The organism is Acidovorax sp. SRI_002 (assembly GCF_057586455.1).
In genome coordinates, this window is the sequence record NZ_JBYCZW010000003.1 from 1 (window position 1) to 56187 (window position 56187).

Annotated in this window: 53 protein-coding genes (1 of these 53 only partly in view); 23 read left to right on the forward strand and 30 right to left on the reverse strand. The window is 65.3% G+C overall.

Features of this window, described 5'->3' with window-relative positions; genetic code table 11:
- Positions 1 to 246: 246 nt before the first annotated feature.
- The 8 genes from fusA to AC2YJX_RS08195 all read right to left on the reverse strand — a co-directional run bounded on the left by fusA (position 247) and on the right by AC2YJX_RS08195 (position 7785).
- Positions 247 to 2349, reverse strand: coding sequence for an elongation factor G (gene fusA / locus AC2YJX_RS08160; protein ID WP_121422000.1), 2103 nt, complete (start codon positions 2347 to 2349; stop codon positions 247 to 249).
- A gap of 151 nt (positions 2350 to 2500) precedes the next feature.
- Entirely contained in the window at positions 2501 to 2974 is a 474-nt protein-coding gene (gene rpsG / locus AC2YJX_RS08165) for a 30S ribosomal protein S7 (protein WP_005798541.1), read from the reverse strand.
- 172 nt (positions 2975 to 3146) lie between these two features.
- Entirely contained in the window at positions 3147 to 3524 is a 378-nt protein-coding gene (gene rpsL / locus AC2YJX_RS08170) for a 30S ribosomal protein S12 (protein ID WP_007851137.1), read from the reverse strand.
- Positions 3525 to 3785: 261 nt separating this feature from the next.
- Positions 3786 to 4955: a D-alanyl-D-alanine carboxypeptidase family protein gene (locus AC2YJX_RS08175; RefSeq protein WP_121507826.1), complete on the reverse strand. Its 1170-nt coding sequence runs from the start codon at positions 4953 to 4955 to the stop codon at positions 3786 to 3788.
- Positions 4956 to 5074: 119 nt separating this feature from the next.
- Positions 5075 to 5728, reverse strand: coding sequence for an alpha/beta hydrolase (locus AC2YJX_RS08180; RefSeq protein ID WP_487255761.1), 654 nt, complete (start codon positions 5726 to 5728; stop codon positions 5075 to 5077).
- A gap of 96 nt (positions 5729 to 5824) precedes the next feature.
- Positions 5825 to 6184, reverse strand: coding sequence for a (2Fe-2S) ferredoxin domain-containing protein (locus tag AC2YJX_RS08185; protein WP_055401693.1), 360 nt, complete (start codon positions 6182 to 6184; stop codon positions 5825 to 5827).
- A 55-nt stretch (positions 6185 to 6239) separates the two neighbouring features.
- Positions 6240 to 7337 (reverse strand): VanZ family protein, encoded by a 1098-nt coding sequence (locus AC2YJX_RS08190; protein ID WP_426306086.1) that lies wholly within the window; start codon positions 7335 to 7337, stop codon positions 6240 to 6242.
- Between the two features lie 19 nt (positions 7338 to 7356).
- Positions 7357 to 7785, reverse strand: coding sequence for a CopD family protein (locus AC2YJX_RS08195; RefSeq protein WP_487255762.1), 429 nt, complete (start codon positions 7783 to 7785; stop codon positions 7357 to 7359).
- Positions 7786 to 8111: 326 nt separating this feature from the next.
- Between AC2YJX_RS08195 and hemB the strand changes: the two genes are divergently transcribed.
- On the forward strand, positions 8112 to 9119 hold the full coding sequence (hemB, locus tag AC2YJX_RS08200; RefSeq protein WP_121421995.1) for a porphobilinogen synthase: 1008 nt from the start codon (positions 8112 to 8114) through the stop codon (positions 9117 to 9119).
- A 58-nt stretch (positions 9120 to 9177) separates the two neighbouring features.
- On the forward strand, positions 9178 to 10308 hold the full coding sequence (locus AC2YJX_RS08205) for a magnesium transporter CorA family protein (protein WP_121421994.1): 1131 nt from the start codon (positions 9178 to 9180) through the stop codon (positions 10306 to 10308).
- 74 nt (positions 10309 to 10382) lie between these two features.
- On the opposite strand, the gene AC2YJX_RS08210 is transcribed toward AC2YJX_RS08205, so the two are convergent.
- Both AC2YJX_RS08210 and AC2YJX_RS08215 read right to left on the reverse strand, forming a co-directional pair.
- Positions 10383 to 11933, reverse strand: a complete 1551-nt coding sequence (locus AC2YJX_RS08210) for a tetratricopeptide repeat protein (protein WP_487255763.1) — start codon at positions 11931 to 11933, stop codon at positions 10383 to 10385.
- 273 nt (positions 11934 to 12206) lie between these two features.
- Positions 12207 to 13220 (reverse strand): porin, encoded by a 1014-nt coding sequence (locus AC2YJX_RS08215; RefSeq protein ID WP_057228604.1) that lies wholly within the window; start codon positions 13218 to 13220, stop codon positions 12207 to 12209.
- Between the two features lie 787 nt (positions 13221 to 14007).
- Between AC2YJX_RS08215 and AC2YJX_RS08220 the strand changes: the two genes are divergently transcribed.
- Positions 14008 to 14691 (forward strand): heavy metal response regulator transcription factor, encoded by a 684-nt coding sequence (locus tag AC2YJX_RS08220; protein ID WP_121507832.1) that lies wholly within the window; start codon positions 14008 to 14010, stop codon positions 14689 to 14691.
- Positions 14663 to 15862, forward strand: coding sequence for a heavy metal sensor histidine kinase (locus tag AC2YJX_RS08225; protein WP_487255764.1), 1200 nt, complete (start codon positions 14663 to 14665; stop codon positions 15860 to 15862). The genes AC2YJX_RS08220 and AC2YJX_RS08225 overlap by 29 nt, the downstream gene beginning before the upstream one ends.
- Before the next feature lie 38 nt (positions 15863 to 15900).
- On the opposite strand, the gene AC2YJX_RS08230 is transcribed toward AC2YJX_RS08225, so the two are convergent.
- Together AC2YJX_RS08230 and AC2YJX_RS08235 are read right to left on the reverse strand one after the other, a co-directional pair.
- On the reverse strand, positions 15901 to 16839 hold the full coding sequence (locus AC2YJX_RS08230) for an amidohydrolase (protein WP_487255765.1): 939 nt from the start codon (positions 16837 to 16839) through the stop codon (positions 15901 to 15903).
- A 151-nt stretch (positions 16840 to 16990) separates the two neighbouring features.
- Positions 16991 to 17680, reverse strand: a complete 690-nt coding sequence (locus AC2YJX_RS08235) for a dienelactone hydrolase family protein (protein ID WP_055402028.1) — start codon at positions 17678 to 17680, stop codon at positions 16991 to 16993.
- A 115-nt stretch (positions 17681 to 17795) separates the two neighbouring features.
- Here AC2YJX_RS08235 and AC2YJX_RS08240 point away from each other — a divergent pair, with 115 nt between their 5' ends.
- From AC2YJX_RS08240 to AC2YJX_RS08250, 3 genes are all read left to right on the forward strand, one after another.
- Positions 17796 to 18542, forward strand: coding sequence for an SDR family oxidoreductase (locus tag AC2YJX_RS08240; RefSeq protein ID WP_487255766.1), 747 nt, complete (start codon positions 17796 to 17798; stop codon positions 18540 to 18542).
- A gap of 168 nt (positions 18543 to 18710) precedes the next feature.
- Complete coding sequence (locus tag AC2YJX_RS08245; RefSeq protein ID WP_055402029.1) at positions 18711 to 19346, forward strand: MarC family protein; 636 nt, start codon at positions 18711 to 18713, stop codon at positions 19344 to 19346.
- 149 nt (positions 19347 to 19495) lie between these two features.
- Positions 19496 to 20224: a response regulator gene (locus AC2YJX_RS08250; protein ID WP_487255767.1), complete on the forward strand. Its 729-nt coding sequence runs from the start codon at positions 19496 to 19498 to the stop codon at positions 20222 to 20224.
- Positions 20225 to 20429: 205 nt separating this feature from the next.
- Here AC2YJX_RS08250 and AC2YJX_RS08255 read toward each other — a convergent pair whose 3' ends face one another.
- On the reverse strand, positions 20430 to 21692 hold the full coding sequence (locus AC2YJX_RS08255) for a porin (RefSeq protein ID WP_431151577.1): 1263 nt from the start codon (positions 21690 to 21692) through the stop codon (positions 20430 to 20432).
- Positions 21693 to 22131: 439 nt separating this feature from the next.
- Here AC2YJX_RS08255 and creC point away from each other — a divergent pair, with 439 nt between their 5' ends.
- On the forward strand, positions 22132 to 23598 hold the full coding sequence (gene creC / locus AC2YJX_RS08260) for a two-component system sensor histidine kinase CreC (RefSeq protein WP_487255768.1): 1467 nt from the start codon (positions 22132 to 22134) through the stop codon (positions 23596 to 23598).
- Here the strand turns inward: creC and AC2YJX_RS08265 are convergent.
- Positions 23595 to 23957 (reverse strand): phosphopantetheine adenylyltransferase, encoded by a 363-nt coding sequence (locus AC2YJX_RS08265; RefSeq protein ID WP_487255769.1) that lies wholly within the window; start codon positions 23955 to 23957, stop codon positions 23595 to 23597. The two genes, creC and AC2YJX_RS08265, sit on opposite strands and share 4 nt — an antisense overlap.
- A gap of 201 nt (positions 23958 to 24158) precedes the next feature.
- Here AC2YJX_RS08265 and creD point away from each other — a divergent pair, with 201 nt between their 5' ends.
- Together creD and AC2YJX_RS08275 are read left to right on the forward strand one after the other, a co-directional pair.
- The gene (gene creD / locus AC2YJX_RS08270; protein WP_487255770.1) at positions 24159 to 25640 is read left to right on the forward strand and encodes a cell envelope integrity protein CreD; all 1482 of its coding nucleotides are present in this window, start codon (positions 24159 to 24161) and stop codon (positions 25638 to 25640) included.
- Complete coding sequence (locus AC2YJX_RS08275) at positions 25637 to 25957, forward strand: hypothetical protein (protein WP_487255771.1); 321 nt, start codon at positions 25637 to 25639, stop codon at positions 25955 to 25957. Before creD ends, AC2YJX_RS08275 begins: the two co-directional genes overlap by 4 nt.
- Positions 25958 to 26045: 88 nt before the next feature.
- On the opposite strand, the gene AC2YJX_RS08280 is transcribed toward AC2YJX_RS08275, so the two are convergent.
- The 4 genes from AC2YJX_RS08280 to AC2YJX_RS08295 all read right to left on the reverse strand — a co-directional run bounded on the left by AC2YJX_RS08280 (position 26046) and on the right by AC2YJX_RS08295 (position 28821).
- Positions 26046 to 27092 carry a sensor domain-containing diguanylate cyclase gene (locus AC2YJX_RS08280; RefSeq protein WP_487255772.1) on the reverse strand — a complete coding sequence of 349 codons (1047 nt, stop codon included), beginning with the start codon at positions 27090 to 27092 and terminating at the stop codon, positions 26046 to 26048.
- A gap of 95 nt (positions 27093 to 27187) precedes the next feature.
- On the reverse strand, positions 27188 to 27703 hold the full coding sequence (locus tag AC2YJX_RS08285) for a hemerythrin domain-containing protein (protein ID WP_306555993.1): 516 nt from the start codon (positions 27701 to 27703) through the stop codon (positions 27188 to 27190).
- A 198-nt stretch (positions 27704 to 27901) separates the two neighbouring features.
- Positions 27902 to 28483: a hypothetical protein gene (locus tag AC2YJX_RS08290; RefSeq protein WP_487255773.1), complete on the reverse strand. Its 582-nt coding sequence runs from the start codon at positions 28481 to 28483 to the stop codon at positions 27902 to 27904.
- 119 nt (positions 28484 to 28602) lie between these two features.
- Entirely contained in the window at positions 28603 to 28821 is a 219-nt protein-coding gene (locus AC2YJX_RS08295) for a CsbD family protein (RefSeq protein WP_121507842.1), read from the reverse strand.
- A 427-nt stretch (positions 28822 to 29248) separates the two neighbouring features.
- Here AC2YJX_RS08295 and AC2YJX_RS08300 point away from each other — a divergent pair, with 427 nt between their 5' ends.
- From AC2YJX_RS08300 to AC2YJX_RS08310, 3 genes are all read left to right on the forward strand, one after another.
- On the forward strand, positions 29249 to 31261 hold the full coding sequence (locus AC2YJX_RS08300) for a DUF1800 domain-containing protein (protein WP_431151572.1): 2013 nt from the start codon (positions 29249 to 29251) through the stop codon (positions 31259 to 31261).
- Between the two features lie 11 nt (positions 31262 to 31272).
- Positions 31273 to 32718: a DUF1501 domain-containing protein gene (locus AC2YJX_RS08305; RefSeq protein WP_487255774.1), complete on the forward strand. Its 1446-nt coding sequence runs from the start codon at positions 31273 to 31275 to the stop codon at positions 32716 to 32718.
- Positions 32719 to 32891: 173 nt separating this feature from the next.
- Positions 32892 to 34295 carry an NAD(P)/FAD-dependent oxidoreductase gene (locus tag AC2YJX_RS08310; RefSeq protein ID WP_487255775.1) on the forward strand — a complete coding sequence of 468 codons (1404 nt, stop codon included), beginning with the start codon at positions 32892 to 32894 and terminating at the stop codon, positions 34293 to 34295.
- Positions 34296 to 34378: 83 nt separating this feature from the next.
- Here the strand turns inward: AC2YJX_RS08310 and AC2YJX_RS08315 are convergent, their stop codons facing one another.
- From AC2YJX_RS08315 to AC2YJX_RS08335, 5 genes are read right to left on the reverse strand one after another with little or no spacing between them, the layout of a single operon-like run.
- Positions 34379 to 35077 carry an ABC-type transport auxiliary lipoprotein family protein gene (locus AC2YJX_RS08315; protein WP_487255776.1) on the reverse strand — a complete coding sequence of 233 codons (699 nt, stop codon included), beginning with the start codon at positions 35075 to 35077 and terminating at the stop codon, positions 34379 to 34381.
- A gap of 12 nt (positions 35078 to 35089) precedes the next feature.
- Positions 35090 to 35245 (reverse strand): hypothetical protein, encoded by a 156-nt coding sequence (locus tag AC2YJX_RS08320; RefSeq protein WP_487255777.1) that lies wholly within the window; start codon positions 35243 to 35245, stop codon positions 35090 to 35092.
- A 6-nt stretch (positions 35246 to 35251) separates the two neighbouring features.
- Complete coding sequence (locus tag AC2YJX_RS08325; protein ID WP_121421979.1) at positions 35252 to 36214, reverse strand: MlaD family protein; 963 nt, start codon at positions 36212 to 36214, stop codon at positions 35252 to 35254.
- Positions 36214 to 37101 carry an ABC transporter ATP-binding protein gene (locus tag AC2YJX_RS08330; protein WP_121421978.1) on the reverse strand — a complete coding sequence of 296 codons (888 nt, stop codon included), beginning with the start codon at positions 37099 to 37101 and terminating at the stop codon, positions 36214 to 36216. The genes AC2YJX_RS08325 and AC2YJX_RS08330 overlap by 1 nt, the downstream gene beginning before the upstream one ends.
- On the reverse strand, positions 37098 to 38222 hold the full coding sequence (locus AC2YJX_RS08335; RefSeq protein WP_055394405.1) for an MlaE family ABC transporter permease: 1125 nt from the start codon (positions 38220 to 38222) through the stop codon (positions 37098 to 37100). The genes AC2YJX_RS08330 and AC2YJX_RS08335 overlap by 4 nt, the downstream gene beginning before the upstream one ends.
- Before the next feature lie 444 nt (positions 38223 to 38666).
- Here AC2YJX_RS08335 and AC2YJX_RS08340 point away from each other — a divergent pair, with 444 nt between their 5' ends.
- Both AC2YJX_RS08340 and AC2YJX_RS08345 read left to right on the forward strand, forming a co-directional pair.
- On the forward strand, positions 38667 to 40346 hold the full coding sequence (locus tag AC2YJX_RS08340; RefSeq protein WP_487255778.1) for a GMC family oxidoreductase: 1680 nt from the start codon (positions 38667 to 38669) through the stop codon (positions 40344 to 40346).
- A gap of 20 nt (positions 40347 to 40366) precedes the next feature.
- Positions 40367 to 40717, forward strand: a complete 351-nt coding sequence (locus tag AC2YJX_RS08345; RefSeq protein WP_121508865.1) for an antibiotic biosynthesis monooxygenase family protein — start codon at positions 40367 to 40369, stop codon at positions 40715 to 40717.
- Between the two features lie 36 nt (positions 40718 to 40753).
- On the opposite strand, the gene AC2YJX_RS08350 is transcribed toward AC2YJX_RS08345, so the two are convergent.
- Together AC2YJX_RS08350 and AC2YJX_RS08355 are read right to left on the reverse strand one after the other, a co-directional pair.
- Entirely contained in the window at positions 40754 to 41086 is a 333-nt protein-coding gene (locus tag AC2YJX_RS08350; protein ID WP_121421975.1) for a hypothetical protein, read from the reverse strand.
- Between the two features lie 156 nt (positions 41087 to 41242).
- The gene (locus AC2YJX_RS08355) at positions 41243 to 42604 is read right to left on the reverse strand and encodes an ammonium transporter (protein ID WP_487255779.1); all 1362 of its coding nucleotides are present in this window, start codon (positions 42602 to 42604) and stop codon (positions 41243 to 41245) included.
- A 365-nt stretch (positions 42605 to 42969) separates the two neighbouring features.
- On the opposite strand from AC2YJX_RS08355, the gene AC2YJX_RS08360 reads away from it, so the two are divergent.
- The 5 genes from AC2YJX_RS08360 (at position 42970) to AC2YJX_RS08380 (ending at position 47392) form a co-directional block, all read left to right on the forward strand.
- Positions 42970 to 43728, forward strand: coding sequence for a sulfite exporter TauE/SafE family protein (locus AC2YJX_RS08360; RefSeq protein ID WP_055394375.1), 759 nt, complete (start codon positions 42970 to 42972; stop codon positions 43726 to 43728).
- 253 nt (positions 43729 to 43981) lie between these two features.
- Entirely contained in the window at positions 43982 to 44746 is a 765-nt protein-coding gene (locus AC2YJX_RS08365) for a transporter substrate-binding domain-containing protein (protein WP_121421973.1), read from the forward strand.
- 125 nt (positions 44747 to 44871) lie between these two features.
- Positions 44872 to 45654 (forward strand): amino acid ABC transporter permease, encoded by a 783-nt coding sequence (locus AC2YJX_RS08370; protein ID WP_055394380.1) that lies wholly within the window; start codon positions 44872 to 44874, stop codon positions 45652 to 45654.
- A complete protein-coding gene (locus tag AC2YJX_RS08375; protein WP_228897652.1) occupies positions 45651 to 46406 on the forward strand; it encodes an amino acid ABC transporter ATP-binding protein in 756 nt (251 codons plus the stop codon). The genes AC2YJX_RS08370 and AC2YJX_RS08375 overlap by 4 nt, the downstream gene beginning before the upstream one ends.
- 89 nt (positions 46407 to 46495) lie before the next feature.
- A complete protein-coding gene (locus tag AC2YJX_RS08380) occupies positions 46496 to 47392 on the forward strand; it encodes a DMT family transporter (RefSeq protein WP_487255780.1) in 897 nt (298 codons plus the stop codon).
- 176 nt (positions 47393 to 47568) lie between these two features.
- Here the strand turns inward: AC2YJX_RS08380 and mrdA are convergent, their stop codons facing one another.
- The 4 genes from mrdA to AC2YJX_RS08400 all read right to left on the reverse strand — a co-directional run bounded on the left by mrdA (position 47569) and on the right by AC2YJX_RS08400 (position 52255).
- The gene (gene mrdA, locus AC2YJX_RS08385) at positions 47569 to 49509 is read right to left on the reverse strand and encodes a penicillin-binding protein 2 (RefSeq protein ID WP_228897653.1); all 1941 of its coding nucleotides are present in this window, start codon (positions 49507 to 49509) and stop codon (positions 47569 to 47571) included.
- Between the two features lie 98 nt (positions 49510 to 49607).
- Positions 49608 to 50126: a rod shape-determining protein MreD gene (mreD, locus tag AC2YJX_RS08390; RefSeq protein WP_055394387.1), complete on the reverse strand. Its 519-nt coding sequence runs from the start codon at positions 50124 to 50126 to the stop codon at positions 49608 to 49610.
- A 31-nt stretch (positions 50127 to 50157) separates the two neighbouring features.
- Positions 50158 to 51081, reverse strand: coding sequence for a rod shape-determining protein MreC (gene mreC / locus AC2YJX_RS08395; RefSeq protein ID WP_055394389.1), 924 nt, complete (start codon positions 51079 to 51081; stop codon positions 50158 to 50160).
- A 130-nt stretch (positions 51082 to 51211) separates the two neighbouring features.
- Positions 51212 to 52255: a rod shape-determining protein gene (locus AC2YJX_RS08400; protein WP_005798130.1), complete on the reverse strand. Its 1044-nt coding sequence runs from the start codon at positions 52253 to 52255 to the stop codon at positions 51212 to 51214.
- A 206-nt stretch (positions 52256 to 52461) separates the two neighbouring features.
- Between AC2YJX_RS08400 and gatC the strand changes: the two genes are divergently transcribed.
- The 3 genes from gatC to gatB are packed head-to-tail and all read left to right on the forward strand — an operon-like array spanning position 52462 to position 55717.
- The gene (gene gatC, locus AC2YJX_RS08405) at positions 52462 to 52761 is read left to right on the forward strand and encodes an Asp-tRNA(Asn)/Glu-tRNA(Gln) amidotransferase subunit GatC (RefSeq protein WP_055394393.1); all 300 of its coding nucleotides are present in this window, start codon (positions 52462 to 52464) and stop codon (positions 52759 to 52761) included.
- 12 nt (positions 52762 to 52773) lie between these two features.
- On the forward strand, positions 52774 to 54267 hold the full coding sequence (gatA, locus tag AC2YJX_RS08410; protein ID WP_121421968.1) for an Asp-tRNA(Asn)/Glu-tRNA(Gln) amidotransferase subunit GatA: 1494 nt from the start codon (positions 52774 to 52776) through the stop codon (positions 54265 to 54267).
- Position 54268: 1 nt separating this feature from the next.
- Positions 54269 to 55717 carry an Asp-tRNA(Asn)/Glu-tRNA(Gln) amidotransferase subunit GatB gene (gatB, locus tag AC2YJX_RS08415; protein WP_487255781.1) on the forward strand — a complete coding sequence of 483 codons (1449 nt, stop codon included), beginning with the start codon at positions 54269 to 54271 and terminating at the stop codon, positions 55715 to 55717.
- Positions 55718 to 55840: 123 nt separating this feature from the next.
- On the opposite strand, the gene AC2YJX_RS08420 is transcribed toward gatB, so the two are convergent.
- Positions 55841 to 56187: the 3' portion of a DUF4124 domain-containing protein gene (locus tag AC2YJX_RS08420; RefSeq protein ID WP_121507849.1), read on the reverse strand. Its footprint extends 364 nt past the window's final position; 347 of the gene's 711 nt are visible here — the last part of the coding sequence; the start codon falls outside the window, past its right edge; it ends in the stop codon at positions 55841 to 55843.

Consider the following 56187-nt stretch of genomic DNA (forward strand, 5'->3'; position numbering starts at 1 on the left):
CCGTTCGAATTTACCTTTTGCCATTTTGAATCTCCAAAGAGCAATGCCTGTGTTGGGGTTTAACGTCTGCACCCGATTGCTGGTTCGTCCCGCACAGGGCAACAGGACGGCACCGGGTCGCAGATTGCAAGAATTTTGCTACTGTTTTAATAGCTGCTAGCGCTTTATAGACAAGCGCTAGCAACCAATCTGACTCAAAAATAAAGAGGAAAGACCTGCCCAGGGCAGACCTTTCACTCGACGCGCTTACTTGGCGCGTGCAGCCATGATGGCTTCAGACACATTGCGCGGTGCTTCGCTGTAGTGCTTGAATTCCATCGAGTACGTAGCGCGGCCTTGCGTCGCGGAGCGCAGCGAGGTCGAGTAGCCGAACATTTCGGACAGCGGCACTTCAGCGCGGATGGCCTTGCCACCGCCCGGGATGTCGTCCATGCCCTGGACCATGCCACGGCGGGAGGACAGGTCACCCATCACGGTACCAGCGTAGTCTTCCGGCGTTTCCACTTCCACGGCCATCATGGGTTCCAGAATGACCGGGCCGGCCTTGCGGCAGCCTTCCTTGAAGCCGAAGATGGCAGCCATCTTGAACGCCAGTTCGTTCGAGTCCACATCGTGGTAAGAACCGAAGTGCAGCGTGACCTTGACGTCCACCACGGGGTAGCCAGCCAGCACGCCTTGCGTCACGGCTTCGTTGATACCCTTTTCCACGGCCGGGATGAATTCGCGAGGAACCACACCACCCTTGATCGCGTCGACGAACTCGATGCCCTTGCCGGCTTCGTTAGGTTCGATCTTGAGCACGACGTGGCCGTACTGGCCCTTACCGCCGGACTGGCGCACGAACTTGCCTTCGGCTTCTTCCACCGTCTTGCGGATGGTTTCGCGGTAGGCAACCTGAGGCTTGCCCACGTTGGCTTCCACGCCGAACTCACGCTTCATGCGGTCCACGATGATTTCCAGATGCAACTCGCCCATACCGGCGATCAGCGTCTGGCCCGATTCTTCGTCGGTCTTCACGCGGAAGGATGGATCTTCTGCAGCCAGGCGCTGCAGTGCGATGCCCATCTTTTCCTGGTCGGCCTTGGTCTTGGGTTCCACGGCCTGCGTGATCACAGGCTCAGGGAACACCATGCGCTCCAGAATGATCTGCGAGTCGATGTCGCTCAGCGTTTCACCGGTCGTCACGTCCTTCAGGCCCACGCAGGCAGCGATGTCGCCGGCACGGATTTCTTCGACTTCCTGGCGCTCATTGGCGTGCATCTGCACGATACGGCCGATACGTTCCTTCTTGCCCTTGATGGGGTTGTAGACGGTATCGCCCTTGCTCAGAACGCCGGAGTACACACGCACGAAGGTCAGCTGGCCCACGAACGGGTCGGTCATCAGCTTGAATGCCAGGGCCGAGAACTTCTCGTTGTCATCCGCCTTGCGGGTGACGGGGTTTTCGTCTTCATCGGTACCCGTCACGTCAGGGATGTCCGTCGGTGCTGGCAGGTAGTCGATCACGGCGTCCAGCATGCGCTGCACACCCTTGTTCTTGAACGCGGTGCCGCACAGCATCGGGTGGATTTCCGTGGCGATGGTGCGCGTACGCAGGCCGAACTTGATTTCAGCTTCGGAGAGGTCGCCCTCTTCCAGGTACTTGTTCATCAGCTCTTCGGAGGCTTCGGCAGCGGCTTCCACCATCTTCTCGCGCCATTCCTTGGCCGATGCGACCAGATCGGCTGGAATTTCTTCGTAGGTGAACTTCATGCCCTGCGAGGCTTCATCCCACAGAATGGCCTTCATCTTCAGCAGATCGACCACGCCGGTGAACTTGTCTTCGGCGCCGATTGGGATCACCACGGGCACAGGGTTGGCCTTCAGGCGCAGCTTCATCTGCTCGTAGACCTTGAAGAAGTTGGCACCGGTACGGTCCATCTTGTTCACGAAGGCCAGGCGAGGCACCTTGTACTTGTTGGCTTGGCGCCAGACGGTTTCCGACTGGGGCTGCACGCCACCCACGGCGCAGTACACCATGCAGGCGCCGTCGAGCACGCGCATCGAACGTTCCACTTCGATCGTGAAGTCCACGTGACCGGGGGTGTCGATGATGTTGAAGCGGTGCTCCTCGTAGGAGTTGTCCATGCCCTTCCAGAAGCAGGTCGTGGCAGCCGAGGTGATCGTGATGCCGCGCTCTTGTTCCTGCTCCATCCAGTCCATGGTGGCAGCGCCGTCGTGCACTTCGCCAATCTTGTGGCTCACGCCCGTGTAGAACAGGATACGTTCGGTGGTCGTGGTCTTGCCAGCGTCAATGTGGGCCGAGATACCGATATTGCGGTAGCGCTCGATGGGAGTCTTGCGAGCCATGGTGGATCCTTGGATGGGTCGTGTTATTCAGGGGAAGGGCCCAGCATTGTGGCGCTGCGACCCGTCAATTTTGTGACCACCTCAATCGCCACAAGGCTGCAGGCAAAATTGCCGGCAGCCTTGCGCTTGGCGACGAGGGCAGTTCGTCGATTTAGAAGCGGAAGTGGCTGAATGCCTTGTTGGCTTCGGCCATGCGGTGCACTTCGTCACGCTTCTTCATGGCGCCGCCACGGCCTTCGGTGGCTTCCAGCAGTTCGTTGGCCAGGCGTTGGGCCATCGACTTCTCACCGCGCTTGCGGGCGGCTTCCTTGATCCAGCGCATGGACAGAGCCAGACGACGGACAGGGCGCACTTCCACAGGCACCTGGTAGTTGGCACCACCCACGCGGCGGGACTTCACTTCGACCATGGGCTTCACGTTGTTGATGGCAACAGTGAAGGCTTCCAGCGGGTCCTTGTCAGGGTGCTTCTTCTCGATCAGTTCCAGGGCGCCATAAATGATGCGCTCTGCAACCGCCTTTTTGCCGCCTTCCATGATCACGTTCATGAATTTGGACAGCTCAACATTGCCGAACTTGGGATCCGGCAGGATTTCACGTTTGGGGACTTCGCGACGACGTGGCATTTTTTACCTCTATCTTTGCTTCAGTTGGCATCTTTTCAGACACCGCGAGAGCCAATCAAGGACTCCCACTTACTCGACCCGCGCAGAACACCTGCGTTTGGGGCCACTACGCTGCTTCACCGCGCCACGCGGGAGACAGCACCGAAAATTCTTTTGTGCAAAAGCGCAGGGCTTACTTGGCCTTGGGCTTCTTGGCACCGTACTTGGAGCGCGACTGCTTGCGGTCTTTCACGCCTTGCAAGTCGAGCGAACCACGCACGATGTGGTAACGCACACCGGGCAAGTCCTTGACACGACCGCCACGAACCAGCACCACGCTGTGTTCTTGCAGGTTGTGGCCTTCACCGCCGATGTAGGAAATGACCTCAAAACCGTTGGTCAGGCGCACCTTGGCAACCTTACGCAGAGCGGAGTTAGGCTTCTTAGGCGTCGTGGTGTACACACGGGTGCACACGCCGCGGCGCTGGGGAGAGTTTTCCATCGCAGGGCTCTTGGACTTGATCTTTTCGACCTCGCGCCCCTGACGGACTAGTTGATTGATGGTTGGCATGAATACGTCCCTAAACGTAAAAAACGAAAACGTGAAACCCTTCGGAATTTCCGAAAAGCCTTCTAATGTAGCAGCAAGGCCTTGAACGGGCAAGCGCTACGCGGTTTTCCTCGGAAACCCAGGCTCAAGATGGAGACCAAAAGCCGCCGAAAGCGCGCGGCAAGACAGAACCGCCGCGCTGGCGGTACCCCTTCCCGAATGGCTGCGCTGTTCGGGAAGGGGGGGGTGGAGACGCGGCAGCGCCTGAGGGGGATGTTCCTGCTACTTTATCCAGAGCCGGATGGCATCCCATGCACGGCCCAGGATGCCTGCCTGTTCCACGCCTTCCAGCGCGACCAGCGGCACTTCCGCCACAGCCTGTTCGCCCAGGAGTACCTTCAGGGCGCCCACAGACTGCCCCTTGGTGAACGGAGCAACCAGCGGGTCGGGGCGCGCAATCTGGGTGGTGATCTTGCCTGCACTGCCTGCGGGCACGGTCACCACGATGGCCTCATCGCGGCCGATCTTGAGGGTGTTTTCCGTGCCCTTCCAGACAGCGGGCGTAGCGACGGGCTTGCCGGCGTCAAACAGCTTGACGGCTTCAAACGCGGTATAGCCCCAGTTCAGCAGCTTCTGGCTTTCGTTGGCGCGCGCATTTTCGCTGGCAGCACCGAGCACGATAGACAGCAGGCGGCGCTGGCCCACGCCTGGGAATTCACGCTTGGACGTGGCCACCAGGCAGTAGCCTGCGGCTGCGGTGTGGCCGGTCTTGAGGCCGTCCACGGTCGGATCGCGGAACAGCAGGGAATTGCGATTGCTGCCGTTCGATGCAGGCGTGCCGGGGTAGCTGTACTGCTTGGTGGAGTAGTAGTGCATGTACTCCGGGAAATCCTTCATCAGGCGCGTGGCGAGAACGGACAGGTCGCGCGCCGTGGTGAGGTGGCCGGGCTCGGTCAGGCCTTCGGGGTTCTTGTAGCTGGTGCCGCTCATGCCCAGGGCCTTGGCCTGGTCGTTCATGAGCTTGACGAAGTTTTCGTACGTGCCACCAACGCCCTCGGCCAGCGCTACCGTGGCATCGTTGCCGGACTGGACGATCATGCCCTTGATGAGGTCTTCCACCGGCACCTGCATCTTGGGGTCGATGAACATGCGCGAGCCGGGCATCTTCCAGGCACGCACGCTCACGGGCAACTTCTGGTCCAGCGTTATCTTCTTGGCGCGCAGCGCGTCAAACACCAGATAGCCCGTCATGAGTTTGGTGAGCGAAGCCTGCTCCACCGGCGCGTCAATGTCCTTGGCGGCCAGCACCTGGTTGGCCGTGACGTCCACCAGCATATAAGTGCGCGCGGCAATTTCAGGAGGCTGGGGCGCCTGGGCATAGGCGCCGAAAGCGGCAGGGGCCACGGCAGCAAAGACGGCCAGGGATCGCAGCGCGGACAGGATTCGTTTCATGGGCAATAAGGGGCTGGAAAGGCTCGGAAAAGAGGAAAAAGAAACAGCAGAAACTGCTGGGAGGCGACCAGGAGGGGCGGGTTGAAGCCAACCCAAAGTCAGACGCAGGCTTGAGTGGCTCAGCCTTGCGATTGCAGGTGGCGCACCACCAGATTTTTCAGAAGCGGCAATTGTCCGTGAAAGAAATGCCCCCCTGCGGGAATGACTGTGACAGGCAGTATCTGGGGCCGCGCCCAGTCCATCACAGCGGCCAGCGGCACAGTGTCGTCGTGCTCGCCGTGCACGACCAGGGTGCGCAGATGGGCATCGGGCGGCACCGGGGCAACGGCAAAACGGCTGGCTGCCGTGCCCACCAGCACCGCCTGGTCCACGCGACCCTGCGGCCAGAGGGCGGCCAGCGCATGGCTGGTGACAAATGCGCCAAACGAAAATCCCGCCAGCGCAATCCGCTGGCCAGCGGCAGCGGGCGCCACCTGCTCCACCACGGCCAGCAGGTCCTGCAGCTCGCCCTGGCCTTCGTCGTGCACGCCTTCGGTGCCGCCCACGCCGCGAAAATTGAAACGCACGGCCGTCCAGCCACACTGCACAAAGGCGCGCGCCAGCGTCTGCACCACCTTGTTGTCCATGGTGCCGCCAAACAGCGGATGGGGATGGGCAATGATGGCCACGCCACGGGGCGCCGCAGCACCGTCGGCCAACGCGGCAGCGTCACGCACGGCCTCGATGGCGCCTGCGGGGCCGGACAGGGTCAGGCGTTCGGTCTGGGCATTCACGGGTTTACTACCAATTTAATAGCTGCTAGCGCATGATGGAAAAGCGCTAGCAGCCAAAATCATTCAAAAAAAACAACGAGACGGATGGAGCCGTATTCAGCGACCAAGTTCCGCCGGTGTGACCAGGCGCTCCACCACCTGGCCGTTCTTGAGGTGGGATTCGACGATCTCGTCAATGTCGGCCGCGTCCACATAGGTGTACCAGGTGCCCTCGGGGTAGACCACCGCGACAGGGCCGCCCGCGCAGCGGTCCAGGCAGCCGGCCTTGTTCACGCGCACCTTGCCAGCCCCCGCCAGGCCTGCCGCCTTCACCTGGGCCTTGCAGCGGTCAAAACCCGCCTGTGCGTTGTGGTGGGCGCAGCTGTCCTCACCGTTGGTGCGTTCGTTCAGGCAGAAGAAGATGTGGCGCTGGTAGTAGCCGGGCACTGCGGCCGGTGCGGGGGTGGTGTCGCTCATGACTGCATTTTACGAATCCACGCGTCCATGACGCCGTCGCGGCGCTGAATGCGACTCAGGAGGAGCCTTCCTTGCGCGACACCCGAAACACCACGTAGATCAACGTAGCGTAGGGCCACAGCCACCCCAGCCACTGGCCCAGGCCGTAAAAGCGGATGAACCGGCCCTGCTCCCAGATCTGCAGCGTCTGCGCAAAGTAGGCGCTGGTGGGCGCCTGGTTGAGCAGCGCCAGGTGCCAGACCAGGGCCACCAGCAGCACGGCAGCGCAGGCACGCCGGGGCAAGGCCAGCAGCAGTACCGCCAGCGCCAGCGCGCCCCACACTCCCACCCGCGTGGGCAGGCCCATCCATTCCCAGGCATGCACGGGGCCCCAGCTCAGGGCGGCCGACAGCGCGGTGAGCGTGACGCCCACGGCCACCACACCCAGGGCAAACAGCGCCCGCCGCCCCACATGGCGGATCACGCAGTAGCCCAGCAGGCACGGGGCCAGCAGGCCCAGCGTCACACACAGCAGCTCCCCACTGGGCGAGAGCGGGTCGAGCGCAGCCTCGCGCAGCGGCAGCCAGTCCAGAAACGGGGTGTCGGCCAGCACCTCGATGAGCGCCGCTTCCAGCCGCTCCAGCACCTGCCCCAGCCCGAACGGCACCGCCGCCGGGAACAGCAGCGCCAGCGGCCACAACGCCAGTAGGACGATGGCGCCGCTGGCGTCCTGCACAAACCAGCGGCCCTTGAAATCGCTCCAGCGGTCGATGGCGCCCAGGCGCTCCAGCAGCGCGGCGCTCAGCGCCCCCGCCAGGGTGCCCGCCGCGTTGAGCAGCAAGTCCAGATTGGAGGGCACACGCCGGGGCAGGTAGATCTGCAGGAACTCCATGGCCAGTGACAGCAGCATGCCCACCAGCGTGGCCAGCAGCACCGCGCCCCGCCCCCAGCCCGAGCGCAGCATGGCCAGCACCAGCAGAAAACCCAGCGGGGCATACCCCACCACATTGGTGGCGATGTCAAAACCCGTCCAGTACGGCGGGGGCAGCGGCGCCAGCAGGAAGACCAGGGGGTCAATGCCCTGGGCGCGCCAGCCGTCAAACGGGAACAGGCTGGCAAAGACGATGAGCGCTGTATAGATCAGCGCGAGAGGCCAGGCGGAGGTCTTGGACACCAGCGTCAGCTCTGCGCGTTCAGAATGGCTTGACCACCACCAGCACCACCGCCAGCAGCAGCAGCAGCACCGGCACCTCATTGAACCAGCGAAACCACACATGGCTCCTGCGGCTGGTGCCGTCGGCCAGCTTGCGCAGCACCACGCTGCAGGCGTGGTGGTAGCCGATCACCAGCAGCACCACCGCAAGCTTGGCGTGCATCCAGCCATTGCCGGGGCCCCAGCCGATGCCGTAACCCATCCACAGCCACAGGCCCAGCGCCAGCGCAGGCACGGCCAGCAGCGTGGTAAAGCGAAAAAGCTTGCGTGCCATGAGCAGCAGGCGGTCGCGCTCGGCGGCTGAGCCCGGCGCCACCATCGCCAGATTGACGAAGATGCGCGGCAGATAGAAAAGGCCAGCAAACCAGCTGGCCACGAAGACGATGTGAAAGGCTTTGACCCAGAGCATGGGGGCAGTTTAAGGGCCTGTGCGGGCCACCCGAGGCCGCACCAAAAAAAAGCCCGGCAAATCCGCCGGGCCGGGAAAGCCTGTTTTGCATCGCTGCAACCCGAGGCCCCGCTCAGGGAGGGAAAGCGGGGGGCGGCAAGCCGCCCGGCGCCAATTTAGCACCGGGCATCGGGTGTTACAAGCGGCTTTTCCAAGGTGAGAAGGCGTCGCCATGATGTTTGAAACCGGCGCGCCCCATGCCAGTGCACCCGTGGATCCAGCTTCGCCGGTCCAGGGGGTGCGTCCCCCGAGGGAGCCGCGCAGCGGCTCAGGGAGATAATCTCGCGATGCACCTCCAAAGCCCCGCCCCCTTCCCCCAGAACCGCCCGCGCCGCCTGCGCCGCGATGCTTTTACCCGCAACCTGGTGCGCGAAAACGCTGTGACGCCGCACGACCTCATCTACCCCGTGTTTGTGCATGAAGGCAGCCAGCGCCGCGAGGCAGTGACCTCCATGCCCGGCGTGGACCGCCTGAGCCTGGACCTGCTGCTGCCCGTGGCCGAAGACTGCGTGAAGCTGGGCATTCCGGTGCTGGCGCTGTTCCCGGCGATCGACCCGTCGCTCAAGACGCCCGATGGCAAAGAGGCCCTGAACCCCGACGGCCTGATCCCGCGCGTGGTGCGGGCGCTGAAGAAAGAATTCCCCGGCCTGGGCGTGATGACCGACGTGGCACTGGACCCGTACACCAGCCACGGCCAGGACGGCGTGCTGGACGAGACCGGCTACATCATCAATGACGAGACGGTGGAGATCCTCACCGGCCAGGCGCTCACGCACGCCGAGGCGGGTGTGGACATCGTCGCGCCCAGCGACATGATGGACGGGCGCATCGGCGCCATCCGCGAGGCGCTGGAGGTGCAGGGCCATATCCACACCCGCATCATGGCCTACAGCGCCAAGTACGCCAGCGCCTTCTACGGCCCCTTTCGCGACGCCGTGGGCACGCGTGGCGCCCTGGGCAAGGCCGACAAGAATGTGTACCAGATGGACCCCGGCAACAGCGACGAAGCCCTGCGCGAGGTGGCCATCGACATCGCCGAAGGCGCGGACATGGTGATGGTCAAGCCCGGCATGCCGTACCTGGACATCGTGCGCCGCGTGAAGGACGAGTTCAAGGTGCCCACCTTCGCCTACCAGGTCAGCGGCGAGTACGCCATGATCAAGGCCGCTGCCGCCAATGGCTGGCTGGACCACGACGCCGTGATGATGGAAAGCCTGCTGGCCTTCAAGCGCGCCGGTGCCGATGGCGTGCTGACCTACTTTGCGCGCGACGCGGCTCGCTTGCTAACAAAATAATAGCTACTAGCGCTTTATGGACAAGCGCTAGAGGCACTTTTCATTCAAAACCGGGTTCATGCGCATCTTCCACATCCACAACGGCGGCGTGCAGGAGCTGACCGCGTTGCCCGCTCAGATGCCCGCCCAGGGTTTTGTCTGGATCGCCTGCGGGCGCCCCGCCTTCCAGGCGCGGCTGGCCGAGATCCAGGCACGCCTGCAAACCCTGGTGGGGCTGCAGCTGGTGGACCTGCACGTGTCCGACCTGCTCAACGCGCAGCTGCCCTCGCACTACGACTACACCTCGCAATATGACCTGTTGGTGTTTCGCCGCCTGGCCACCGCGCAGGGCGACACCGTCGACTCGCCCGTGGAAGGTGATAGCCCCGCCAGCCCACTCAAACGCAGCGGCCCACCGGTGCTGCGCCGCATCGACACCAGCCCGGTGGGGTTTGCGGTGTTCGACCAGCTGCTGCTGACCGTACACCCCGCAGACTGCGCAGTGCGCGACGCCTATGCGGCCCGTCTGCTGGCATCGCTACCCACCAGCAACGGCACCGAAGGCCGCAGCAGCCCCGTGCCCGGCGCGCGCGTGCCCGCCAGCCCGGCCGACCTGATGCTGCGCGTGGTGAACATGATGGTGGACCGCTATCTGGACCTGCGCCGCGAACTCACGCGCCAGCTCGACCACTGGCAAAACGAGCTGCTCAAGCCCCGGGCGCGGTATGTGAACTGGAGTTCGCTGCTGGAAGCACGGCTGGCCCTGCACAAGCTCGACGAGATCTGCGAAGACCAGCGCACCGCCGTGCAGGACTGGATCGATGCGCTGGAAACCTGGGCCTTGCCCGACACCCCGGCTGGCCTGCGCGAGCTGGACCTGCTCAAGGTGCGCAGCCGCGACGTGCTGGAGCACATCGAGCGCGTGGTGCACCACGTGCGGCGGCTGGAGCAGAGCACCGAAACTGCCGTGCAGATGCATTTCAGCGTGCAGAGCAACCGCACCAACGACATCATGCGCACGCTCACGGCGCTCACCGCCGTGTTCCTGCCGCTCAATCTGATAGCGGGCATCTTCGGCATGAACTTCGAGTTCTTGCCGCTCATCCACAAGGCCGACGGGTTCTGGTGGGCGTTGGGCTCGATGGTCTTCATCGCACTGTCGCTGGTGATGCTGTTCTGGCGCAAGCGGTATCTGGCGAGGACGAGGTGACCGTGCTCGCGAAGGCACTCAGCTGACGAAGCTCTCCCAGTCAGACATTCTTCGCACCAGAGTCCACGCAGCCGTCAACCCGCCAACGCCAAGGCCAGTGGTTGTCGTGCGCGAAAAGCCCATTTCGGCCCCAGACGGAAGGCCTCCAGCCTGCGCGAGGAAGCGGTGGCAAAAAAGAGGTCTTCGGACAAATGGAGGCGTTCAAATACCCGCCGCTGGCGCACCGAGCGGCGGCGCAGATCCCCCTCAAAGGCATTGCCGTCACCGCGCGATTGTTCGAACAATGCTGCCGCGCGCGCCAGGTTCTGCAGCGCCAGGGGCGTCAATGCCGGCACGGCACGCGGTGCGGACAAACGGGCCTGCACGATAAACGGGTTTTGCCCCACCAGCAAACCCCATGGCCGACGGCCCTCGACGGGGTCGACACTCAAGGCTTCCAGCTTGGTCAAACCGAAGTCGCGCGCCAGCGTCAGCCGCACGGCCAGCCAGGGATCGGCTTGACGCACTTGCTCAATCGCCTCGCGCGCCACGGATTCACTCCCCTGCAGCGGCAGCACCAGTGAGCCCAACAGGCGCTGCGCGTGCGCATCGCCCTGGTTGGCAGCGGCATGCAGCCACGCAATGGCCTGCTCCGACTCCACCACCGAGTTCGACGCGCGCAGTATCAAAGCCCCCAGCTTGCGCTGCGCCTCGGACTGTCCGGCCATGGCCGCTTTCTCCAGGAAGAAGCGGGCCATCTGCGGGTTGGATACCGACGAGCGGTGGTCTGCATGCGTCGCGTACAGGGCAAGCCATGCGTCGTCCCGGCCCGCGTCCGCAGCGCGCAACAACAAGGCCACGCCTTTGCGCAGGTTCAGCGACGTGGCCAGCCGCGCTGGCGCCAGCGTGCCGCTGTCAATTCCGCAACGCGCACGGCCCAGCAGGCACGCAGCGTCCCGATCCCCGCGTACGACAGCCAGCTCCAGACTGGCCTCAATCTGGTCAGGTGCCAGCCCGCGCAAGGTGTGTTTCTCGCGCTCGGCCCACAAGACCGCCGCCACGACCAGGTCCGACAGGGCGTGTGTCAAGCGCGGCGCCACCATCAGCGCCACCCGCAGGCAATCGACCAGCTGGTCCAGTCCCCCTTCTTCACGCGCCTGGCGCGCAGCGATCACCGCGACCTGCACCACGTCCACTGCGGCGCTGGATTGGATCGATTCCACCATCGCCTCCAGGGCGCGGTCCGAGCGTGCACCCTCCACGGCCGCCATGACCTGGCAGGCCTCGACGTGCCCGGCTGCGGCGGCAGTCTCCAGCCACGATTGCCCCGCCGTGACGGAGCTGCGCGTCAACGCCATCCACACGCCCAGCTTGAACTGCGCCAGCGGGCTGCCTGCAGCGGCGGCCTTGTGCAACGCATCTTCCTGCTTCAGTTCGAGCAGATCCTGCAGCGGCAAACTTTCTGCAATGGCACACGCGGTTTCGGGCAGCTCACGGACGCTGGGGTGTGAGAGGTACTCAATCCCCGTGGCCACATGGCGCGGAAACCCGTCGCCCCCCACCAGGTAGCGCCGGCCCGCTTTGCTGCGGGCGGCGGGATCACCCTGGCGGGCCAGGGTCAGCAATTGAATGTCTTGTCTGCGCATGCTCGGCTCTCTTCAATATGTGTTGCGGGGGCAGCACACCAAAGCGGCTTTTGGCACGCAAACTGGCAAACACCCCCTGCCTTGGACAGGTTTGAAGAATAGAAATGCACGCCTGACAGCGGGATTGCGCGCACATGACATCTCTGTAATGAACCGCCTGGCCTGCCCGCGACCCATGCAAAAAAGCCCGCATCCCCTGGGGGATGCGGGCCAATCATTTACCTTGGAGACAATTGCCCATCGCAATGGGCAAGAGGAAGACCGCCTGGGGCCTTAGAACGTGTGGCGCAGGCCGAAGTCCAGGCCCTTGGAGTTGTCACCTGCACTGGTCTTGGCACCGTTCAGTGCAAGCGCAGAACCGTTCTTGTTCTTCAGGTACGCGAAGGTGGTGTACAGGGCAGTGCGCTTGGACAGGTTGTGCACGTACCCCACGGCAAACTTGTTCGCCTGCACATTGGTGTCCTGAACGCTGACGCGGGACCACGAAGCGCGGACCAGACCAACGCTGCCCACGGGAGCCGTCGCGCCGATCATGTAGTGGCGAGCCTTCTCGTCGCGGGCCTTGGACTCATCCTGCCCAGCTTCAACCAGCAGCTTGGCCACACCGAAATCGTAAGAACCTCCGATGTTGGCATTCGTCACGTCGCCATACGCACCAAGGCTGGACACCGAGCCGTAGCTCACGCCCACATTGAGGGGGCCGTTTTCATAGCCAGCGCGCAACCCATAACCATTGCCGTCATTGGAGCCATTGGCGGCCTCGCCACGGTAGTACTGCACCTGGCCAAAGAACCCACCCAGATTCCTGGGCGTGAAGTACGACACGGAATTGCTGGTACGCGTCTGCATGGCGTAGCCGTAGTTGCTGCCCAGCGAAGTCGTCTTCAGAAGAGCGCCGACGCCGTTGTCGCCGAATGCGTCATAGATGTTGTTGTAGGTCGCAGTGAAATCACGGCCCAGGCGAACTTCGCCCCAGAGGTCATCCATCAGGCTGATGGTCGAGCGACGGTTGAAGTTGAAGGTGTTGCCGACGCCAGTACCGTCGTCCAGGTTGTAACCGGCTTCCAGCCAGAAGCCAGCCTTCATGCCACCACCAAGATCTTCAATACCTCGGAAACCGAGGCGGTTGGAAGCCAGACCACCGCTGCCCACGCTGGTCCGGTTCGTCTCACTGCCGCGGCCCACCTGAACCGCCACGTCGGCCACGCCAAACAGCGTGACAGACGATTGTGCATAAGAGGTTGCGCTGATGGCTGCAAGCACAGCCAATGTGGCGAATTTTTTCATGGTCATCCTTGTTAAGTGGGTTCAATCGGAGTCATGTCCCACGCCTTGTTGGCAGGACATGGTGCAAGCGTAGGCACTGCACCCTCGTGTCCACAGACCGCAGAGCGCAACCACGGGGGACACGCATGCGTCCCCCCCTCGGTTTGGGACAACGCCGTTTCACAGGTGCCACATTCCCTCCGAACTGAAAGGCTGTTGGCGATCCCCGGGAGGCACACAGCGGTTTGGCGGGATGGGTACGCCAGACACGGTGTGCAATAGATAGATAGCCTGGACTTGCAAAACCGCTGCAAAAGCAGAGACCGGCTGCAAACACCACGGCCCGAAAGGTTGCCGCGAAATCGGGTGAGGAGACACAACCGCTGATTGCGCAAGGGCTAGGGACCCTCTGCACCAATCACCGCGCCGTGTGCAGCTGCGGTCTCGGGCGGTCTGCGGCGTTGCAAATACTCGCAATAGCTGCGGCTATTGCTGCGTTTTGCGCCTTGCAGCCCATCCCGATCCGCAGCGCCCACTTGCCGCTCGATTCGTGCAGAGGATCCCTAGCGCAAACAGCGCACCCGAAGCATCCGCGAGGATCCTGGTCGCGCTCCAGACCAATCCTCCCGCGGGACCGCACACAAGCTCTCACGACTGTTCGTGAATTCGCAACAGTGCATTTCGATCCAGCAAGCTTCTCAAATCCACACGCACCTTCAACAATCCACCAAGGTCAATCCGCAGCTTCCCTCCATCCGTCTGCACTCCACCTTTTCTGTCCCTTGAGAAACCGCCGGGATCTCGTCACATGCGCTTGCTTTCCATTGAAGACGAACGATCAACCGCCGCTTACCTGCAAAAAGGCCTGACCGAGCATGGCCATGTTGTAGACACGGCGTTCGACGGTGTGGAGGGCCTGCATCTGGCCACCTCAGGGCACTACGACCTCATACTGCTCGACGTGGGGCTGCCGGGCGCCAGCGGCTGGGATGTGCTGCAGGGCATTCGCACACAGCAACAGACACCGGTGTTTTTCATATCGGGCCGCGACGAGGTCGAAGACCGCGTCAAGGGGCTCCTGCTGGGTGCCGACGACTACATGGTCAAGCCCTTTGCATTTTCCGAACTGCTGGCACGCATCCAGGTGGTCGCGCGCCGCCGTGCACCCATGTCCGCACCAGAGGGCGTGCTGCGCGTGGGCGAGCTGGAAGTCGATACTGCCCGCCGACGCGTCAAACGGGGCGCGCTGCGCATTGATCTCACCACCCAGGAGTTTGTTCTCCTGGACTATCTGGCCCGCCATGCCGGCCAGGTCGTATCGCGCACCCTGATCGCGCAGAACGTGTGGGACATGCACTTTGACAGTGACACCAATGTGGTCGATGTGGCGGTGCGCCGACTGCGGGCCAAGATCGACGAGCCCTTCGCCGAAAAACTCATTCACACCGTGAGGGGTGTCGGCTATGTCCTTGAGCCCCGGCACAACGCCTAAGGCGCGGTCCATTCTGCGGCGCTCTCTGCCCCTGAAGATCGCGCTGGCGATTTCTTTGATCACCCTGCTGTTGATCACGGCCAGCTTCTGGATGGTGATCTACCTGCTGGGCCAGGATTTCAACGACCTCCTGCCGCTGCTTGCCAGCAACGGAGGCATGGTCCATATCCCTGCAGAGGATTTGCACGCGCGGGGCCATGCCTTTGCCCTGCGCTCATGGCGTGTTTTTGCCATCACGCTGGGTGTCGGCGCGCTGGCCGCGAGCCTCTTCGCATGGTGCACCGCCAAGCTCATCCTGTCCTCGGCCCACCGCCTGGCCAACACGGCCAACCGCATCAGCGCCCAGGCCTTGCACGAACGGCTGGCCCCCGAGAACAACATTGCCGAGCTGGAACCCGTGGCCCGGGCGTTCAACAACATGCTCGACCGGCTCCAGGATTCCTTCACCCGCCTGTCGGGTGTGTCATCCGACATTGCGCACGATCTGCGCACTCCCATCCACCGCCTCCTGATGGTCGCGCAGGTCACGCTGGACCGCCCCCGCAGTGCGGAGGAATACCGTGCGGTGATCGAGTCGGCCGTTCCAACGTATGAGCGCATGGGGCGGATGATCGAGAACATCCTGTTCCTCGCGCGCGCCGAGAGCCAGCAAAGCGCCGTTCATGCCACCTTCATCCCGCTGGAGCAACGGCTAGGGGCCATCGCAGCCTTCTTCGAACTGCTCGCCCAGGAGCGGGGTTTGGAGCTGGCGCTCCAGGTAGACCAGAGCGCCCACGTCTGGGCTGATGACACCCTGCTCACCCGCGCCACCGGCAACCTGCTGACCAATGCCATTCGCCACGCCCGCCCAGGCAGCACGGTTTTGCTCTCAGGATCGGTGGCATCAAATGGCGGCTGCCATATTTCGGTCTCCAACGAGGGCGAACCCATCGCCCTCAAGCACCAGGCCAGGATTTTTGAACGCGCATACCGGGTTGAAAGTCCGAGCAACGAACAAGCGCCCGGCGTTGGCCTGGGGCTGGCCATCGTAAAAAGCACCATGGAATTGCATGGAGGCTTGGTCTACTTGCGCAGCGCCCCAGGCCATCCGACGGTGTTCACCCTGTGGTTCCCGCCACCACCGCCGCGTGCACCGGAGGCTGGGCCATCACGCGGGCGCATCAGCCGGTAGCACGGGGTGCGATCGGGCTGGGACCTTGGGTCGCAAGATCAGCGCGGCGCCTGGACGCCGAACAACCCCGCCCCGTTGTCCCACGCCACCTTGCGCGCCACATCGGTAGGCAATCGACCCAGCCACTGGCGGTAGCCCTGCATCAGGCTTTCGTAGTGCTGCCAGCGCTGGTTGACCCAGGTGTCCGAGCCGATCACGAAGCGCGTGGGGTACTTGAGCAGCAGCGCACGCCAGGCGGGGCACAGCTGGTTGTCGTCGCAGACCAGGCCCGGGCGGTACGAGAGTTCGCCCACCAGGCCGGGGTAGCGCGCCATCAGCGCATCCACCCGCTCCACGGGCGTACCGCCGATGCCGGTGTGGGCCCAGATCAGGCGGAGCTTCTGGCCCTTGGTGGGCGTGTGGGCCATCAGCAGGTCGATGGCCACATCGTCCACATGGGCCAGCACCACCAGGTCGCGCTCTTCGGCCAGGACCATCAGCTTCTGGGCCACGGGGCCGTTGGCGTTGGCGCTGTCGTACAGGTGGAACTCGCCAATGCCCCGGTACGGCCCGGCCGCCGTGCCGCGCGCCAGTTCGGTCTGCACCATGGTGTAGATGCTCTCGTCGGCAAACCAGCCGGTGTAGTCCGCCCGGTTGCGATACAGCCGCACAAAGGGCACGACGGTGACACCCGCCTCGCGCGTCTGCGGCAGGCCCGCCAGCGTGAGCGAACCCGCGTTGGGCCGCGAGTTGGCCACGATGGCGCGCACGCCGCTGGCCTTCATGCGCGCGAGCACATCAGCGGGCGGGTGGGGGCCGGTTTTGCCGTCCCACGCTTCCTCGTTGTAGTGCAGGTGCGCATCGAACAGGGGGCCGGTGTAGTCGGCCGCGTGGGCCTGAAATCCAAATGCTATTAAAACAATAGCTGCTATCGATTTACAGGCAACCGGTAGCGGCCAAATTTGCCTCAAAACCTGGATATACGTCGAACTCGCCATGGCGGTCTCCAAACATTGAGCAGTTCATCGCTGCGCCCTGGCGCCTGCAATGGGCGCGCCCCCGCCAGAGACGCCAAGCAAGGGCCGCCCCGCAGCGAGGGCGTCGTCCCCCCTGGGGGAAGGCGCGCAGCGACTCAGGGGGGATTCCAATTCATGCGAGGTGCTTGTCGAAGAACGCCAGGGTGCGGTCGCGTGCCGTCATGGCCGCAGGCTCGTCGTAGCTGCCGCGCTGGTCGCAGTTGAAGCCATGGTCGGCGGCGTAGATGTGCACCTCGGCTCCCGGCTGCGCGCGGGCAAAGGCCTGCACGCTGTCCACGGGGATCCAGTGATCGCGCTCGCCAAAGTGAGCCAGCACAGGCACGCGCGGCTGGCGCGCAGCTTCGTCAGGGCTGGTCATGCCACCACCGTAATAGGGCACGGCGGCCGACAGGCCGGTGAGCGTACAGGCCGCGCGCCAAGTGAGAAGCCCACCCCAGCAAAAGCCCACGATGCCCACCTTGCGGCCGCTTTGCGCGGCGGCGTAGTCGATGGCGGCCTGGATGTCGGGCATCACGCCAGGGGCGGGCAGCGCCTCCACCGCCGCTTTCAGGCCCATGCCAGCCTGCATGTCGTCGCCGGTGTAGCCCAGGTCCACGCCGGGTTTCACGCGGTGGAATGTCGAAGGCGCCACCGCCAGGTAGCCACGCGCCGCAAAGCGGTCGGCCACGGCGCGAATGTGGGAGTTCACGCCAAAAATTTCCTGCAGCACCACCACGGCGCCACGCGGTGCGGCATCGGGCTGGGCCACCCAGGCCGGAAATACAAAACCGTCACCCGAAGTCAGATCGACAAACTGTCCCATGCTGCAATCTCCTTGATAAAAATGCGCCGGAGTGGAGGTGTGCCTGCTGCAAACCGCTGCCCGCAGCACCCAGAACCTGTTCCAATGCGCCATTCTTGCAGGAGACCCCGATTTCATGGACAAGATCGTCTTAATCACCGGCGCCAGCCGAGGCATTGGCGCCGCCACCGCCCAACTGGCCGCGCGCCAGGGCTGGGCGGTGGCGGTGAACTACCAAGGCAACCAGGCCGCCGCCGATGCAGTGGTGCAGCAGATCCGCGCCGCAGGCGGCACCGCGCTGGCCGTGCAGGCCGATGTGGCTGACGAGGCCCAGGTGCTGACCATGTTTGCCACCGTGGATACACAACTCGGCCGCATCACCGCCCTGGTGAACAACGCGGGCGTGGTGGACACCACACAGCGGGTGGACGAAATGAGCGTGGCGCGCCTGCGCCGCATGTTCGATATCAACGTGATCGGCAGTTTCATCTGCGCCCGCGAGGCCGTGCGCCGCATGAGCACGCACCATGGCGGCGCTGGCGGGGCCATCGTCAACGTCTCCAGCGCCGCGTCACGCCTGGGTTCGGCCCACCAGTATGTGGACTACGCGGCGGCCAAGGGCGCCATCGACACCTTCACCATCGGCCTGGCGCGCGAGGTGGCGGCAGAAGGCATCCGTGTGAACGCCGTGCGCCCGGGCCTGATCGAGACCGACATCCACGCCAGCGGCGGCCTGCCCGACCGCGTGCGCGACCTGGCCCACCAGGTGCCCATGCAACGCGGCGGCACGGCCGAAGAAGTGGCCGAAGCCATCGTATGGCTGATGTCGGATGCGTCGCCCTACACCACCATGTCATTGCTTGAAGTCTCTGGAGGAAGGTAATGAAGCACCCCCTGAGTCGCTTCGCGCCTTCCCCCTCTCTCGCTTCGCTGCGCGAAGCGGGAGGGGGACGCCCCCAGCGCGGCGGGGCGGCCCTTGCGCGGGGGCACTGGCCTCGACAGCGCCAAGTCGAAAATCTATGGGCGACAAGCTTCAAAACGGAAAACTAGTATGGATCTCAAACCGCTCATCACCCTGCTCGCCATCGTGAACCCGCTGGCCATCGTGCCATTTTTTATCCACTACACGCAGGGCTTTTCGTACCCGCAGCGGCGACGCACCATCCAGGTGGCCAGCTTCAGCGTGTTCTGTGTGATTGCGGCCTGTGCGCTGCTGGGCCTGCAGATCCTGGACTTCTTCAATATCTCGCTGCAGAGCTTTCAGGTGGGCGGCGGAATGCTGCTGCTCATCAGCGCGATGAACATGCTCAACGCCCAGCCCGCTGAGGCCAAGCCCAGCACCAATGAGTACGAAGAAGGGGCCGAGAAGGCAGCAGCGGGCAGCAGCATTGCCGTGGTGCCGCTCACCATCCCGCTGCTCACCGGCCCGGCCAGCATGTCCACGGTGGTGATTTATGCCGACCGCGCACAGACCTTCTGGCAGCACGCGGCGCTGGTGGGCTACGGAGTGGTCATCGCGCTGGCCACGGCCGTGTGTTTTGCGCTGGCCGACCCGATTGCACGCGTGCTGGGCAAGACCGGCATCAACGTGATGACCCGGCTGATGGGCCTGATCCTGGCCGCCCTGGCCGTAGAGGTGATGGCCGACGGGTTGGGTAAATTGTTCCCCATCCTCGTTGCACGCTGACATGGAATACCCCCTGAGTCGCCTACGGCGCCTTCCCCCAAGGGGGACGACGCCCTCACTGCGGGGCGGCCCTTGCTCGGCGTCCCTGGCCTGCGCCGCGCCAGTTGCGTTGTCTGCGCGGGGTGCGCAGCACCGGGGATGATTGAGGCATGTCTGCCAAACTCCTTTTGCTCGAAGACGACCCCGCCATCGCCCGCACCGTGGCCTATGCGCTGGAGCGCGATGGCCTGACCGTCACGCACAGCCTGCTGGTACACGATGCGCGCCAGCAACTGCAGCGCGCCCGTTTTGACCTGCTGGTGCTGGACGTGGGCCTGCCCGACGGCAGTGGACTGGACCTGCTGCGCGACGTGCGCAACGCTGCGCCCACGGCCGCCCTGCCCGTGCTGATGCTCAGCGCCCACGGCGAAGAAATCGACCGCGTGCTGGGCCTGGAGCTGGGCGCGGACGACTACCTGACCAAACCCTTCAGCCCCCGCGAACTGGCGGCGCGCGTGAAGGCGCTGCTGCGCCGAGCGGGCAACGGGAACGGCAATGGCCACCCGGCAACGCCCACCGCCACGGCCTCCGCGCTGTTCCTCGACGACGAGACGGGCCAGCGCATCAGCCTGCGCGGCCAGGCCCTGCCGCTGACCCGGCGCGAATACCGCCTGCTGTCCCACCTGTTGCGAGGCGCAGGCCGCATTCATTCGCGCGACGCGCTGCTGGCCGCTGCCTGGGGCGACGACAGCGAGAGCACCGACCGCACGGTGGACACCCATATCAAGACCCTGCGCGCCAAGCTGCGCGAGGTGGACCCGGGGCGCGAGTACATCAGCACGCACCGGGGCATGGGGTATTGCATCGATATTTATAACCCCATTGGCCCCAGTCGATGACATCACACGCACTCATAGGTAGAGCGGGCCCTTGCAAGGCATCCCGCCCCCAGCAGGCGCGAGCACTGGCGTGCAGGCCACGGCCGCATGCCACCGAAAACTGAGAAATGCTCGGGCCGGAGGGCTGGACAGGCGGACTATCTGGCGGGGTAGCGTGTAGGGCCTGAGCGGCGCAGCACACGGATGCCCTCCGCTCTGCAAGCCCTCAGAAACGGTGGCGAATCGACAGTGCCAGGCTATTGACGTCTTTTCCGGGCGCTGCCGCAACGCCACCCAGAAATCCGTTGCCGCCCAACATGTCTTGCGACGTGTTTTTGTTGTTCAGGTGTGTGAGTACGGCATTCAGGTCGGTGCGCTTGGACAGTGCATAGGTGTAAGCCACCCCATACGACGCGCGATCCGCATTGAACGGGCGTTTGTCGTTCATGTTGTTGTAGGCCACGGTCACGGCGTGCACGCCGCTGGTGATGCGGTAGCCAACCTGGAACAGGCGTGCGTCTTGCCGGAAACCCTGAATGAAGGCGTTTTGCACCAGACCGGCCACTGGTGCCGTGGCCGGGTTGGCAGACAGGACGGCGGAAATGCCGGACAGGTTGGTGGGATGGTCGTCCTTGATGACACTGAATTGGCCCGACAGGGTGCCCGGCCCGACATCCAGCGTCGCGCCGAGGACAGCGGTCGTCAGCGACTTTTCACCCAGTTCGTTGTTGCGTGTGTTGTAACCGCCGCCGAACGAATAGCCGTTGCCGTTGTACATGGCCATGGCACCCCACAGCCGCCCCGCGCTCGACCGACCTGCGACTTCCCCGGCTGCGTACATCGCGGTGGCGGTGAATCCGTTCAATTGCAGACCGTACTGGAGTGAGTTGCTCACGCGGATATCGAACGAAGCCGGAATCGCCACCAACTGTCCCAGTGACAGGCTGGACTCGGTCTTCATCGCGTCAAAGTTGGCGTTGGCCAAGTAGCCCGGTGTGTACTGTCGCCCGAATGTGAAGGCACCGAACGGGGTGATCAGACCAGTGAACACTTGCCGATCAAAGAAGTTGTTGCCCAAGTTGACGCCCACGGAATTGCCGATCTGGGCGGCCACTGCGGACACAGCAGGCTGAAGCGCAGCGGGCAGGCCCAACGATCCAGCGTTGCTGAGTCGGTCCGGCAGCCGCCCTTGGGAAATGGGGCGGTTGCCCAGTGCGCCGGTGTCAGCTTCGAGCCGCGATTCGAGCGTGAAGACGGCGCGGTATCCACCGCCCAGGTCTTCATTTCCCTTGAATCCGAGGCGCGAACCTTGCATGTTCCCACTGGTAAGGCTGGTCTTAGAGCCGCCGGGTGCTCCGGTGACATGGTGGATGCCAACGTCGACGATGCCGTACATCGTCACACTGCTCCCGTCAGCCGCGCTTTGCGCCATGCCAAACGACGAAAAGCACCCAAGCACGGCCGCTGATAGGGCACGCATTTTGTTCATAACTTGTCTCCTGTTGCTGCATGAAATTGGCAGAAGCCCGCGCCACACCGTGGGCAGCTCCGGGTTCAGCCTAGGTGACATGTCTCAAGCGGTAACAGCGGGTAGCACGGGATCGCTGGAGCAGCCCGGTCGCAACGATCTGTTTTCGAGCGAAAACGTTGCGCGTTTGCAACTCTTGTGGGCCGCGCAACAGGCTTTGCGTCCCCACGGTGCATCCCGTGCCAGATGGCAAGGACTGGGTCGCAGCATCACGCACAGGAAGCCCGCAACTCGCTTCCTGGCCAAATTCACCTTGCGATTCAACCGCCTGTACGATCTGACCAGCATGTCCGCCAGGCGTGCTACGCACTGCCCGTCCCCCACATCGACTTGCTCCATACCGATACTCAGCGCTTCTGAGACGCTTTGCCGGTCAAGATTTTTTTAAGAGAACTGCCCCATGCGCCTGGGCATCCGCCTGCTGTTCGCCTTCTTCCTGATCAACGGCATCGCCGCGTTTTTTGTGCTGCGCGTGTTCATGGCCGAGATCAAACCCAGCGTGCGCGAGGTGATGGAGGACATGATGGTGGACACGGCCAACATCCTGGCCGAGCTGGCCAGCGAAGACCTGGCCGCCGGGCGGTTGGCTGCGGGGGCTGACAGCAGCAGCACCAGCCCGTTTGCGCAGCATGTGCGCCGCTACGCCACGCGGCCCATCGATGCAGCGATCTGGGGTTTCTCCAAGCAGTCACTGGACTACCGCATCTATGTGACCGACACCACGGGCCGCGTGCTGTTCGACTCGGAGAACCGCGCCATCGGCGCCGACTACTCGCAGTGGCGCGACGTGGCCCGCACGCTGCGGGGCGAGTACGGCGCACGCTCCACGCGCGATGTGGAAGACGACGATACCAGCGGCGTGATGCATGTGGCGGCGCCCATCTACGTGAAAGAACAGATTGCAGGCGTGCTGACGGTGGCCAAACCCACCCGCACCGTGCAGCGCTTCATCGACCGCGCCGAGCGCAAGGTGTTCATGGGCGGCCTTTTGCTACTGGCGCTCTCGGCCGCCGTCGGCGTGGCCGTGACGCTGTGGATGGTGTGGAACGTGCGCCGTCTGCGCGACTACGCCTTGAGCGTGCAGGGCCCGGCCGATGGCGAGCGCCATGACCCCGGCGCCCCGCCCACCACGGCCCTGGCCGTGCCCGAGGTACCGGGCGAGCTGGGCGACCTGGCCCGCGCCATGGACCGCATGCGTGCCCGGCTGGAGGGGCGCGATTACATCGAGGGCTACGTGCGCGCACTGACGCACGAACTCAAAAGCCCCGTGGCGGCCATCCGGGGCGCGGGCGAGCTGCTGCAGGACGAGCTGCCCGCTGCCGACCGTGCCGAATTTGCGACCCAGGTGGTGCAGCAAAGCGAGCGCCTGCAGCGCATCATCGACCGGCTGCTGGAGCTGTCCAAACTGGAGCAGCGCCACCATGCCGAGGGTCGCGCGCCTGTGGCCCTGCAGGCCTGCGCCGAGGCCGCCATCGGCCAGACACGCGCCCGTGCTGCGCAACGCGGCATCATGCTGGCCCTGTCCGGTACGGGCAGCAACGGCCCCTGGGAGGCCGAGCTGGTGACCATGGCACTGACCAATCTGCTCGACAACGCCATCGACTTTGCGCCCGCAGGCAGCACGGTGCAGGTGGAGCTGGACGGCGCCACCGTGGCCGTGCGGGACAGCGGCCCCGGCGTGCCCGACTACGCCCTGCCCCGCCTGGGCGAACGCTTCTTCACCACCGCGCGGCCAGGCGGCGAGCGCAGCGGATCGGGCCTGGGGCTGGCCATCGTCAAGCGCGTGATGGCGCTGCACGGGGGGCTGATGGTGGTGCGCAATACCGCGCCCGGGTTGCGCGTGGCGCTGGAGTTTCCCGCCAGTTAGTGCGAGCGGCGCAGGTGTAGAGCGAGCCCCACCACCAGCAAGGCCAGTGCCACCCCATCCACCCGCACGACCGTCACCAGCGGGGCGCTGATCGCGCTGCCCCGCTGCAGCCACGACAGCAGGAGAAACGACACCACGCTCACCAGCCCCGCCACCAGGCCCAGCCGATGCAGTTCGGGGCGCAGGGCTGCATAGCCCATGAAGGCGGCCAGCAGCCCGAAAAGCACGGCCCGGTGCCGCAACAGCAGCTCCACGCCTGCATCCTGCACCGGGGTGCCGTACAGCTGCGCCAGCTTGCCCGCCCCGAGCACGCCCACCAGCGGCAGGGCATGGACCACCGCCACCAAGACCAGAATCAACGGAACCCCATAGCGCATGCCGCCCCCTAAAACGTGTTTCTTTTAGCCATGTGCCGTTTGTAGGTGCAAGGAGTTCGGCCGTCGATGACCTGACAGGTCATGCCGACACAACGCCCGACTTCACACTGGCCTCACAAACTTCATAACGCCCTCACACCGGGCCCCAACACTGCCTCCACAACATCATTTGTGGAGGATCTCTTGCTCAAACACCCCTTGTTCACCAAACTGGCAGCGCTGGCCGCCATCACCGTGCTGCTTCTCTTTGGCCTCGGCATGATCGAAGACGTGGTGCGCGACCGGTTGCGCTACCGCAGCATCACCGCCCAGAGCGTGGCCGAAAGCCTGGCCGGACCGCAGACGCTGATGGGCCCGATGATCCACAGCGCCTGTGTGGAGAGCTGGGAGGTAGAGACCGGCAAGGGCGACGAGCGCCGCATGGTGGAGCAGCGCCGCGAGTTCCTGCTGACCGCCATGCCCGAGCAGCTCAAGCTCAGCACCGGCGCCGCGATGGAAGAGCGTGCGCGCGGCCTGCACAAGGTGAACACCTTCAACCTCAAGGCCCACGTGACGGCGCAGTGGGGGCCGCTGGCGAGCCTGGTGCCGCAAAGCAGCATGAAAAACTCGCGGATGCACTGCGGTGCGCCCATCGTCATGATGGCCGTGGGCGACGCGCGTGGCATCCGCACCGCGCAGTTCACCCTGGATTCGCAGACCCTGGCCCTCAAGCCCGGCACCTTCCACCCCACCTACAGCCGGGGCCTGCATGCGGCACTGCCAGAATCGGTGCGCGGCAAGGCCGACGGACTGACCGCCACGCTGGACCTGGAACTGGTGGGCACCGAACGCCTGGCCTTTGTGCCGCTGGGTGGCAACACCGAGGTGCAGATGACCAGCAGCTGGCCCCACCCGTCGTTCGGGGGCCGCTTTCTGCCGTCGGAGCGCGAGGTCAAGAAGACCGGTTTTGCGGCCCAGTGGCGCCTGTCGTCGCTGGCCACCACGGCGCAGGCCGACATTGCCAACGGCAAACGCATCTGCCTGGGCGGCACAGACGATGGCGGCCACAGCGACTATGTGCCCGGAGGCGCCACCCCCGGCGACTGCGCCGACAGCTTCAGCGTGGCCTTCATCGACCCGGTGAACCCCTATTCCCTGTCGGACCGCGCCACCAAATATGGCGTGCTGTTCATTGCCCTCACCTTCGTGGCCGTGGGCCTGTTCGAACTGATGAAGAAGCTGCGCGTGCACCCGGTGCAGTACCTGCTGGTGGGCAGCGCGCTGTGCAGCTTCTTCCTGCTGCTGGTGAGCCTGTCGGAGCACCTGCCGTTCGGCGTCTCGTACGCCGTGGCCGCCAGCGCCTGTGTGCTGCTGCTCGCCTACTACGCCAGCCACATGCTGGGTGGGCTGGCGCGGGGCATCCCGCTCGGAGGGGGCATCGCGGTGCTGTATGGCCTGCTGTATGTGCTGCTGCAGCTGGAGCAGACGGCCCTGGTGGTGGGTGCCATTGCGCTGTTCCTGGTACTGACCGCTGTGATGGTGCTGACGCGCAAGGTGAACTGGTACGGCCTGTCGCAGGGCAACACCCCGCCCCGCCGCCCGATGGCGCCACCGGAGGTGCGCCCTCCCACCCCACCGGCTGCGCGCCCCGCCACGCCCCCTACACCGCCGGTGAGCGCTGTATGACAACGCGCACCACGCCCTTGTCCTGGGCACAGCACCTCACCGGCCCGGCCGCAGGCGCTGCCGCGCACCCGCCCACCCTGACGCTGGCCGAGGCGCAGCGCGTGCAGCGCCACCGCGACCAGCTGATGGCGGCCCTGCGGGCGCAAGACCGGGTGGCGCTGGTCTGCGCCAAGCAGCAGGTCCTGGAGGCTGCGTTCTGCCCGCGCAGCGATGCCAACCCCGTGGGTGCGCAGGATTCACCCGCCGTGCGCCGGGCCCTGCGGGATCTTTCATGGCGCATGGCTGCGCTGATACTGCCCCGCACCGCAGGGCACTGAAGCAGCGTCGAAATATTGAAAGAATATGGCCCTAGCGCTTTACTGACAAGCGCTAGCAGCTATCAAAATTAAAGCAACTCAGCTGCATCTACACCACCACGGTGCGGTTGCGGCCTTCGCGCTTGGCTGCGTAGAGCGCTGAATCCAGCGCGCGAAGGGTGATGTCGAGAGGGCGCAGGGGATCGAAGTTGGACAGTCCCATGCTCACGGTCAGCGCCAAGGGCGGCATCACCCCCGGCACCGGGTGGGTGGTCAGCGCGTCATGCACACGCTGCGCCACCGCCTGGGCCTGCTCCACCCGGGTAGCAGGCAACAGGGCCAGAAACTCCTCGCCGCCCCAGCGGCTCACCATGTCGGCCGCGCGGAACACATCGCGGCAGAGCGTGGCAAAAAGCTGCAGGGCCTGGTCGCCCACATGGTGGCCATGCACGTCGTTGACGCGCTTGAAGTGGTCGATGTCCATCATCAGCAGGCAGGCGGGTTCGCCGTCGCGCCGCAAAAGGGCCTGCTCCTGCAAAAGGCGCGCGGTGAACGAGCGCCGGTTGGCCAGGCCGGTCAACACATCGGTATGGGCCAGCACGGCCATCTGGCGGCGCGCTTCTTCCAACTCCACCAGCATCTGGCCCTGGCGGTCGTTGGCGCGCTTGAGCTCCAGCAGGCGGATCACCTGGCGCGCCAGCGCACACAACATGTCCTGGGCCTTATGGGACAGATGGCGCGGCCGGTTGTCCAGCACGCAGAGCGTGCCCAGGGCATAACCATCGGGCGTGACCAGCGGCGCCCCGGCATAGAAGCGGAGCGGATTTTCTTGGGTCACGATGCTGAAGTGCGCAAAACGCGCATCCTTCGCCAGGTCGGGCACGATGAAAACGCCGGGCTGCCGCACGGCGTAGCGGCACACGGACTGGTCCAGCGGGGTTTCCCGCAGCGGGAGCCCCACTGAGGCCTTGAACCACTGGCGGTGGCTGTCGAGCAGGCTGATCAGGGCGACTGGGGCTTCACACACATGGGCCGCAATCCCTGCCAGGTCGTCGTAGGCGGGCTCCATCGGCGTGTCGAGAATGCCATAGCGCTGCAGGGCTTGGAGACTTGCGGCCTCGTCGTACAGAGCCACAGGGGAATAGGTTTCGGCCATGAAGCACAGCGGTCATGCCGCCCACTTGCCTAGAGACTTGGCAGCATGCCACACCGGCGCGGCCTGCGCACGGGGGTAAGAGCCTGTTGACGCTCTCAGGCCATTGCCGCTGGCTCGGTGGCGGCAACACCGGCCGAGGTGTCGGAGCAGGTCGATCCACCACAGCCCTGGATCAGTTCGCCCGGCAACGCGTGCGGCGCGTGCACCACGCCCGAGACCGGGTCAAAGCCCACACGGCGCAAGTGCAGGGCCAGCGCAGCGTCCATGCTCTGGGCGTGCTGCGGAAACCACAGCGCCAGTTCGCTGGCCATCACACGCAGCACTTGCAGGTCGCCTTGCTGGGCCCTCACCACCCCTTCGCGCATGACCTGCAGCACCACCCGGTGCTGCATGCTGTGGCAGTTGCCCGAGGCAAAACGGGTGGACGCCATCCAGGCGTCCTCCTGCGCAAAATGGTGATCGGTGTGCTCCACGAGCGCATGCCAGGTCGAGAGCAGCTGCGCATCGTCGGCCCGGTCCACGGCGGCCAGCAGGTCCACGAATTCGCGGTGGGTGTCGTCCATCAGGGGCAGGTCCAGGGCCAGCGCGTCCGACCATTCGAGTTGTGCCATGGGAATCCCTTTGCAGCGAGACAAAAACAGGGCTCGAGCTTAGGCCGCCAGCCACCAGGGCGTGTTGATGCAGGTCAGTTCGGCATCAACCGCTCAGCACCATCCGGACCCCACAATAAAAAATGCCCCGCACGGGGCGGGGCATTGTGAAGACTGCCAGCGGCTGGGAGTACCGGCCACTGAGAGGTCCCCAGCGGATCAGCTCTTGCCGTACATGCGCTTCATGTCGTCCACACACTTGGACTTGGCATCACCCGACAGCGTATCGCAGCGCTCCTTGGCGGCCTTGTAGTTGGCGTCGTTCTTTTCTGCGTTGGCATCCTTGCGGGCCTCTGCCACGGCGGCGCCCTTTTCGGCGGCGTTGTCAGCAGGCTTGGCCTGCGCTGCGGCAACCTTGGCATCTTCCTTGGCCTTCACCTGGGCAGCCTTAGCGTCCTTTTCACAGACATCCTTTTCATTGCCCTTCAGGTCATCGCATTTTTCCTTGGCGACAGAGTAGGCAGCGTCAGCGCGGGCTTCTGCCACCTTCTGGGTGGCCTTGGGGCTCGGCTTGTACTGGGCTTCCAGTTCTGCCTTGGCCACATCTTCCTTGCCCTTGGCTTCCTTCACACAGACGTCCTTGGCGTTGGCCTTCAGGGCATCACACTTTTGTTTGTCGGCCTTGTAGTCGGCCGAGATGCGCTCCTTGGCGGCCTTGTGCTCGGGTTCGGTCATGGCGAAGGCAGAGGTTGCCAGCAGGCCAGCAGCCACGGATGCGATCAGAGTACGTGCGAATTTCATGGGTTTCTCCTCGGGATTGGGTGATTCAGGGGTGTGCAGCTGTCTGCACCAGGGTGCGGGAGCCGTCGTTTCCCGTGTTGCTGCAGGGCAGGGGCCGGGCCCCTGCGCCGGGCAACCGGTCAGTCGTTGAAGCGGAAGTCCGGGTGGCGTTCTTGCCATTCCTTGAGCTGCTTTTCGGCTGCGTCGCGGGCAATGCCCTGGCGCTCCTGCAACTTGCCCAGGAACTGTTCACGCTTGCCATCAATGACGTCAAAGTCATCGTTCGTGAGCTTGCCCCACTGTTCAATCATCTTGCCTTTGAACTGCTTCCAGTTGCCCTTGACGGTGTCTTCGTTCATGGTCTTCTTCCTTGCGGTTGTTTCGCTGCGGCCATGCCACCGATATGGCGGTAAACGGTGCCGGTCAGCGATGAGCCCACTGTAGAAACCCCGCGCCGCGCCACACGTAGGCAGTCAGAGGCAGAGAACGTCGGCCTGTGGACTACACCGATGCCAGACAAGCCGCTCAGGATCACCGCTCAAAAAACAGTGGGTGAATACGCCATAGTCGAAACCAGCCTCATTGGGTAAAAAGTTGCATTTGGTGACTTTTGTAGTCATTCATAACGATTTAGCCCGAGTGCCTCCCAGTTGCAAATCCATACACTTGATTCACCGGCCTTGGCACCTAGGGCAGAGCTACCAACGCAGACGGCCCGTGCACGCAATGCGTTGGAAGGCTCTACACAGGGTGTTGCTCGCGTGACAAACAACTAGCAGAACCACCATGACACTGTTGAAAGAGGAGCCTTGCGCAGCAGCGCCTGCCGAGGTTGCAGAGGGAATCGACACCACAAAGCCGGCTCCGCGCCCGGCCCCGTTGCCCAAGGAGGCCACGCTCGCCGCCCTGATGGCCAGCGTGGCGTTGGCGGCCTGTGGTGGTGGTGATGCGGCTGATGAAACCGTGAGCCCGCCCACGACGCCAACACCGGGCTCTGCGCCCCCCCCTGGCCCGGCACCGGCGCCTGGCCCGGCCCCCGCACCGGGTCCCGCCACGCCGCCCGCCCCAGGGCCTGCACCAGCACCCGGCCCCACACCCGCTCCAGGGCCTGCGACGCCGCCGCCCCCACCGCCAGCCCCGGGAGCTGGAAGCTACACCTACACACGGGCCGACACCGACCAGGAAGCAGCGCGGTTTCTCCTGCAAGCGCAGTTCTCGGCATCCACCGGCGAAATCGCCACCCTGCGCGCCAGCACCTACGACAGCTGGATCAACAACCAGTTCAGCCTGCCCGTCGGCACCAAAGGGTGGGACTGGCTGAACCAGCGCGGGTACAACACGGTGGACAACGCCACGTCGTACTACGACAACACCTACCCGGGCGACTACATGATCTGGCAACAGCTCATGACATCCAGCGACGGCTTGCGCAAACGCGTGGCACTCGCGTTGTCCGAGATCTGCGTGGTATCGCTCTCGGGCCTGGACTTCAGCTGGCGCAGCCATGCCATCGCCCACTACTGGGACCAGCTGGTTGCCAATGCCTTCGGCAACTTCCGCAAGCTGTTGGAGGACGTGACCCTCAATCCAGCGATGGGCTACTACCTCAACACGCGCGGCAACCAGAAGGAAAACCCCTCCACCGGCCGCCAGCCCGATGAGAACTATGCCCGTGAGATCCTGCAGCTGATGTCCATCGGGCTCGTGGAGCTGAACCAGGATGGCACGGCCAAGCGCAATGGCTCGGGCCAGGTGGTCGATAGCTATACGCAGAGCGACATCACCAACCTGGCACGCGTGTTCACAGGCTACGACTACGACCAGTCGCAAAATGCCCCGACCACTGTGCCTGGCACCACGCGCACCGTGCCCAGCACCCATTTCACGCGGCTGCCCATGGCACTCAACGAGTCGCGGCACTCCACGCTGGCCGCCACCTTCCTGGGCACCACGGTTGCCGCTGGCACACCCGGTGCGGCGGCGCTCAAAACGGCGCTGGACACCATCTTCAACCACCCCAACGTGGGGCCATTCATCGGCAAGCAGCTGATCCAGCGCCTGGTCACCAGCAACCCGTCACCCGGCTACATCAGCCGTGTGGCGGCCGCATTCAACAACAACGGCCTCGGCGTGCGGGGCGACCTGCGGGCCGTGGTCAAGGCTGTGTTGCTCGACGACGAAGCCCGTGCGCCCGCCGGGCTCACGGACCCCATGTTCGGCCGCCTGCGCGAGCCCATGCTGCGCTTTGTGCAGTGGGGCCGCACCTTTGGCATCGCGTCGCAATACGGCAGCTGGAAGATCGGCGACCTCAGCTCGGCCGGCTCGCGCCTGGCGCAGAGCCCGCTGCGCTCACCGTCGGTGTTCAACTTCTTCCGGCCAGGCTATGTGCCGCCTTCAACGGCATTGGCCACGGCCGGTGCCGTGGCGCCCGAGTTCCAGCTGGTCAACGAGAGCAGCGTGGGCGGTTACCTCAACTACATGCAGGGCGTGATCCGCAACGGCATCTTCGTGAACGCGCCAGACCTGCCCAACAACGGCAGCAACGGCAACAACGGCTTCGACATCAAGGCGGCCTATACCAACGAACTGGCCATCGTGGCCGATGCCGATGCGCTCGTGGACCGGATCAACCTGCTCATGACGGCTGGCCAGCTGTCTGCAGCCACCGTCAAGCTCATCGCAGACGCCCTCAAGACGACCCCCGTCACGGCGGCAAGCACGGACAACGCCAAACGTGACCGCGTGGCGGCCGCGATTTTCCTCGTCATGGCCTCGGCCGAATACCTGATCCAGAAATAAGGCGCGCCGCCATGCATCTCCTCCAACCCGACCTCCATTCCCGCCGCGCCTTCCTGCGCCGCTCGGCCCAGCTGGGCATGGCAGGCACCGCCCTGCCCTTTGCGCTCAATCTCGCCGCCGTGGGCGAAGCCGCAGCTTTCACGGCCACCGACTACAAGGCGCTGGTCTGCGTCTTCCTGTACGGCGGCAACGACTACGCCAACACCGTCATTACCTATGACGACGACAGCTACAACAAATACAGCGCCGCGCGCGGAGGCGGTGCCGGACAGACGGCGGGGGGCATTGCCCTGGCCAAGTCCGCCCTGACCCCCACCCTGCTCGCGCCCACCACGCCACTGGCCGGTGGGCGCCAGTACGCGCTGCACCCTGCCATGACCGGGCTGACCAACCTGTTCAACACCGGCAAGGCAGCCGTGCAGCTGAACGTGGGCCCCCTGGTGGTTCCACTCACGCGTGCGCAATACAGCGGCAGCAACCGTGCGCTGTACCCGCTGCCCCCCAAGCTGTTCTCGCACAACGACCAGCAATCGGTCTGGCAGTCGTCCTCGCCCGAAGGCTCCACCGTGGGCTGGGGCGGCAACATCGGCGACCTGGCGCTGTCCTCCAACGGCAGTTCGCTGTTCACCTGCATCTCCGTCACGGGCAATGCGGTGTTCCTCTCGGGCGACTCCGCGCTGCAGTACCAGGTCAGCACCAACGGTGCGATCCCGATCAACGGCGTCAAAAGCAATGTCTACGGCTCCACGGCCGTGCGCGCAGCGCTGACCTCGCTGATCCAGCAAACCAGCGGCCAGACGCTGGAGAACGAATACAACCGCGTCACCGCGCGGGCTGTGGGCGCCGAGGCTTCCATCACCTCGGGGCTGGCCGGTGTCACGCTGGCCACGGCCTTCCCCACCGGCAATTCGCTGGCCGACCAGCTCAAGATGGTCGCCCGCCTTATTGGTGCACGCACCGCATTGGGCAGCAAACGGCAGGTGTTCATGGTGTCGCTGGGCGGGTTCGACCTGCATGACAACCTGATCTCGCAGCAGCCCACGCTCATGCAGCGCGTCAGCGAAGCCATGACCGCGTTCTACAACGCCACGGTCGAACTGGGCGTGGCCGACAAGGTGACGGCGTTCACGGCCTCGGACTTCGGCCGCACGCTCAGCTCCAACGGCGACGGCTCGGACCACGGCTGGGGCAGCCACCATCTCATGGTGGGTGGCGCGGTCAAGGGCAAGGCCTTCTATGGCAAGGCGCCGCCGGTCAGCATCACCAACACTGCCGATGCCAACGACCAGTGGCATGTGGGCCAGGGCCGCCTGCTGCCCAGCACCTCGGTGGACCAGTACGCGGCCACGCTGGCCAGCTGGTTTGGCGTGAGCAACAGCGAACTGGCGGGCGTGCTGCCCAACCTGAGCCACTTTGGCGGGGCCGACTACCCGACCAACCTGGGTTTCATGGCGTGATGTGAGCCCCCCACTGAGCGGCTGCGCCACTTCCCCCCTCTCTCGTAGCGCTGCGCGCTGCGGGCGGGGGGACGCAGCCCTCGCTGCGGGGCGGCCCTTGCTTGGCTGCCCTTGCCCGGGAGGGCGCCCGTTTCACAGGCTGCCCGGAAGCTGCGAGCCCCAATAATGGGGGCATGACCACTTCTTCCGCTCCCTCGCCCCGCCCCCGTGTTGTCATCATCGGCTGCGGCTTTGGCGGCCTCGAAGCCGCCCGTGCGCTGCGCGGTGCCGCGCTGGATGTGACGCTCATCGACAAGACCAACCACCACCTCTTCCAGCCCCTGCTTTACCAGGTGGCCACGGCCGGGCTGTCGGCGCCGGCCATCGCTGCGCCCATCCGGCACCTGTTTCGGCAGCAGCCCAACGTCACGACTTTGCTCGGCGAAGTCACGCACATCGACGTGGCAGCGCGCACCGTGCATTTGAAGGACGGGCCCCACCCGTCTGCCCCCTTGCCCTACGACCACCTCATCGTTGCTGCAGGCGCCACCCACAGCTACTTCGGCCGCGACGACTGGGCACCCCATGCCCCGGGCCTCAAGACGCTGGACGATGCCTTCGAGATCCGCCGCCGCATCCTGCTGGCCTTCGAGGCGGCAGAAAAGGGAGCGGACCCCACCCGCCGCGCCGACTGGCTCAACTTTGTGGTCGTGGGCGCAGGCCCCACGGGCGTGGAGATGGCGGGCACGCTGGCCGAGATCGCACGCCACACACTGCCCGGCGAGTTCCGGCACATCGACCCGGCCAGCGCAAAAATCATCCTGCTCGAAGGCGGCCCCCGCGTGCTTCAGTCCATGCCCGAGGCACTGAGCCAGCGCGCCAGGGAGCAGCTCGAAAAGCTGGGCGTGGAAGTGCGCCTGAACGCCCGCGTCACCGCCATCGACAGCGACGGGTTGATGGTCGAATCGCCATCCAGCGTTCAACCAACAAGCGAAAACAGCTATCAAATCAAGAGCAAATGCATCATCTGGGCAGCCGGTGTGGCCGCCTCGGGGCTGGGCCGGCAGTTGGCCGAGGCCACCGCGTGCACCACCGACCGGGCGGGCCGCGTGGTGGTAGAGCCCGACCTGACGCTGCCCGGCCACCCGGAGATCAGCGTCATCGGCGACCTGGCTGCTGCCAAGAGCCATGCGCCCGGCCGCGAGCCCGCGCCCGTTCCCGGTGTATCACCCGGCGCCAAGCAGATGGGGCGCGCCACGGCCGCCAACATCCTGCGCCGCCTGGCCGGCCAGGCCACGCAGCCGTTTCGCTACCGCGACTACGGCAACCTGGCCACCATCGGCCGCAACTCCGCCGTGGTGGACCTCACCTCGCCCGCTGGGTCGGTGCGCTTTTCAGGCTACTTTGCGTGGCTGTTCTGGCTGTTCGCGCACGTCTACTTCCTGATCGGCTTTCGCAACCGCCTGGTCGTGCTGCTGGACTGGGCCTGGGCGTACTGGAGCTTTGCGCGCTATGCGCGGGTTGTAACGGGGATTGAGGGAAGCGCTAAATCCAACGGCGCAAAACAGGCAGAAACCGCCGCGCCGACACGTTCATAACCGGTGGGCGCCGCTGATCGCCACAAGGCGAGGCCTCGACAGACGACAGGCACCCACCGGGCTACACCCACCGCAGCGTCGGTCTACCGCCCCACCTGCTCCACCCACTCCGCCACTTCCTGCGCCACCTGAGTCGATGCATCGGCCAATGCAGCCACGCCGCCTGCTGCATCCGCACTGCGCGCCGGGGTGCGCACGGTGAACACGCGCTGGCCGCGCAGCGCTTCACCGCCCAGGGTCAGGTCCACCACCGTGGCACGCAGTCGCACCACGCCCGCGCTGTCCGAGGCGCTGGCAAACAGGTGGCTGAACTCTTCCAGCTCCACGCGCAGCACGGCTGGCAAGCGGCCGCCCTGGGCGGCGTCGCGCGCCTGGGCCGCGCCGTCGTCGGCCTTGAGGATGGCGCGGCGCTGGCCGAGCTGCTCGCGCAGGCGCTGCTGCAGCAACTGGGCGGGTGGCTGGCTCCAGCGGGCCTGGCTGTAGGGGCGCAGCTGCTGGGCGTCGGCGTAGGCCAGGCGGTAGAGCACGGCGTTGCTGCCCTCGGGCAGGCCCGGGGCCTCTACATCGGCCAGCGCCAACGGGGGCAAGGGGGCGCGGCGATCGCTGGGGGCCGTGGCGACCGGGCCGGGGCCAAAGTCGTAGAGCACGGGGCGCGAGGGCGGGCTGGGCAGCGCCGAGCAGCCTGCGATACCCAGCAGTCCCACAGCAAAAACTGAAACAAATAGACCTCTAGCGCCTGATGGAAAAGCGATAGCAGCTATGTTTTTAATAGTATTTTCCATCAACGCTTCTCCTCAGAAGGTGTGAATGAATCCGGCGTGCCCGAGCAGGCCGCCGAAACGCGGCCAGTCCAGGCGCAAAGCGCAGCCATAGCGCGGGCTATGGCGAGCATTTGCAACGACGAGCGGGTGTGTTTTGGGGAAATGAGCGGGCATGGTGGGTTCGTTCACACCTTCTCAGGGCGCGAAACCCGGTTCGCCCGGGCCGGGCGGAATGCGGCCCGAGCCGTAGATGAACAGCTGGGGGTTGTCCGCCACGCCACCCGCCGTGCGGCTGAGCGTGCGTGCCGCGCGCGAGGTGTCGTCGGCCGCGCGGTTCAGGCGCGGCAGCGTGGTGGTGCTGAACTGGTCGGCCGCGCGGGCGAGGGACTGCGTGCCGATGGTGATCTGGTCGATGGGGCCGCCCTCGGCCCCCAGGCGCTGCGTGGTCTTGCTGACGTCGGCCGCCAGCACCGACACGCTGGCGCCGGCCTGCTGCAGGGACTGCAGGGTCTTGCGCGCATCGCTGGCCAGCGGGGGCAGCGCGGCCAGGGCCGGGTCCAGGCGCTGGGCCACGGTGGCATCGAGCCGCTGGGTCAGCGTGTTCACGCTGCCTGCGGCCTGGGCAATGTTGCCCAGGGCTTCGGTGAGTTTTTGCTGGTTGGTGTCGCCCAGCAGTTGGTTGATGCGCCGCGTGGCTTCTTCCACCTGGGTGAGGATGGCGGGGGCCTGCTCCGCGAGTTTGCCAAACGGCGACGGCTTGATGGGCAGGCGCGGCAGGCCGCTGGGGCCCGGGGGCAGCTCGGGGTAAGGTTGGTCGGCATCGTCCAGCAGAACGTGGGCCAGGCCCGTCACGCCCTGGTAGCCCAGCACGGCGAAGGTGGTGGGGCTGATGGGGGCCTGCTCGTTGACGGCAATGCGGATGAGCACGTTGCCCGTCACCTGCGGGTCGAAGCCGATGCGCGTGACCTTGCCCACGGCCACCCCCTTGTAGCGCACGGCGGCCTGGGGCTGCAGGCCGCTCACGCCGTCCTTGGTGGACAGCTCGTACTGCTCGTAGTTGGCGCTGTCGCGCGTGAGCCAGATGGCCAGGCCCGCCAGCATGGCGGCCACCACCAGCACAAAGATGCCTGCGGCGAGGGCGTGGGATTTGTTTTCCATCAGCTGGGTTCCTTGTCGGGCGTGGGCACGGCGGCGGCAGTCTGTGCTGCCAGGGCGTGCTCCACGGATTGCACCGGGGCCATGGCGCGCTGGCCACGTTCACCCAGGAAGAAATGTTCGATGAACGGGTGCTTGAAATGCGCCACCTCGTGCGGCGGACCGGTGACGATGACCTTCTTATCAGCCAGCACGGCCACCCGGGTGCTCAGCGCAAACAGCGTATCGAGATCGTGCGTGACCATGACCACCGTGAGCCCCAGCGCGGCCCGCAGCTCGCGCAGCAGCGCACAGAAGTCGTCGGAGCTGCTGGGGTCCAGCCCCGCCGTGGGTTCGTCGAGCAGCAGCAGCGGCGGGTCCATGATGAGCGCACGCGCCAGCGCCACGCGCTTGACCATGCCACCCGACAGATCCGCCGGCATGCGCGTGGCGTGCTCGGGCTGAAGGCCCACCATCTGCAGCTTGACCAGCGCGGCATCGCGCACCAGGTCGTCGGGCAGCGTGCCCTGCTCGCGCAGCGCAAAGGCCACGTTGTCGAGCACATTGAAGGCCGAGAACAGCGCGCCGTGCTGGAACAGCATGCCCACGCGGCTGGCCGCGCCCTCGCGCCCCATCTCGGACGCCGGGCGCCCCAGCACCGTGACCTGCCCCCGCGCAGGCCGGGCCAGGCCCAGGATCTGGCGCAGCAGCACCGTCTTGCCCGTGCCCGAGCCCCCCACCAGCGACAGCATCTCGCCGCGCTGCACGGTGAAGTTCAGGTCCTGGTGCACGGTGAAGGTTTCATCGCCCTTGCCAAACTGCGTCCACAGGCCCTGAACGTCCACGATGGGCGGCTCGCCGGGCGCCACGGCGATGTGCTCGGGCAATGATGTGCGTGCGTGGCTGCTCATATGCCTATGTTTTTAAATGCCACAGCGAACAACGCATCCACGATGATCACCATGGTGATGGACGTGACCACCGAAGCGGTGGTGCCCTCGCCCAGGCTCTGGGTGTTGGGTTTCACGCGCAGGCCCCAGTGGCAGCCGATGAGCGCGATGAACGCGCCAAACACCACCGACTTGGCCATGGCCAGGCCCAGGTTGCCGATCTTGACGGCGGCGGGCAGGGCCTGCACAAAGTAGCCGGGCGAGATGTCCATGGCCACGTCGGCCGCCAGCATCCCACCCGCCAGCGCTGCCAGCGTGGTCCACACGCTGATGAGCGGCATGGCCAGTGCCAGCGCAATGGTGCGCGGCATCACCAGCCTAAAGCCGTGGGGAATGCCCATGACGCGCATGGCATCGAGTTCCTCGGTCACGCGCATCACGCCGATCTGCGCCGTGATCGACGAGCCGGAGCGCCCCGCCACCAGGATGGCGGCCAGCATCGGCCCCAGCTCGCGGATGAGCGAGATGCCCAGGATGTTGACGATGAACGATTCGGCGCCGAACTGCCGCAGCTGCAGGCTCATCAGGTAGGCCAGCACCACGCCGATGAGAAAACCCACGAGCGCCGTGATGGGCAGGGCCGTGGCCCCCATGCGGTACAGGTGGCCCGATACGTCGCGCCACGGCCCCTTGCGCGGCGCGCGCGCCAGGCGGCCCAGGTCCAGCACCAGTCGGCCCACCATTTCGAGCATGTGGCGGGCATGGTCCACGCCGTGCAGCACCAGCACCCCCAGGTGGTCCACCTGCTCACCCAGCCGCCAGGGCTCGGGCGGCGGAGCGGTGCAGGTGAACTGCGCCACGCGCGCCAGCATGTCGCGCTGGGCGTCGGTGCAGGCCAGGCGCTCGGGCCAGGCATGCTGCCAGTGGTTCCACAGCAACTGTGCGCCCACGTGGTCCAGCCACTGCAGCTGCATCAGGTCCCAGCCCAGCGTGGGCGCGGCCGGGTGGCTGCGCAACTGACCCGCCACGGCCTGCCACTGTGCCCCGGTTCCCAGCTCGGCCGCGCCCCAGCGCCCGTGCAGCTGCGCACAAGGCCCCTGGGGCGTGTCGGCGCGAACAATGCGAGGAGCGGGGTCGGTCATGAACTGGGCAGCGCGGGCTGCCAAGAATGAAAGGGAGCGTGCATGGTAGCGGAGCCGGACGCAGGCGGCACGTAGGATTGATGCCCGCCAGGGATCCTCTGCACGAATCGAGCGGAAAGTGTGCGCTGCGGATCGGGATGGGCTGCAAGGCGCAAAACCTCGCAATAGCCGTAGCTATTGCGAGGTTTTGCAACGCCGCAGACCACCCGCGACCGCAGATGCACACGGCGCGGCGATTCGTGCAGAGGACCCCCAGGGCCGTGCGCCAAGCACAGGCGGGCCAGGAATGCGTGAAATTAATATCAAACAGGCCGCCAGCACTTAACCATCGTTCGCTGGTAGCTATATATTCAATAGCAATAGGCACTGACCCTCTCGACACACCCGGCGCCGTCCGCACAATGGCCCTCCGTCTCCTTCCACACATTGCCACCGCCCCTGCCCATGAGCGACCACACCACGTTTGACACCATCATCATCGGCGGCGGCACCGCCGGCGCCCTGCTGAGCAACCGCCTGAGCGCCGACGGCCGCCACCGCGTGCTCCTCATCGAGGCCGGCCGCAAGGACGACTACCACTGGATCCACATCCCCGTGGGCTACCTGTACTGCATCGGCAACCCGCGCACCGACTGGCTCTACAACACCGAACCCGATGCGGGCCTGAACGGCCGCACCTTGCGCTACCCGCGCGGCAAGACGCTGGGCGGCTGCAGCAGCATCAACGGCATGATCTACATGCGCGGCCAGGCGCGCGACTACGACCAGTGGGCCGAACTGACGGGCGACGCCAGCTGGCGCTGGGACAACGCCCTGCCCTACTTCCGCCGCCACGAGGACCACTGGCGCCTGGACCAGCCCGGCGGCGTGAATGAAAACTTCAAGCGCCTGCATGGCAACAAGGCTACCGGCAGCACCGGCGAGTGGCGCGTGGAAAAGCAGCGCCTGCGATGGGATGTCCTCGATGCCTTTGCCCAGGCCGCGCAGCAGGCGGGCATCCCGGCCACCGACGACTTTAACGGCGGCAGCAACGAAGGCGTGGGCTACTTTGAGGTCAACCAGAAAAGCGGCTGGCGCTGGAACACCGCCAAGGCCTTCCTGCGGCCCACCTGCTATGGCCGCCCCAACTTCGAGATGTGGACCAGCGCCCAGGCCGCCAAACTCATCGTCGAGACGCAGCCCGACGGCAGCAAGCGCTGCACCGGCGTACAGGTGTGGGACGGCACCGAGATGGTCACGGCCCGCGCAACGAGCGAGGTCATCCTGAGCGCAGGCGCGGTCAACTCACCGCAGCTGCTGCAGCTGTCGGGCATCGGCCCGGCCGCGCTGCTGCGCCAGCACGGCATCGACGTGGTGCACGACCTGCCCGGCGTGGGCGCCAATTTGCAGGACCATCTGCAGATCCGCGCGGTGTTCAAGGTCAACGGCGTGGCCACGCTCAACACCATGGCCAGCTCGCTCTGGGGCAAGGCCAAGATCGGGCTCGAATACGCGACCAAACGCAGTGGCCCCATGAGCATGGCGCCCTCGCAGCTGGGGGCCTTCACGCGCAGCAGCGCCGACCAGCCCTACCCGAACATCGAGTACCACGTGCAGCCGCTGTCGCTCGACGCTTTTGGCGAGCCGCTGCACAGCTTTCCGGCCTTCACGGCCAGCGTGTGCAACCTCAACCCCACAAGCCGGGGCACGGTGAACATCAAGAACGCCGACTTCAAGGCCGCACCGGCCATCGCCCCCAACTACCTGAGCACCACCGAAGACCGCCAGGTGGCCGCCGACAGCCTGCGTGTCACGCGCCGCATCGTGGCCCAGCCCGCGCTGGCCAGGTACCAGCCCGAGGAGTGGAAGCCCGGCGTGCAATTTGAAAGCGACGAGGACCTCGCGCGCCTGGCCGGTGACATTGCCACCACGATCTTCCACCCTGTGGGCACGACGAAGATGGGGCGGGATGACGACCCGATGGCGGTGCTGGACTCCCAACTGCGCGTGCGCGGCATTGCAGGCCTGCGCGTGGTGGATGCGGGGGCCATGCCCACCATCACCAGCGGCAACACCAACTCGCCCACACTGATGCTGGCCGAGAAGGCGGCGGAGTGGATCATCCAGGCGCGGCGCGCGGCATGAGCGCGGATACCATCGCGCCCATGTACTCCTCCACCTTCATCTTTGCCACCAAACAATTCGACGACGCCTTCCACCGCCTGGACGAGGCGATTGCGACCGCCGCCCGCTCCATCGACGGCTACCTGGGCGAGGAATCGTGGGAGGACACGGGCAAGGGCCTCGTGTCCAACGTCTACTACTGGCAGTCGCTCGAAGCGCTGCAGGCATTGATGCAGCACCCCGCCCACCTGAAGGCCAAGGCGGCGCAAGCGCAGTGGCTCAACGGCTACCAGGTCGTGATTGCGCAGGTGCTGCGCACCTATGGCGATGACAAGCTGGCCGGGCTGCTGCCCACGGCGGGCCTGTTCGTGCAAGGCACGGCAGCGCACTGACACCGCCCGCGCAACGGCCACCCGGCCGCAGCGTGGTCAGCGAATCCCTCCCACATAACGGGGAACCTCCGGCGCAGGCTCTGGCGGCGGCGGCGCCATGCGCTGGCGCACCGCCTGCGTGGCCACATCCAGCAAGGGTCGCCGCGGCGCAGCAGGTGGGGCGGCATGGATGGCGAGATCGAGGCGGTCGGCCCACTCGACCAGCTCCGGAACGTTGTCCTCCTGGGCACGTTGGCGTGCGAACCGCACGATCTCCAGCGCATATTCAACGTTGGAAGCCATCCATTCAGTGTCGGTCACGCGCCCCGTCTTGCGGCGCAGCAGCACATGCAAATGGGCGGCAATGGCAAGCTTGTCGGAATCGGGCATGGTCGGCTCCTTATGGCATTTCAGTCATCCATGGCGCTGCGCACCACCCGCAGCGTATGAAACCGGCGCGGCCCAAGCGCGGGCAGCCGCGCAAGGGCCGCCCCGCCGCGCTGGCTGCGTCCCCCTGCCCGCAGGGCATCAGGGAGGTGGACTTCATTAACTCCCCAGGCGCTCACGGTGCTGGGCAATGTCGAGCCCGGTCTGCTCGCTCTGCTCATCCACCCGCAGGCCCACAGCCAGGTTGGTGATCCACAACAGCACGGCGGTTGCGACGAGGCTGTAGGCCATCACAGCGCCCACGCCAATGGCCTGGGTGAGCAAGCTGCCTGGCACACCCCCCACGGTGCGGCTGGCCAGCATGCCGGTGAGCAGCGAGCCCACGATGCCGCCGATGCCATGCACCCCAAACACGTCCAGGGAATCGTCGGCGCGCAGCAGGCGCTTGAGCCCCGTGGCGCCCCAGTAGCAGGCCAAACCCGCTACCACGCCAATCACCGCTGCCGAGCGCAGCGTGACAAAACCCGCAGCAGGCGTAATGGCCACCAGGCCCGCCACCAGGCCAGAGCAAAGCCCCAGCAGGGATGGCCGCCCGCGCACCACCCACTCGCCCAGCATCCACGACAAGGCACCCGCCGCTGCGGCCAGGTGCGTCACCGCCATCGCCAGCCCCGCACGGCCGTCGGCGGCCACGGCAGAGCCTGCGTTGAAGCCGAACCAGCCCACCCACAACAAGCCCGCGCCCGCCATGGTCAGCCCCAGGTTGTAGGGCTCGAACGCCTCGCGCCCATAGCCCGTGCGCCGCCCCAGGAACCACGCGCACACCAGCCCGGCCACACCCGCATTCACGTGCACCACCGAGCCTCCGGCAAAGTCCAGCGCACCCATCTGGGCCAGCCAGCCCCCTGGCTCCCACACCCAGTGCGCCACAGGGGCGTAGACCAGCAGGGTCCAAAGGCTGATGAAGATCAGCATGGCGGAAAACCGCATGCGCTCGACAAACGCCCCCACCAGCAGCGCGGCAGTGATGATGGCAAACGTGAGCTGGAACATGGCGTACACCGACTCGGGGATGTGCGGCGCCACATGGCTTACGGCCAGCTTGCCGCCAGCGAGCTGAAAGTCCAGGCCCGCAAAGCCGATGCGGTCCCATCCCCCCAGCCAGGGGCTGCCCGGGGTGAAGGCCAGCGAGTAACCCGCCCCAAACCACAGCAGGCTGACCAGCGCGGCAATGGCCACCACGCTGGCCATGGTGTTGAGCACGTTCTTCTTGCGCACCATGCCTGCGTAGAACAGGGCAATGCCCGGCAGCGTCATCAGCAGCACCAGCGCTGTGGAGGTCATCATCCACGCGGTATCTGCCGCGCTGATCGTGGACTGCGCCACCAGCCCGGGACGTGTGAGGGACAAGGAAGGCACCGCTCCCGCCGCCACCTCTGGCGCCGTCTGCGCCAGCGCACTCGCGCACAGGCCCAGACACAGCGACCCTACCCCAACGAACCGGTGGTTGACTCCCCGCATGGCGGCTCCCTTTCGCAAATTGTTACAAGCGCGATTGCACGAGCCGTGCCAACCCCAACACCCCGATTCCGCCCCTGGAAACCCGATCACTGCCCCACAACGGGGGCGGGAAACCCCCAATGCACCAGCGGAGTGCAGTCGCTACAGTTGCGGCACTCGAAAGCGCGCTTCGGTGTGCCAAGCGAGGGGCCCGAGGAGACACTCTTTCTACCAATAAACAAATTTCAAGCACCCAACGAGGTGCGTTTTTTTCCAGGCGCTGGCGATCCCAGCGCCTTTTTCTTGCCTGTTCTACGCTGGCCTCCCTTTCGCCAGTGCCCCGAGGAGTCCTGAATCCATAGCAGGCAAGCTGCGAAAATCCTGCGATGGAATGGATTTTTATTACCTTTGCCTCGCTGCTTGCAGGCTTCGTGGATGCCATCGTGGGGGGTGGCGGGCTGGTGATGGTGCCGGCCCTGTTTGCGGCTTTCCCCGGGGCGCCCCCTGCCACGCTGCTGGGCACCAACAAGGCGGCCTCGGTGTGGGGCACGGCCATGGCCACCTGGCAGTACAGCCGCAAGGTGCAGGTTCGCTGGTCGGCCATGCTGCCCGCGGCAGCGGCCGGTTTTGCGGGGTCGTTTGCAGGCGCCTGGGCCGTGACCGTGATGTCGGCCGACTTCCTGCGCAAGCTGCTGCCCCTGGTGCTGCTGGGGGTGCTGGTCTACACGCTGGCCAAGAAAGAGTTGGGGCGGCACCACACACCCCGCTTTGCGGGCAGGGCCGAAGTGCTGGCGGCGTGCCTGATCGGCGTGGTCATCGGCTTTTATGACGGCTTCTTCGGCCCGGGCACCGGCAGTTTCTTCGTTTTTCTGTTTGTGCGGCTGCTGGGCTATGACTTCCTGAACGCCTCGGCCTCGGCCAAGCTGCTCAATTGCGCCACCAACATCGCCGCCATCGCGCTGTTTGCCGCCAAGGGCCATGTGTGGTGGCACTTTGCGGTGACGCTGGCCATCGCCAATGTGGTTGGCAGCCTGCTGGGCACGCACCTGGCGCTCAAGCACGGCACGGGTTTTGTGCGTGGCATCTTCATCGTGGTGGTGAGCACGCTGATCCTCAAGACGGGTTACGACGCGTTCCTGCGCTAGCCGAGGCCCGAAGGGGCTCGTGCCCCGGATGGCATCATGCTTGCTAAGCTGAGCTGGCCTACCACCAGGGCGCCCCGAGGTCATCGGGGTTGCCCTGCATGGCCCGAATGTGAACGCCCGTCCTATAATTTCTGCGCATTTCCGTTTGATGACGAGGCCCATCGCTGTTGGCGATGCCTGCATTCACCCGCTCCGGCTTGCCTACCCGCATGCCGGATTTTTTGTACCTGAACCACCCCCACAGGAACCTGCCATGAAGTTTTTCAAGTCTGCCGTTGTCACCGCCGTGGCGCTGTGCGCTGCCCTCGCCGTCCAGGCCCGCACGCTGGACGAAATCAAGAAGGACGGCAAGATCATCGTGGCCACCGAAGGCCAGTTTGCCCCGTTCAACTTCTTCGAAGGCACCAAGCTGACGGGTTTCGAGGTGGAAGTGGCAGAGCTGGTGGTCAAGAAGATGGGCCTGAAGCTCGAATGGAAGACGCTGGGCTTTGACGCACTGCTGACCGGCCTGGGCCAAAGCCGCTGGGACGCTGTCATTGCCTCGCACGGCGTGACCGAAGAACGCTCCAAGGCCGTCACGTTTGCCAACCCCCACTACTGCTCGGGCGGCATCATCGTGGCCATGGACGCAAAAATCCGCAACGCCAAGGACCTGACCGGCAAGGTGGTGGCAGTGCAGACCGGCACCAGCTACCTGGAAAACGTGCAGAAGCTCACCGGGGTGAAGGAGGTGAAGAACTTCCCGCAAGACACCGATGCCCAGCGCGCCCTGATCTCCAAGCGCGTCGACGCCTGGGTGAGCGACAAGTTCGTGGCCAAGGAAGCCGCCGCCAAGAACGCCAAGGCCGGGTTCAAGCTCGGCGACATGCTGTTCATCGAACGCATCGCCCCCGCCATGGCCAAGGGCAACACCGGCCTGGCGGATGCCTGGAACAAGGCGTTTGCCGAAGTGCTGGCCGATGGCAGCTACGCCGCCGTCTCCAAGAAGTATTTCAACGAAGACGTGCGCTGCAACTGATATAAAAACACGCTACGGGGTGCGCTGGGCCTGGCCCGTTGCGCACCCTTTGCTGTTTTTGACGGCGTCACCATGGTCCTGCCGCCGACCCGATTTCCAACCAAGACCTTCCGGTCGTCCGATCCATGCTTCTCGCTCTTTGGCCACAAGGCTGGTCCCGACAGCAGCGCAGCAATGCCACGCTGGTCGCTGCACTGGTGCTGATGGTTCTGGCCCTCTCGTTGCTGGGCCAGTTGCTTTCGTTCTTTCCCGACCCCATCGGCCCCAACGCCCAGGCGTTTTCCGAAGGCGCGCGCACCACGCTGTGGCTCACGCTGGTCAGTGGTGCCGTGGGCCTGGTGCTGGGCACGGCGGCGGCGCTGGCCCGCACCGCCCGCTGGACGGCCGTGCGCTGGATGGCCGGCGTGTACATCTGGGCTATTCGCGGCACGCCGCTCTTGGTGCAAATCCTGTTTGTGTACTTTGCCCTGCCCGTGCTGGTGCCGGGGCTGAATCTGCCCGACTTTGCCGCCGCCGTCGTGGCCCTGGGGCTGAACGTGGGCGCCTACAACGCCGAAGCCCTGCGCGCCGGCCTGCTGGCCGTCCCCCGGGGTCAGACCGAGGCCGCCAAGGCGCTGGGCCTGGGCCGCATGCACGTGTTCCTGGACGTGGTGTTTCCGCAGGCGTTCAAGATCTCGCTGCCGCCGCTGGTGAGCAACTTTGTGGCGCTGCTCAAGGACTCATCGCTGGCCTATGCGATTGGCGTGGTGGAGCTGACCAATGTGGGCAACCGCATCCAGTCGGCCACGTTCCAGCCCATTGCCACGCTGACCACGGTGGCCATCACCTACCTGCTGCTGACCACGCTGGTCACGCAAGTCTCCAACGCCGTCGAATACCGCTTTGACGTGGAAGGGCGCAACCGATGACCGCAACGACCAACCAGCCCAAGCCCTACATCGTGGCCGAGCGGGTGTGCAAGTCGTTTGGTGCACACCAGGTGCTCAAGGACGTCTCCACCGTGTTCCACACCGGCGAGGTAACGGTGATCATCGGCGCCTCGGGCTCGGGCAAGAGCACCCTGCTGCGTGCCATCAACCGGCTGGAACCCCACGACAGCGGGCGCATCACCATCGATGGCGTGGAGGTGTGCGACGACCTCACCACCCTGCAGCGCCAGCGCTGCGAGGTGGGCATGGTGTTCCAGCAGTTCAACCTGTTCGGCCACATGAGCGTGCTGGACAACGTGACGCTGGCGCCCCGCCGCATTCGCCGCACCCCGCGCACCCAGGCCAACGACGAAGCCATGCAGCTGCTGCGCCGCGTGGGCATGCAGGACCACGCACACAAGTACCCGTGGCAGCTGTCGGGCGGGCAGCAGCAGCGGGTGGCCATTGCGCGGGCGCTGGCCATGCAACCCAAGGTGATGCTGTTTGACGAGCCCACATCGGCACTCGACCCCGAGATGGTCAAGGAAGTGCTGGACGTGATGCGAGGCCTCGCGCGTGGTGGCATGACCATGATTGTGGTCACCCACGAAATGGGCTTTGCGCGCGAGGTGGCCGACCGCGTGATGTTCTTCGATCAAGGCCGCATTGCGCACGATGCGCCGCCGCAGGAGTTCTTCAGCAACCCGGCCAATGACCGCATCCGCGCGTTCCTGGGTCAGGTCAGCCACTGAGCCGCGTCCTCACCGGACTGCACTGCAAAGCAGAGGCCGCCGGGCAACCGGCGGCCCTTTTTTTCTTTTGGTTTTGGGGAATTCTTCCGATGCGTACTGAACGCTGGGGCCTGATGGCCCTTCTGGCTGTGACCGTGGTGTGGGGCACCACCTTCCCGGCCATGAAACTGCTCTCAGCACACCTGGGCGCGCTGCAGATCATCTGGCTGCGGTTCGTGATCGCGCTGCTGGTGCTGGCGCCGTTGTGGCGCGGCATGCTGCGCCACGAGCGGCGCTGGGGCTGCGCGCTGGGGTTGCTGCTGTTCCTGGCGTTCTGGCTGCAGATCGAGGGCCTCGCGCGCACCAGCAGCAACCGCAATGCGTTTGTCACCGGCCTGAACGTGCTGGTGGTGCCGCTGATCGCCATGGCCTTCCTGGGACGGCGCTATGGCTGGCGACTCTGGGGTGCCTGCGTGATGGCGCTGGCGGGCATGGCGCTGATGTTCCACGAAAACGAGCCCTGGAACCTGGGCGATACGCTGACGCTGGCCAGCACCGTGTTCTACGCGCTGTACATCCTGGCGCTGGAAGAGTGCGCACGCCGCACGGCCGCGCAGCCGCTGCGGGCCACCCGCATGGCCGCCGCGCAGGCCACGGTGATGGCGCTGGCGTCCACCGCGCTGCTGCTTGCGCAGGGCGAGGGCATGGGCTGGCTACGGTCCGTGGCCGACCTGCCTCTGGATGCGTTGCTGGCGCTGCTGTACCTGGGCCTGCTGGCCAGCGTCGTGGTGGTGACGCTGCAGGCCTGGGGCCAGCAGCGCGTGGACGCCATGCGCAGCGCCATCGTGTTCGGGCTGGAGCCGGTGTTCGCGGCCCTCACAGCCTGGGTGCTGCTCGGGGAAAGGCTGGGCTGGGCGGGGCTCGGTGGCGCCGCGCTCATCGTGGCAGCGCTGGTGTTCAGCCAGATCCAGCCTGCTGCGCGCGCGGGCCAGACGCAACAGGCCTGAGAGGCGCGGTACGCCCTCCGAGCCGTTCCGCGCGTTCCTCTCAGGAGAACGCCACCCATGGTCTGGCGGAGCCTGTTCCACAGGTGGCACGGGCACCACGGGCGCGGCCATTTCAAGCCAAAACGGACTCTAGCGCTTATCCACAAAGCGCAAACAGCTATTATTTATATAGCAAACTATGGTGCAATCAGCGGCACATCGACCGCTTTGCGGGGCTTGCCGATCGGGGCCGAGGCCAGGCCTTTTTGCACAGCCGCCATGTCTTCCTCGTTGGGATAGTCGCCCAGCAGCCAGTAGTCAAACACCCGGCGCGCGATGGGGGCGGCGTGCGCAGCGCCGAAACCGGCGTTTTCCACGATGGCCGCAATCACGATGGTGGGGTTTTCGGCAGGAGCAAAGGCGGCAAACAGCGAGTGGTCACGCTGGTGTTCTTCCAGCGCCTTGGCGTTGTATTTGACGTTCTGGCCCATCGTCACCGCCTGGGCTGTGCCGGTCTTGCCGCCCGAGGTGTAGGGCGCCCCGGCAAACACGCGCGTGCCGGTGCCGCCCTTGTTCACCGCCACCATGGCGTTGCGCACGATGTCCACGTTCTTCGGCAAAAAACCCAGATCCACTCCCGGCGGCTGGCTGATCTCGGTGACGGCGCCCGTGACCGCGTTTTTCACCGCCTTGGCCATGTGCGGCCGGTAGCGAATACCGCCATTGGCCAGCGTGGCCTGCGCCAGCGCCAGCTGCAGCATCGTGAAGTTGTTGTAGCCCTGGCCAATGCCCAGCGACACGGTTTCGCCGGGGAACCAGCGTTTCATCTCGGGGCGCTTGTAGGCATTGCGCTTCCACTCGGTGCTGGGCAAGGTGCCGCGCACTTCGCCATTGAGGTCGATGCCCGTGGACTGTCCAAAGCCCAGCGGCTTCATGAAGTCATGGATCGCATCGACACCCATCTCCACCGCCAGCGAATAGAAATACGTGTTGCTCGACTGCTGGATGGCGCGATGCATGTCCACCCCACCCAGCCCGCCCTCGTGGCTGCGGAAGGTGTGGCCGCCGAAGGTATAAAAGCCCGGGTCGTTGACCACCATGCTGGGCGAGCGCTTGCCCAGCTGCAGCGCGGCCAGCGCCATGAAAGGCTTGTAGGTGGAGCCCGGCGGGTAGGTGCCGCGCATGGCGCGGTTGAGCAGGGGCTTGTCGATGGATTCGTTGAGCGCGGTCCAGTTCTCCACGTCGATGCCTTCGACGAACAGATTGGGATCGAACGTGGGCTTGCTCACCAGCGCCAGGATCTCGCCGTTGCGCGGGTCGATGGCCACCAACGCGCCCCGGCGGTTGCCGTACATGTCTTCAATGAGCTTTTGCAGCTTGATGTCGATCGACAGCATCACACTGTCGCCGGGCGTGGCCGCGTGGCTGGAGAGCTTGCGCACCGCCCGCCCCCCGGCCGAAGTTTCCATCTGCTCGACCCCGGTGGCGCCGTGCAGGGCTGACTCGAAGCTCTGCTCGATGCCCAGCTTGCCGATGTATTCGGTGCCCCGGTAGTTGGCCTCGTCTTCGGAGTCCTGGATGCGCGCCTTCTCCGTCTGGTTGATGCGGCCGATGTAGCCGATGGCATGGCTGGCCACGTCACCCAGCGGGTAGTTGCGAAACAACCGTGCCTTGATGTCCACGCCCGGAAAACGGTAGCGCTGTGCGGTGAACCGCGCCACTTCCTGGTCGGTCAGCCGCGTGCGGATGGGGAGGGACTCGAAGTTGCGCGACTCTTCCATGAGCCGCTTGAAGCGGCGCCGGTCACGGCTCTGGATTTCCACCACCTTGGACAGCTCGTCGATGGTCTCGTCCAGCACCCCGACGCGCGAGGGCGTGATCTCCAGTGTGTAGGCCGAATAGTTGGTGGCCAGCACCACGCCGTTGCGGTCCAGGATGAGCCCCCGGTTGGGCACGATGGGCACCACCGCCGTGCGGTTGCTCTCGGCCTGCGCCGCCAAGTCTTCGTGCCGGACCACCTGCAGATACACCAGCCGGGCAGCAATGAGGCAGAACGCAAAAAACACCAGGGCGCCGATGACCAGGGCCCGCACCCGAAAGCGCGAAGCATCGGCTTCGCTGCTGCGCACCTCAGTCACGCCCACCCTCCCATTCGGGCGCGCGCAAGCCCAGGCTCCACCCCCAGGGGCCAAGGCGGAACGCTGGCAAAATGCGCGGGCATCAAGAAAGGCATGGGCTACAGAGGCCGGTTCTGGTCGCGGTCGGGCGGGCGGCGCTGCGGAGCCAGAAGCACCCAGCTGGCCAGGGGCCACAGCAAGGCCTCCAGCACCGGTGCGAGAAAACTCCACAGCCCCGGGAATATGCCCCCGGACGCCATCCGCAGCAAGAGCTCGATCGCGTGGGCGAGGGCAAACAGGGGCAACACCTGTAAGGCCTGCGACGGCACGCTGAACCACAGCAGGCGGCGGTGAATGGCAATCGCGCCAAACGACAGCACGGTATAGGACAGCGCATGCTGGCCCAGCAGCGCCGACTGGCTCACGTCCATGCACAGGCCCAGCAGGAACGCCACCCCCATGCCGATGCGCAGCGGCTGGTGCACGCCCCAGAAGACCAGCAGCACCATAAGCACATCGGGCGTCCAGACGATGCGGCCGAGCGGCAGCATGTTGATGGCCAGGCCCACAGCCAAGCTGGCCCAGATGAAGACCGGGTTCACCGGCATCAGCAGGGGCTCACCACGCGGCATGATCATCGTGGGCCTCCTTGTAGGGTCAAGCGGTGGCTCACTTGCGGCCTCCGCGCTTGTTGGCGGGGACAGCCGGGGCGGGTTCGGGACGCGCCAGTTCATTGTCGGCCAGCGGCTTGAGCACCACCACATGGCGCGCGCCCTGCACCTGGGCGAGCGGTATGCAATAGATGCGCGCAAACGCAGAGTCGGCACGGCGCTCCACCCGCACCACGCGCGCCACAGGCAGGCCGGGCGGGTACAGACCGTCCACACCGCTGGTGGTCAGCAGGTCGTCCTCGCGAATGTCTGCATTGGCGGGCATGAAGCGCAGCTCCATGCCACCGCCATGGCCCGCCACCGGGTCGCCATAGGCCACGCCGCGCACACCGGTACGGATGTTCAGCACCGGAATCGCCTGATCGCGGTCTACCAGCAAGGTGACTTCGCTGACCAGCGGGAACACGCGGGTGACCTGACCCAGCACACCGGCTTCATCCATCACGGGGGCGCCCAGTTCCACGCCACCCATCTGCCCCCGGTCCAGCACCACGCGGCGCGTGTAGGGGTCGGCCGTGTCGTAGATCACCTCGGCCGCCTGGGCGGGGGTCTGCAGCCGGTCGCGCAGCTCCAGCAGTTTGCGCAGCCGCTGGTTTTCCATCGCCAGCTGATCTGCCTGGTTGGCCCGCTGGCCCATCACGGTCATTTTCTTGCGGGCGGCATCCAGGTCATCCTGCGCGGTTTGCAGCGACTGGAAATAGCTGCGCCCGTGGCTGGCGAATTCCACGGGCTGCAGCATGAGCCACTGCACTGGGTACAGCACCGTGGCCACGGCCTGCCGGAAGGGGCCGGTGATCTGAAAGCGTGCATCGGCCACCATGAGGAAAAGCGCCAGCGCGCTGAACACAGCCAAACGCGACAGGGCCGAAGGGCCCTGTTTGAAGAAAGGGGGAGCGCTGCGCTCCAGAGTACCCAGGGGCATGGTGCGCAGCGGTCAGGGTCGGCACCGTGGAGACACATCCACGGGCGGGTGCTCAGAAACAAGCATTGGAGCAGGTGCAGTCATGCAATTCAGAGCGAAAAAAGTGCCTGCAGCATACAGGCCCGCTGGCTTACTCGCTCGTGAAAATGCTGCCCAGGCGGTCCATGCGCTCCAGGGCGATGCCGCAGCCGCGCACCACGCAGGTCAGCGGGTCTTCGGCCACCAGCACGGGCAGGCCGGTTTCCTCGGCCAGCAGGCGGTCCAGGTCGCGCAGCAGAGCGCCACCGCCGGTCAGCATCATGCCCCGGTCGGCAATGTCGGCGCCCAGCTCAGGGGGGGTTTGTTCCAGCGCGTTCTTCACGGCCGAGACGATCTGGTTGAGCGGGTCGGTCAGGGCTTCCAGCACTTCGTTGGACGAAATGGTGAAGCTGCGTGGCACGCCCTCGCTGAGGTTGCGGCCCTTGACTTCCATCTCGCGCACTTCGGAGCCCGGGAAAGCCGAGCCGATGTTCTTCTTGATGGCTTCGGCGGTGGGCTCGCCAATCAACATGCCGTAGTTGCGGCGGATGTAGCTGATGATGGCCTCGTCAAACTTGTCGCCGCCCACGCGGACGCTGCCCTTGTAGACCATGCCGCCCAGCGAGATCACGCCCACTTCGGTGGTGCCGCCACCGATGTCCACGACCATGGAGCCCGAGGCTTCCGAGACGGGCAGACCAGCGCCGATGCCAGCAGCCATGGGTTCTTCGATCAGGTACACCGCCGTGGCGCCCGCAGCCTCGGCCGCGTCCTTGATGGCGCGGCGCTCGACCTGGGTGGAGCCGCAGGGCACACAGATGATGATGCGCGGGCTGGGGGTGAACAGCGTGCGCGGGTGCACCATCTTGATGAACTGCTTGATCATCTGCTCGGTGATCACGAAGTCGGCGATCACGCCATCCTTCATGGGCCGGATGGCTTCGATGTTGCCGGGCACCTTGCCCAACATGGCCTTGGCTTCACGACCTACGGCCTGGATGACTTTCTTGCCGTGGGGGCCACCTTCGTGGCGGATGGCGACGACGGAAGGTTCATCAAGAACGATACCTTTGTCGCGGGCGAAGATGAGGGTGTTGGCTGTGCCAAGGTCAATGGCAAGGTCGGTGGAGAAGTACCGACGGAAAGCTCCGAACATTCAAAAGTCCTCTCGGGCACGGCATGCACGTCGGCCTGCCATCGCCAGGTATTTCAGGGGTGTTTATTGGCTTTTTTCACGCAATTGACTCCCATTCCGGGAGCTTTGCGGCAAAGCCGGGATAATACCCCATCCCCTGTGAATAACTCCCTCCGGCGAGCACCGGATCACAGCTTTACTTCTGGTTTCTCTAGATTCTCCTCCCTATGGCACTGACCCCCCAGGACATCGGCCGCATTGCCAACTTGGCGCGGCTTGAGCTGACACCTTCCGAAAGTGAGCGCATGCTCACGCAGCTCAATGGTTTCTTTGACATCGTGGAACAGATGCGGGCTGTGGATACCTCGGGCGTCACGCCCCTGGCCCACCCCGTGGCCGCCATCCAGGACGTGCAGCTGCGCCTGCGCGAAGACCTGGCCAGCGAGCCCAACCAGCGCGAAGCCAACCAGCAAAGCGCCCCCGCTGTCGAACGAGGCCTGTTCCTCGTGCCCAAAGTGATCGAGTAAGAGCCCCGCCGCATGACTTCCACCGCATTGCATGACCTGGGCGTGGCCCAGCTGGCCACCGAGCTGCGCGAGCGCCGCGTCTCGGCCGTCGAGGCCGCCCAGCATTTCCTCGCCCGCGCACAGGCCCACCAGAACCTGGGCGCCTACGTGGCCGTGAACCCGGACATCACCCTGGCCCAGGCCCGCGCGCAAGACGCAGCCATCGCCGCAGGCACCGCCGGCCCGCTGGCGGGCGTGCCGATTGCGCACAAGGACATCTTTGTCACCAAGGATTTCCCCAGCACCGCCGGCTCCAAGATGCTCGCGGGCTACCAGTCGCCCTTTGACGCCACCGTGGTCACCAAGCTCGCCGACGCGGGCGCCGTGACACTGGGCAAGCTCAACTGCGACGAGTTCGCCATGGGCTCGGCCAACGAAAACTCGGCCGTCGCCCCCGTGGGCTTTGACGCCCCCGCCCCCGTGCGCAACCCCTGGGCCACCGACCGCATCCCGGGCGGCTCGTCCGGCGGCAGCGCCGTGGCCGTGGCCGCACGCCTGGCCCCGGCCGTCACCGGCACCGACACCGGCGGCTCCATCCGCCAGCCCGCCTCGTTCTGCGGCATTACCGGCATCAAGCCCACCTATGGGCGCGCCAGCCGCTACGGCATGATCGCGTTTGCCTCCAGCCTCGACCAGGCCGGCCCCATGGCCCGCTCGGCCGAAGACTGCGCGCTGCTGCTGTCCGCCATGTGCGGCCCCGACCCGGACCGCGACTCCACGTCGCTCGATGTGCCTGCAGAAAACTTCAGCGCCAAGCTCAACGACAGCATCGACGGCCTGCGCATCGGCATCCCCGCCGAGTTCTTTGGAGAAGGCCTGGCGCCCGATGTGCGCGCCGCCGTAGATGGTGCCCTGAAGGAATACGAGAAGCTCGGCGCCAAGCTCGTGCCCATCAGCCTGCCGCGCACGCAGCTGTCCATTCCGGTCTACTACATCATTGCTCCGGCCGAAGCATCGTCCAACCTCTCCCGCTTTGACGGCGTGAAGTTCGGCCATCGCGCCAAGGACTACACCGATCTGGTGGACATGTACAAGAAGACCCGCGCCGAAGGTTTTGGCGACGAGGTCAAGCGCCGCATCATGATCGGCGCCTATGTGCTGAGCCACGGCTACTACGACGCTTATTACCTGCAGGCACAGAAGATCCGCCGCATGATCGCCGACGACTTCCAGAATGCCTTCAAGGACTGCGACCTGATCGCCGGCCCCGTGGCCCCCACGGTGGCCTGGAAGCTGGGCGACCATGGCAACGACCCGCTGGCCGACTACCTGGCCGACATCTTCACCCTGCCCGGCTCGCTGGCCGGGCTGCCCGGCATGAGCGTGCCCGCCGGTTTTGGCGAGGGCGGCATGCCAGTGGGCCTGCAGTTGCTGGGCAACTACTTCCAGGAAGCCCGCCTCCTGAACGCTGCGCACCGCCTGCAGCAAGCCACCGACTTCCACCTCCGCCGTCCGGAGGGCTTCTGACATGACCGCCAAACTGATCCATGGCTACGAAGTTGTCATCGGCTTCGAAACCCACACCCAGCTCGCAACCCAGAGCAAAATTTTTAGCCGCGCGCCCACCGCTTTTGGCGCCGAACCCAACACGCAAGCCTGCGCGGTGGACCTGGCCCTGCCGGGCACCCTGCCCGTGATGAACCGCGAGGCCGTAGCCTGCGCTATCAAATTGGGACTGGCACTGGGCTCCCACATTGCGCCAGTGAGCATTTTTGCGCGCAAGAATTACTTCTACCCCGACCTGCCCAAGGGCTACCAGATCAGCCAGTTCGAGATTCCGGTGGTGCAAGGCGGTGAGGTGGAATTCTTTCTGGGCGATGAGAAAAAGACCGTGCGCCTGGTGCGCGCCCACCTCGAAGAAGACGCAGGCAAGTCCTTGCATGAAGACTTCATCGGCCAGAGTGGTATCGACCTGAACCGCGCGGGCACACCGCTCCTGGAGATCGTGACGGAGCCCGACATGCGCTCGTCCGAAGAGGCCGTAGCGTATGCCAAGGAGCTGCACAAGATCGTGACCTGGATCGGCATCTGCGACGGCAACATGCAGGAAGGCAGCTTCCGCTGCGACGCCAACGTGTCGGTGCGCAAGCCCGGCGCCGAATTGGGCACACGACGCGAGATCAAGAACCTGAACTCGTTCAAGTTCATGCAGCAGGCCATCGACTACGAAATCCGCTGGCAGATCGAGCAGATCGAGGACGGCCACGCGATCCAGCAGGCCACCGTGCTGTTCGACCCGGACACGGGCGAAACGCGCGCGATGCGGACCAAGGAAGATGCGGCGGACTACCGCTACTTCCCAGACCCCGACCTGCCTCCACTACACATTTCAGAGCAGTGGGTGCAGGAAGAACGGGCGCAAATGGCCGAATTGCCTCGTACCATGGCCGCACGTTTTGTGGCGGACTATGGCCTGCCCGAGTACGACGCCACCACGCTCACGCAGAGCAAGGCCATGGCGGCGTACTTCGAAGCGGCGGCCAAAGCCTGCAGCCAGCCCAAGCTGGCCAGTAACTGGATCATGGGAGAGGTGTCGCGCCGCCTGAACATGGCGGAGACCGGTATCGAGCAGGCTCCTGTCACGGCAACTCAGCTGGCCGCATTGATCGGCCGCATTGCCGACGGCACGATCTCCAACAACGCCGCCAAGCAGGTGTTTGATGCGCTGTGGACCGGAGAGTCCAACGACGTGGATGCCGTCATCGAATCCAAGGGACTCAAGCAGATGAACGACTCCGGCGCGCTGGAGAAGATCATCGACGAAGTGATTGCCGCCAACCCCGACAACGTGGCGCAGTTCCGCGCGGGCAAGGACAAGGCCTTCAACGCGCTGGTCGGCCAGATCATGAAGGCCAGCAAGGGCAAGGCCAATCCGACGCAGGTCAACGAACTGCTGCGCGCCAAACTGGCGGGCTGAGCGCAAGGCTGTTGAAGCGGCCGCAAAAGCAAAGGGGCCTTTAGGCCCCTTTGCTTTTATGCTATCCATCCGAGGCAGCGATGCGGCGCGTTCTCTGGTCCGCTGCGACCCTAACTTGGTGGGTTATCGGCTGCCGCCCGCAGGCACCGCGCTGGCAGCGGGCGCCGCAACAGCAGACGCTGCGGAGGGGGGCACACGCTGCGCATCCCACAGCTTGCGCAACTGCGCCAGCTCGGTGTCAAACCGCGCATGCACGCGGCGCTTTTCCTGGTCTTGCCCCGCGATGAAGCGCTGCTGCTCGGCCAGGCTGTCGTCAATCTCAGCGATCTTGCGGCGCAGCGTCATGGGGGCCTTGTTGGGGTCCTTCTTGTAGAACTCCATCTCAACATCGAGCTTCTTGCGCTCCGCCTTCAGCTCCAGCGTTCGCTTTTCTGCGGTGGCCGTCACGTCATCCACCATCTGGATGGCCG

Bases quoted from the DNA above. Each gene is read 5' to 3' on its own strand.
- AC2YJX_RS08300 (WP_431151572.1), top strand. From the start codon at position 29,249: ATGACACTGTTGAAAGAGGAGCCTTGCGCAGCAGCGCCTGCCGAGGTT.
- gatB (WP_487255781.1), top strand. From the start codon at position 54,269: ATGACCGCCAAACTGATCCATGGCTACGAAGTTGTCATCGGCTTCGAA.
- AC2YJX_RS08280 (WP_487255772.1), bottom strand. From the start codon at position 27,092: ATGGCCGAAACCTATTCCCCTGTGGCTCTGTACGACGAGGCCGCAAGT.
- rpsG (WP_005798541.1), bottom strand. From the start codon at position 2,974: ATGCCACGTCGTCGCGAAGTCCCCAAACGTGAAATCCTGCCGGATCCC.
- AC2YJX_RS08185 (WP_055401693.1), bottom strand. From the start codon at position 6,184: ATGAGCGACACCACCCCCGCACCGGCCGCAGTGCCCGGCTACTACCAG.
- AC2YJX_RS08355 (WP_487255779.1), bottom strand. From the start codon at position 42,604: ATGCGGGGAGTCAACCACCGGTTCGTTGGGGTAGGGTCGCTGTGTCTG.
- AC2YJX_RS08195 (WP_487255762.1), bottom strand. From the start codon at position 7,785: ATGCTCTGGGTCAAAGCCTTTCACATCGTCTTCGTGGCCAGCTGGTTT.
- AC2YJX_RS08220 (WP_121507832.1), top strand. From the start codon at position 14,008: ATGCGCTTGCTTTCCATTGAAGACGAACGATCAACCGCCGCTTACCTG.
- AC2YJX_RS08315 (WP_487255776.1), bottom strand. From the start codon at position 35,077: ATGGAAAATACTATTAAAAACATAGCTGCTATCGCTTTTCCATCAGGC.
- AC2YJX_RS08305 (WP_487255774.1), top strand. From the start codon at position 31,273: ATGCATCTCCTCCAACCCGACCTCCATTCCCGCCGCGCCTTCCTGCGC.
- AC2YJX_RS08375 (WP_228897652.1), top strand. From the start codon at position 45,651: ATGACCGCAACGACCAACCAGCCCAAGCCCTACATCGTGGCCGAGCGG.
- gatA (WP_121421968.1), top strand. From the start codon at position 52,774: ATGACTTCCACCGCATTGCATGACCTGGGCGTGGCCCAGCTGGCCACC.
- AC2YJX_RS08400 (WP_005798130.1), bottom strand. From the start codon at position 52,255: ATGTTCGGAGCTTTCCGTCGGTACTTCTCCACCGACCTTGCCATTGAC.
- AC2YJX_RS08380 (WP_487255780.1), top strand. From the start codon at position 46,496: ATGCGTACTGAACGCTGGGGCCTGATGGCCCTTCTGGCTGTGACCGTG.
- AC2YJX_RS08230 (WP_487255765.1), bottom strand. From the start codon at position 16,839: ATGGCGAGTTCGACGTATATCCAGGTTTTGAGGCAAATTTGGCCGCTA.
- AC2YJX_RS08290 (WP_487255773.1), bottom strand. From the start codon at position 28,483: ATGAAATTCGCACGTACTCTGATCGCATCCGTGGCTGCTGGCCTGCTG.
- fusA (WP_121422000.1), bottom strand. From the start codon at position 2,349: ATGGCTCGCAAGACTCCCATCGAGCGCTACCGCAATATCGGTATCTCG.
- AC2YJX_RS08325 (WP_121421979.1), bottom strand. From the start codon at position 36,214: ATGGAAAACAAATCCCACGCCCTCGCCGCAGGCATCTTTGTGCTGGTG.
- AC2YJX_RS08275 (WP_487255771.1), top strand. From the start codon at position 25,637: ATGACAACGCGCACCACGCCCTTGTCCTGGGCACAGCACCTCACCGGC.
- AC2YJX_RS08330 (WP_121421978.1), bottom strand. From the start codon at position 37,101: ATGAGCAGCCACGCACGCACATCATTGCCCGAGCACATCGCCGTGGCG.
- mreD (WP_055394387.1), bottom strand. From the start codon at position 50,126: ATGATCATGCCGCGTGGTGAGCCCCTGCTGATGCCGGTGAACCCGGTC.
- AC2YJX_RS08235 (WP_055402028.1), bottom strand. From the start codon at position 17,680: ATGGGACAGTTTGTCGATCTGACTTCGGGTGACGGTTTTGTATTTCCG.
- AC2YJX_RS08240 (WP_487255766.1), top strand. From the start codon at position 17,796: ATGGACAAGATCGTCTTAATCACCGGCGCCAGCCGAGGCATTGGCGCC.
- AC2YJX_RS08345 (WP_121508865.1), top strand. From the start codon at position 40,367: ATGTACTCCTCCACCTTCATCTTTGCCACCAAACAATTCGACGACGCC.
- AC2YJX_RS08250 (WP_487255767.1), top strand. From the start codon at position 19,496: ATGTCTGCCAAACTCCTTTTGCTCGAAGACGACCCCGCCATCGCCCGC.
- AC2YJX_RS08215 (WP_057228604.1), bottom strand. From the start codon at position 13,220: ATGAAAAAATTCGCCACATTGGCTGTGCTTGCAGCCATCAGCGCAACC.
- AC2YJX_RS08255 (WP_431151577.1), bottom strand. From the start codon at position 21,692: ATGAACAAAATGCGTGCCCTATCAGCGGCCGTGCTTGGGTGCTTTTCG.
- AC2YJX_RS08365 (WP_121421973.1), top strand. From the start codon at position 43,982: ATGAAGTTTTTCAAGTCTGCCGTTGTCACCGCCGTGGCGCTGTGCGCT.
- AC2YJX_RS08370 (WP_055394380.1), top strand. From the start codon at position 44,872: ATGCTTCTCGCTCTTTGGCCACAAGGCTGGTCCCGACAGCAGCGCAGC.
- AC2YJX_RS08360 (WP_055394375.1), top strand. From the start codon at position 42,970: ATGGAATGGATTTTTATTACCTTTGCCTCGCTGCTTGCAGGCTTCGTG.
- AC2YJX_RS08340 (WP_487255778.1), top strand. From the start codon at position 38,667: ATGAGCGACCACACCACGTTTGACACCATCATCATCGGCGGCGGCACC.
- AC2YJX_RS08285 (WP_306555993.1), bottom strand. From the start codon at position 27,703: ATGGCACAACTCGAATGGTCGGACGCGCTGGCCCTGGACCTGCCCCTG.
- AC2YJX_RS08175 (WP_121507826.1), bottom strand. From the start codon at position 4,955: ATGAAACGAATCCTGTCCGCGCTGCGATCCCTGGCCGTCTTTGCTGCC.
- gatC (WP_055394393.1), top strand. From the start codon at position 52,462: ATGGCACTGACCCCCCAGGACATCGGCCGCATTGCCAACTTGGCGCGG.
- creC (WP_487255768.1), top strand. From the start codon at position 22,132: ATGCGCCTGGGCATCCGCCTGCTGTTCGCCTTCTTCCTGATCAACGGC.
- AC2YJX_RS08210 (WP_487255763.1), bottom strand. From the start codon at position 11,933: ATGCGCAGACAAGACATTCAATTGCTGACCCTGGCCCGCCAGGGTGAT.
- AC2YJX_RS08350 (WP_121421975.1), bottom strand. From the start codon at position 41,086: ATGCCCGATTCCGACAAGCTTGCCATTGCCGCCCATTTGCATGTGCTG.
- AC2YJX_RS08295 (WP_121507842.1), bottom strand. From the start codon at position 28,821: ATGAACGAAGACACCGTCAAGGGCAACTGGAAGCAGTTCAAAGGCAAG.
- mreC (WP_055394389.1), bottom strand. From the start codon at position 51,081: ATGCCCCTGGGTACTCTGGAGCGCAGCGCTCCCCCTTTCTTCAAACAG.
- AC2YJX_RS08225 (WP_487255764.1), top strand. From the start codon at position 14,663: ATGTCCTTGAGCCCCGGCACAACGCCTAAGGCGCGGTCCATTCTGCGG.
- AC2YJX_RS08335 (WP_055394405.1), bottom strand. From the start codon at position 38,222: ATGACCGACCCCGCTCCTCGCATTGTTCGCGCCGACACGCCCCAGGGG.
- AC2YJX_RS08205 (WP_121421994.1), top strand. From the start codon at position 9,178: ATGCGCATCTTCCACATCCACAACGGCGGCGTGCAGGAGCTGACCGCG.
- rpsL (WP_007851137.1), bottom strand. From the start codon at position 3,524: ATGCCAACCATCAATCAACTAGTCCGTCAGGGGCGCGAGGTCGAAAAG.
- hemB (WP_121421995.1), top strand. From the start codon at position 8,112: ATGCACCTCCAAAGCCCCGCCCCCTTCCCCCAGAACCGCCCGCGCCGC.
- AC2YJX_RS08245 (WP_055402029.1), top strand. From the start codon at position 18,711: ATGGATCTCAAACCGCTCATCACCCTGCTCGCCATCGTGAACCCGCTG.
- AC2YJX_RS08310 (WP_487255775.1), top strand. From the start codon at position 32,892: ATGACCACTTCTTCCGCTCCCTCGCCCCGCCCCCGTGTTGTCATCATC.